Here is a 57,671-nt window from a genome sequence, read left to right as displayed (position 1 = left end):
ATTGGCAGTGGCTGCCTCGCGCGAAGTGAACCAGCCTTCGCCCAACGAGGTGGTGACGAAACCGGCTAGCAGCGCCTGGGGACCTGAGGCGCTGGCGAGTGTGCCGGGGTTGGGCAGTATGCCGACGATGCGAAACGACAAGCGCTGCGTGATCGGGGCTTCGGCGCCAAATTCGCGGGCAAATTGGTCTTCCTTGGCGGCTTGGGTGCGTTCGGCGGCGGTGCGGGTGTCGCTGGCGATGTGGGTGGGTTGGCAGGTGAGATTGGTGGGGGCGTAGATTAGCGAGGGTTTTTGATAGGTGGAGTCGGTTTTGTGCGAGACAATTTCGTTGGTTTGCTGGGTGGCTGTGCGGAGGAGGTCGAGGGCGGCCTTGTTGCGGTAGCAGACGTCGAAAACGAGATCTTTTGATCTGGTGCGAATTTCGTCGAGCCGTTGGATTTGGGCTTTGGCCGAGGCTTTGGAGGAGAGGGGCTTGATGGTGAGCAGTTTTTCGGCGCCGCCGATGGGAGCTAGAATGGGCACGGGTTTTCCGGCAGGTGCGTCGAGGCTGACGCCTGGGAGGAGGAAGGGTTTTAGTAGGTTGTTGTCGAAAGCGCTAAGTAGGTTTTGGAAGGACAGAATGGGATCTTGGCCGGCGTTAAAGCCGGGGTTTTCGGATCTTTGTTCCTGGCCGCCGGTGATAATAGAGAATCCGTATTGGTCGGGACCGATTGCTGAGAAGCCTAGCGAAGTGCTTTCGTAGGTGGCGGTGGCGTGGTATTTTTTGGCGATGCCGGCGATATTTTGCTGCATGGTGTCGGGGGTGAGTTCGAGAAAGGCTTGGCGGGCAGTGGGTTCATTGATGTTGATGCTTTTGGTTGTGCCGCTGGGGCCGCCGGGTTCACTGACGCCCTTGGCGGCGGTCTTGGGGTCGAATTCAAGGCCGAGTCGCTTGGCGGCGGCGCTTTGGGCGGCTAGGCGAATGGTGTCGAGTTGGGCGGTGCGGGCGACGTATCGGGGGTCGCTGTAGGTGTCGTAATTGAAGGGAGTAATGATATTGGTGATGAATCGGTGTAGGAGGCCGTCGCCCGAGAATGTTTCAAGACTTTGGGTAGTGCCGCGGACTACTAGAGAGCCAGCCACTAGACTGGTGAATAGGAGGCCTGCTACCAGGATGGTGACGGCTAATCGGAGGCGATGGACGCGCAATTTGGTGGTGGCCAGGACGAACGTGTCGCGGAAACCCAGCATTAGATGATCCTTCCGTCGCGCAAGGTGATGGTGCGGTCGGCGGCGCCGGCGACTTCGGGGTCGTGGGTGACGATGATGATGGTGGTGCCATAACGCTCGCGAATTTCGGAAAAGAGAGCAATGATGGCGCGAGCGTTGGCACGGTCGACATTGCCGGTGGGCTCGTCGGCTAGGATTATTTTGGGGCGATTGAGCAGGGCTCGGGCGATGGCGGCGCGCTGCATTTGGCCGCCTGAAAGCTCCTTGGGTAGGTGCTCGAGTCGGTCCGCGATGCCAACGGCCTCGGCTAATTCTTGGATGCGAGTGGCGCGATCGGTCCGCGAGAGGCGAGAGAACATACCGGGGACTTCCAGGTTGGTGCGGAGATTGAGGAATGGTTGGAGGTAGAAAAATTGGAACACAAACCCAACGGTATGATTGCGAAATTCGGACAGGCGGCGATCGTTGAGTTTGGTTAGGAGTTGATCGTCTACTTCTACGGTGCCGCTGTCGGGTTTGTCGAGGGCGCCAATGAGGTTGAGCAGGGTGCTCTTGCCGCTGCCACTCGGCCCGGTGATCGCGATGAGTTCGCCGGCGTGGATTTGCAGCGACACGTCTTGCACGGCGCCTACGCGCTCGCGGCCGAGTTTGTACCGGCGGCTGACGGCTGTGAGCTCGACGATGACGTGGCCGCTGGATTGGGGGTTGGTCGTGGTTGGCGGGCGTTGGGCTTTGAGCCTCAGCAATGCTTGTTCGATACGATCGATGTCGCCGCCAAATCCGTCCAGGACGGCCGCGAGGTGGGCGTCGAGGGTGGTGGCTGGTGGGGTTGGAGCGGTGGTTTTTGGCACGGGGTGTTTTTCGCTTGTGGTTATGATATTTGATTTATGGCTCCTTGGCCATCCGGAGCACCAGCACTGCATTAATGCTTTTGGTCTGGTGCTCCGGGGCAGAGGGTGTATGGTCTAGTTGGTCGAGATATCGACGTCGCTAGCTTTGACGTAGGCCGTACGGTGGCCGAGCTGGATTTCCAAGTAGCGCTCGGTGCCGACGATGACGGTGTGATCATCGGGGTTGAACGAAGCATCGATGTACCAGGACCAGTAGTAATCGGTGGGCACGGGGCCGGTGGTGGCGTAGGCTTGGCCGGCCGGAATGGTGTACTGGATGGGCATGATGGCCTGCACGGGTACCTGCTTGCCAGCGTAAGCGGCGGCTTCGGGATAGGCACGGCCGTAGACGGGAATGCTGGCGAGGTCGGCTCGAGGTTTGATGAGCTGGCCTCGTGTGGGCAGAGCGGCGAGTATTTGGGCGGGGTTGCGGAACCAGGCTTTTTGGCCGGCGTACCAGATGGCGGTCCAGTCGTCGTGGTGGTCGGCGAGGGCGAATTGCTGGCCGTAGGCGGCGGTGGCGGACCAATCATCGATGTGGATGGTGCCGGGACTACCGTCGGGGTGCAAGGCGGCATCGCTCAGGAGCGGCGCGGTGTCACTGGGCGCGGTGTGGAGATAGACGAAGTTGGCTGGTTGTTTGGGCAGCGGCGCGCAATTGCTGCCGTCGGGGGCGCATCCGATGGTGGGCGGTTGGTTAATGGGCCAATTGGGGGCGATGGTGACGAGCGGGCTGCCGAGAGCGGCGGTGGGTACTACGGGGATGCCAAGGAGCGCTTGGTAGTACTGCCAGTTCCAGAAGGGGCCTGGATCGTAGTGCATGCCGGCCATGAGACCAGGTATGGGTGCGGAGACATTGTCGTGGCCAACGATGTGCTGGCGGTCGAGCGGAATGTTGAAGCGGGAGGCGAGGTAACGCACCAGCAGAGCCGAGGAGCGATACATGGCCGGCGTGTATTCGGTGCCGCCCTGCGCGGCGTGACCGACATGCTCAATGCCGATGGAATGTTCATTGACATACCAATTGCCGGCGTGCCACGCGACGTTTTTGGTCTGGATCATTTGGTAGACGGTGCCGTCGGTGTCAATGACATAGTGGGCCGACCTGTATTGGGTGGGGTCTTGGAAGACGGCTAGAGTGTTGGCCAGGGAGCCTTCGGTGTCGTGGATGACCACGCTGTTGATCGCCAGGCCGACGCCGGGTTGGCTGCGGAGGCCGCCGCTGGGCCGGTTGGCGAGGTCGTAGTTGCCGTAATTGCTCGGGTCGGCCGGGTCATCTTGCTGGTAGGCGGCGGGTACGAATTTGCAGGTGAGGCCGGGTGGGCATTCGGGCCGGGGGTTGAGCAATGAGGGGGCGGTGGGGGTGATGGCTGCACTGGGCCCGGCGCCTCGTCCCGCTAGCGCGCGGAGTTGGGGCAGGGGCAGGCTGCTGGCGGCGGTTTTGCCGCTGGCCTTGAACTGGAGGCTGGTAGCGGGGGCTGGGTCGGGCGGGGGACTGGCGAATGAGATAGCGGGTGCGAGCAGTCCGCTGATGGTCAGGGTGACTGCGAGCACGAGCCGGATGTAGCTGGCTGGGGCTATGGTCATAATTATACCTCTGTGAAGCTCTATTTGGGCACTAGCCGCGAATGCTTGACGGCTTGATGACATAGGTGGTGCCGGTGGAGGCGTTTAGCCAGTCGCGCTCAAATTGGGAGCGTTGGTAGACGCGGCGGACGGAGCTGTTGGCTGGGGCTGCTGGGTCGCCTGCGATAACGTCGCCGGCGGCGGTGAAGCCGCGCACGACCATGAGGTGACCGCCGGTTTTGGCGATAGGGGCGCCGGTGAGGTCGTTGTCGGGGCTAGCGTCGGTGTTGTTCCAGGCGATGGAGACTACGATGGGCACGCCGCGCTTGATCCATGATTCGATGTCACGTAGCGACGCGTACTGGCGGACGGAGCCGTCGAGACCGTAGGACGAGGCATAGGCGGTGTTGAACGGCCAGTTGCCGGTGCCCTCATAGCCGATATCCCAGGTGTGGATGGCGGCCCAGTCGACTTGGGGGTCGGGGCGGCCGTGGGCGCCTGAGGTGGGATCGGCCGGGAGCGTGGCGAGATCGGCGGCGCTGGGGCCTTTGTGCCAATAGGCCATCACCATGGCTGTTGAGGTGGGGCTGCACCAGACCTCGCCACCACCGCCGTAAGCGGGGTATTCGCCGGCGTGGATTTCTTGCGAATATTGGGGAACGGGGAGGTCGACTGTGTGCGTCATAGTCGTGGCGCTAGTCGTGGGCGGTGCGCCGGTAAGATTGGAGGTAGTCGCGCCGATCTGGTACACCATGGGTCGCGCGGTGCCAGTGCTATGGAGTATTTCGCGCAGGCGGTAGGCGGTGGGTTGGCCGTTGTCGCCGGCTACGTACGTGTCGGTGTAGATGGTGCCGTCGGCGTCAGATTGGTCATTGATGCTGGTGCGCTGGATGGTGGAGGCGTCGGACGCCCATTGGCCCATTTGATACCATTGGCTCCAGTGGCCACCCGCCCGCACGCTTAAACGGGTTTCGATCCAGGTGCCTGTGGGAGTGGAGGCTTGCCATGAACTTACCAGATCACCGACGGCGGCGGATTCGTAGACGGGCGAGGTCCAGCTGCCGGTTTTGCTGCCGGGTCGCAAGGTGAGGCCTGGCCGGCCCTGCGAGATACTAAACTGCGCGCCGGTATCAAATTCGCCTCTGAGCAGGCTTGAGCCGTTCCAGGCATGGAACGTGACGGGTGATGTATTGGTAGCCGTGGTTGGTGCGGCTGATGCGAGCGGGACGGCCATCATGGTGGCGGCAGCAAGCATGAGGCTACTGTGTTTGAATCTTTTCATAGGACTCCTACCTTAACGTTGCTCACTATATGGAGAACAGTGCTTAGAAGCAGCTGATTTTTTGGCAGATCCGGGTGGGTTGCCTGGCGAATTATTACCAGATTTGTATCTTGATTTAGGGAGGTGTATCTGAATGCGCCCCACCCGGCCGTGCTGCGATGAGCTGGCCGGGTGGGGCTTGTCGCTGTCGGGTGCCTCAAGGGTGGCGTTGGCGCCACTGCTCGGCGGTGATGGCGTAGCGGATGAGCCGGCGCACGTCGCCGGGCGGGGACTCCAGTTCAACAAGGGGTTGGCCGTCGTAGGTGAGGCCCAGACGGCGGGCGACGGCGATGCTGGGTACGTTGTCTGGCTCGCAGAGGGCGCGGATTTCTCGGTAGCCGAGCTCGGTGAAGAGGTGTCGCATCAGCGTTTCGCCGGCGCGGGTGACGAGGCCGAAGCCCTGCCAGAGTGGCGCCAGGACGTAGCTGAATTGGGCGCGGCGGGTGTCTGGCTCGAGCCGTACGCCGAAACGGCCGACAAGCCGGCCCTGCACCCAGATGCCGTGCGTGAGGCTGGTGCCGGCTGCGAGCCGCTCGAGGACAGCCTCGATTTCAATGGCGACCTGCTGGAGCGTGCCCAGATCGGTGTTGATGTACGTGTCGTACTGAGCGAAGTACGTGCGGTGGGCCTGGATGAGTTTGAAAAACTCAGGGACATCCTCCAGCTGGATGACGCGCAGTACGGCGTTCATGCCGGGGTCGAGGGGGATCGAGCTAGGGAGAGCGCGTGCGGGCATGGCCGGTCCTCTCTGGTGGGGAACAACGAAACGATCGTCGTGCCTAGTGTGGAGGCTGGGTCATGAGACGTCAAGCGAAGCGCTATTGCGATGAGCCGCCGGGTCGAAAGAGGTTGACGAAGGGCGAAAAAATGAAGTCCATCACGTTGTGGCCGAAGCCGGTGGCCCAGATAATGCCGATCATGACGAGCAGGACGGACAGGATTTTGTAGATGCCGTAGGTGGAACCGGAGCCGGTGTAGCGCTCGAGAAAGTCGAGCGGGCCGGTGACGTTGTGGATCCAGAAGGTGAATTTGATGCCCAAAATGCCGAGGGCAACCATGCTAAGCCCGATAAGGAGGCCGGAGAGGGTAAACATAAGCATATTATAGCATTCGCGGGGTGCCTAGCGGGTGGTTTTGATTTGTGGGCATAATAGGGCTATGGAATTATTGGTTGATTTGCATGTTCACTCGCATTATTCTCGGGCGACGAGCCGCGATAGTACGCTGGAAGGGCTGTACCGGTGGGGGAAAATCAAGGGGATTTCGGTGATTGGGACCGGGGATTTTACGCACCCGGAGTGGTTTTTGGAGCTGCGCGATAAGCTGGTGCCGGCGGAGGCGGGGTTGTTTGCGTTGCGGGAGGAATTGGCCGCGCCGATAGACGCGGAATTGCCGGAGAGCGTACGCGGGAACGTAATCCGGTTTGTGCCGAGCGTGGAGATTAGCACGATTTACTCGCGGGGTGGCAAGGTGCGGAAGGTGCATCAGCTGGTGATAGTGCCGAGTTTTGAGGCGGTGGGGCGGATTAACGCGCGGCTGGAGCGGATTGGGAATTTGAAGGCGGATGGGCGGCCGATTTTGGGCTTGGATTCGCGAGAATTGTTGCGACTGGTGCTGGAGGAGGAGTCGCGGGCATTGTATGTGCCGGCGCATATCTGGACGCCGTGGTTTGCGGTGTTTGGGTCGAAGAGCGGATTTGACTCGCTGGAGGAGGCGTACGGGGAGCTGGCGGGCGAGGTGCGGGCGGTGGAGACGGGGCTTTCGAGCGATCCGAGCATGAACTGGCGGGTGGCGAATTTGGACGGGCGGGCGATTATTTCGAACTCGGACGCGCATTCGCCCGGGAAGCTGGGGCGGGAGGCGACGGTGGTGCGCTCGGAGTTGAGCTTTGAGGCCGTGATGGGGGCGATGAAGACGAATGATGAACGGCTGGTGGGCACGATTGAGTTTTTTCCCCAGGAGGGCAAGTATCACTACGATGGGCACCGGGTGTGTGGGGTGCGGTTTACGCCGGAGGAGACGCGGGCACACGGCGGGATGTGCCCGAAATGCGGGAAGCCGCTGGTGGTGGGTGTGGATTATCGAGTGGGTGAGCTGGCGGCGCCGGAGCGTCCGGAAGGGTACGAGCCGGTGGGCGCGAAGCAGGTGGAGTATATTATTCCGCTGGGGGAGGTGCTGGCGGAGTTGCGCGGGGTGAAGGGCGCGAGCGGCCGGGCGGTGGTGGAGGAATACCACCGGCTGATACGGGCGCTGGGACCGGAGTTTGGGATTTTGCGCGGGCTGCCGGTGGAGCAGATACGGGCGGTGAGCCGGCCGGTGGCGGAGGCGGTGGAGCGCATGCGCCGTCGTGATGTGTATTTGGAGCCGGGGTATGACGGCGTGTTTGGGGTGGTGAAAGTGTTTCGCGATGGGGCGGAGCGGGCGGAGACGCTGGACCAGTTGAGTTTGCTGTAGGGGGCCAGCCGATCCGGAGTGGGCCCGGATCGGCTGGCGGTAAGAGAGGCGGCGTGGTGGTGGCGTTAGCCGGCGATCGACTTGACGAAGCTGGCCAGCTCGTTGGCCGCCGTCTCGATGCCCTGGAACGCGGAGTTGATTACGCCGCCGGCGTCATTGGGCGAGCTGAGGACGAAAAACACCACGAAAGCGATACCGATCCAAGTGAGTGCTTTTTTGGCATTCACAGCCACGGTCTCCTCTGTGCGAACTGTGCTCCGAAAGGAGCCCCACTCGGGTGAGCGGGAAATACTATTGTGTTGCTTTTTTGGGATGAGCGCAAGGTTTGATCGGTGGATAGGGTGCTTGTGGGAGCGGTCGGATCTTTGTGCTGGAGATCCGACCGCTCCTGGCCGCCTAGCGGGGTTATCTTGTCAGGCGGGGTGGTTGTAGTCGGCGATTACGGCGGCGACGGGTTTGGGCTCCTTGCGTGCCGTGAAAATGCCGAAGGCGCTCGGTGGGTCGTCGGTGAGCGCGTACCAGTAGAGGGCTGTAATGTAGTTGTGCTCCGGAGTGGCGAGCAGGTTCATGGCGGCTCGTAGGATGGGGGCCTGCTTAGGGGTCTGGTCGCTGCCGATCTCGGTGATGAAGATCGGAATGTCTGCTCCACCTTGGCTTACCAGGTAGTCGCGGACGAGGTACATCTGGCCCCAGCCGTTGTTGCCGCTGCGTCCCTGGCGCGGCAGGTTCGGGGTGGTGTAGGGATGTACCGATACGGCGTCATAGGTGCCCTTGCCCCCGGCTTGGTCGACGGCTGCCAGGTACCGGTCGGGACGATTGGGGTCGTTGCTGGCTTGGGGAGGAAAATCGGCTCCGTATACGAGATAGGCGTTCCGAGCCTGCTTGCGGGCCTCCCGAAGCATGTTGGCGTAGAGCGCTGGGCCGATCTTTCGCTGCGCTTCGTTCCAGAGCTGAAGCTTGGGCGAGAAGTTCTTGTATCGTGACCACAGAGCGCCGACGAAGCGGCCGAAGTCGGCGGCGCCTTGGTTTTGGCCGGCGTGGCCTGGCTTGCCTGGAGCGCAATGCGGGTTTTTGGCGCGACGGCTGCACGCGGGATCGCCGGTTTCCCAGCTCGGCGCGTAGGCCACGAGTAGCAGGGCGCTGATGTTGTGCTCGGCCAGACCCCGCATGGCGAGGTCGAGGTCGCTCCAGTCGTAGCGGCAGCTGCTGGTCTCGATGAGGTACCACGGCACATCGAACCTGACTTCGGTGATGTGCTCGCGTGCGAGAAGATCCAGCCGCTTGGTGATTTCCTGGCTGGTCTGCTTCACGAAGTACGTGCCGATCCCGACCGTCTTGACATTGTGGCCGACGCCAGAGGGAGGTGCGGATACCTTCCATGGCGCGGCGAGGGCTGCTGGCGCCGGGCAAGCGTTGTTGTCGTCCGGCGGAATCGTGGTGGTGCTGCAGCCGGCGAGGAGGCCGGCGGCTGCCACCGTTACGGCAAGCCTTGCTTGCTAGTAGGGGGCGGGTGGACCTGGGCATTGGGCTCCCTTCGGAGCGGTTCGAGGGCGGTTCTTGGTACGCGAATAGGTGCTTCGCGTGTCCCACAAATTAGTTATAGCATGTTGAAGGTTCGGCAAATGTTAGGCCAGGGCGATGATGGCTACGCCTACTATCATGGCTGCAGCCGCGCCCTTCTCTAGCCGAGTGAGGCGCTCGTGGAACATGAATGAACCGAGCAGGGCCGAAATGAGCGCCGTGGAGTTGCTGAGGGCGGCCACGATGCCAACGTTGAAGTAGCGGACGCCGAGGGTGAAGGCGACGGTGCCGGTGCAAATTAACGCCGCGTTGAGGATTACCGGAGTCCGGAGAGCGTCGCGCAGCGGGATGGGGCGGCGCGACAGCCAGAGATGGACGCCGGCGGCTACGGTGACGCCGATTTCCACCAGCAAGGCCGATAGCCAGGGACCGAGGGTTGTGGTGACGGACACGAGAAAGAAATAGAACAGCCCCCAGCCGACGGTGGCAATGAGAGCGTAGGGGATGCCGCTGGAGCGTTGGAGCAGGTTGGATTGCCGCCAGTTTTTGAAATCCACTGAGACGGCGACATTGGCTACGATGATGACTACAATCGCCACCCATTGGAGGGTGTGAATACTGGTATGGAGAAATATGTACGCGAGCAAGACGGTGATGAGTGGCGAGGTGCCGGCAATGGGGGCGACGATGCCGAGACGGCTGATCTTGATGCCGTGAGTGAAGGCTAATACCGGGAGGTACCCGGCTACTCCGAGGGCGACGGTGGCGAGCATTACAACCCAGCTGTGAGGTTGCATAAGGCTTGGGAGAGCCGCAATCGTCAAAATTGCGACAATGGTTAAGCCGCGCAAAAACAGTGTTTGGGCGGCTCCGAGGCTCTTCGAAAGGGGTTGTGAATATGCATTGGCAAATCCGTAGGCGAGCATGGAGATGAGCCCAAGGGCTATGGAGAGGGGCAGGATCATACCGCTAGTATAGCGGATAGGCGGGCTCTAGCTGCGATCGCGTCCTCAGTTGATAATGGCATCTTTATCTATACCCAATTCGTCAGCTAGCTTCAAAAAGCTATTGTGCAAGGAATTTAACTGATTCGTTGTACTATATTTGGTAACCTTTTCCCGGTATAGCCTCCTTAGAAAAGCCTGCAGTTCCGCCGGTATTTCTTTTGGACCCGGGGCGCCACCTAAGGCGTACAAGTCACTAATGGTTTCGAGAATCTCTCGAGCCAAGCCATGAGATGGGTAGCCACCCTCAATTTTCTCGGTTTCGTGGCTCAACCCAGATACTACCTGGGCGACAGCGACAGCGCTATCATACCCAATCGCTTCCAGATGCTCGCGTACTTCCGGCTGGGCGTTCGCGTCGCCTGCTATCGAGTTGAGACAGCGTAGCTCGAGGGAGCCCGCTTCAAGGCCACCTCGCTCGATAGTTGTCTTAATTCTTTGCGCCAAGGGTAATACTATTGATTGAACAGCCTCGAATGCCTTCACTGGGCTTGCTGTTGAGCCGGGATAGTCGCTTATGAATGCGTAGGTGGCCAAATTCCCAGCCGGCGTATCGCGTCCGATGAGTTTGCCAAGGAGCTCGACATTCCCCATGGCAGCCACCGACTTGAGCCTTGTACGGATAGGGCTGTCGGGCTGCATTGCGGCATCCAATACGAATGCCTCGGCATCTATTAAATTCGCTACCGCATCAGGTTCGGACGCCTCATTATCTAGGCGTGCCTCTATGTCCCTTACTGCGGTTTGAGCCGCCCCTGCTATATCTGGATTTCCCATAATCTCAAGGCTGAATGGCTTTGAGGCCTTTGCCCACGTACTAGCCTGGTGAAGCGTGGCACCATATTCAGCTCCAGCTGTCGGCTCGCTTGCTTGATTTTGCCCAATTGCTGTTAATTGACTCATGGACCAAGACTTATAGGCATTGAAATCGGTGAATTCCACTTGCGCCGTGGGCGCTTCAGTATCCGAGTGCCTTGGTTCTCGTGGAGTCGTTTGATCTATAAAGCGCTTGTGCAGGATGGCCTCTGCATTTGCGGGTAGTTCGCCGGTCCAACGCGCGCGCATCCATTCAGAGTTGGAGAGTCCCAGTTCCCGTGCCTCACTAGCGTCAAATTCGGGTGATGGACCTATCCCTTCGGGCATGCGACATAGCTTTCATTCGTACGAGGATTATATCAGATGAGAGCCTTGTGACTGGTTAATCAAAGATTCAAATACAAGGGAAGCTTATTCGTCAAATTGACGATTAGTCCTAAGCTCATTTCCGCGTGCGGACAGTTGACCGTAGAAGGCCAACCAGGGCCGCCGCTCCCCAGAGCAAGGCGAGCCAGGGTAATTCGGCTGGTAGGTGGTTCCATTTGAAGAAGAGCCAGGGTCCGAGCGTAAAGATGATGAGGGCGGTGATTAGCCGCTTCAAGAAGACTGATCGATGAAGGAGCGTTCGCGGGTCAAGCGGCTGAGGGTGCTGGTATTCGTCAATGGTTCGGACGAGTCCGGCCGCACCTAGAAAACTTAGGCCGTAAATCCACACTGAAGAACCTCTATCGCCGGTCGGCAGGAGTGTGACTCCACTTAAATACGCTAACAGCATCACCCATCCGGTTCGATTGAACATCCGGTAGGCGGACAATATGACTTTGCGGGGAGTGGAAGAGGAGCTGCTCATAGGGGTTTGCTAATCGCGGCGCCCGTCTGTGGATCGAGTTGCCATAAATGCTTCTTTCGTGGGTCAAATAATGTCGTGTACCCTGCTTTTGACTCGGCCCTGATTGCTCTAGCCATGCCAATCCCAATAGCGATGAGCGCCAGCCCGCCGCTTATCCCGATGACTGCAAAGACTATCATGATCGGCCATCGCAGGGGGTTTCCGCCCAATATCCAGGCGGCGGCCGGAACGCCGAGTAGCTCGAGCAAGCAGATTGGCAGATCTATCATTTGATATTTCATCCATGAGAGAGCTGCGTGTCCGGAGATGAGCTGAGGAGGGCTGTCCGCGGTTAATTTACCTGCTACAAAACGATACGGGCAAGTGCAACGAGAGCAATTGCTGCCCAAAACCCATTTAAGACAACAGATTGCTTGACTCCTTTTAGCGCCGAAATTGCGATTATTCCAGCCGCTCCGGTTAGATTCAGCAACTGATAGAGTGCACTGTCTGCTGCAACTATCTTGAAACTTACCAACGCGTAAGCCAGTACAATGGCGACGGTGCCATACCAGCCAGCAAATTCGATAAGCTTCCGGTTCATGACAAAAGTATACTACGTTGGGGCAAGCAACTTAAAAACGGCTCCTGGAAGCCGTTTTTGTTGATAAATCCTTGGTGGAGCATGCCGGGCTCGAACCGGCCACCTCCTGCTTGCAAAGCAGGCGCTCTACCAAATGAGCTAATGCCCCAGGGAAACGAACTGGCGCCTAGCGCGTATTGCGGTGTCGAGTCTTGCGCTCCTCGCTCAACGTACGGCTGAGTACGTTTCACTCCGGTGCTCGCCTCTCCTTGCACTACCCACTAGGCGCCAGTTCGTAATAGGGAAAATTAAAATTGCATGGTGGGCTTGGCAGGACTCGAACCTGCGACCTCGTCATTATCAGTGACGCGCTCTAACCAGCTGAGCTACAAGCCCGCGAGGGCAATGATGGTACGATTAACTTCAATATTTAAGCATAATTTGGTGATGCGAGCAAGTGATGTGGTGGCATAAAAGTCATTGGGCGATTTTATGAACGAGAATCTGGTTCTTAGGTGATGCGGGGTTGGAATTTTTGTGAATATTGACGAAAAGGCATAACCGGCGTACGATAATATTCCAAGGACGTCAGGGGCGTCCCAGTACTCTCAAAGTCTCCCGAGAATTTCGGGACCTAGTCCGAAAGGGCGTGATTGCATGACGATGGTCGAGCCACATCGGGCCTTCGTTGGTGCAGAGTCAGTCCCGGCTCAGCCGGAAAAGGTGAGCCTGCCGGCGAACCTGTGGGCAGCCGTGTGCAGCGCACTCAATGGTCCGGCGACGGGTCGCGAGGAGCTGGCGGATCGCATCAGGCGGTTGCTCGATGACTGCTCACTGCGAAGCAGGGTAACGATGGCAGAAGCCATCATTTACCGGACGGCGCCGGGCTATCTGGATGCCAAGGACGAGCTTCGTTCCCTGCAATGCCAGCTCAGCGATCTCGAGCGGCTCCAGGGGGAGGTCATGCCGGTGGTGATCCAGCTTCTTTCGGCTGGTGTTCTGGCGCCCGGTTCCCGGGGTATCGAGAAAGGCCCCGCGTGGCCTACGCCTTTACCTCCCGTCTGACGTTTGTCTCCATTGCTTCGGTACCGCCTGGTGTGGCGGCGGGCAGGAACACTGTCCGCCGCCAGGGGTTGGGCGGCAAGTCCGCGTCTGATGTCTGCCTGCCCATTTGGTTTAACCAAGTGGGCGTGTTTCGTTTTTGGGGTGGGATTGAAAGGGGTCCGGCCGTCATGACGACGGCCGGACCGGACGGACGGGTCAGGGCTGAGCTGGGTGCAGCAGGTATCGGCGTAGCATGAGGACGCCGAGGCCGGCCAGGACGAGGTAGGCCACACCGGAAACGCACAGGGCGCCGAGTAACGAGCGGTCGGCGATGATTCCGAGTGGCCAGACGAGGGCGGCGTAGACGAGATTTTCGCCCATGGTGCGCACGGACGAAAACGTGGCCAGCCGGTCGGGTCGGACGAGGCGCCGGATGCGGTCGGCGTTGAGCGGGTACTGAGCGGCCCGGACGTAGTAAAACGCCAGGATTAGCGCAATGGTGAGTGGTGACGGGGCGAGCACCGACAGGAGCGCGTAGGTGGCGGTGGTGATGACCACGAGATCTCGGCAATCGCGCCATAGCCCCGGCTTGGCGGGGCTTGTGAGCTGGTCGCGCCGGCGCCGGCGTTCGGCCAGACGCCGAGAGGGTTCGAGTGATGCCAGGAGCCCCGCCCATAGCAGACCCGACCACACCGCGCCGATGTGGGCTGCCCCGAAGTATGGCTGAGTGAGCCACACCATGGTGTGGGTGGCGCTGCCGATGGCCATGGCAAACCACAATTGCCACCAGAGTGCGCGGTTGTTCCAGCATTCGGCGAGGGTGGCGCGCAGGTCGCTCCAGCCGGCTGTCGACCTACGGGCCCGAGGCGGTTCTTCGTGTAGCCGGAAGGCCTCGGCGGTCAACCAGGCATATACGAGAACCTGCAGGACCATGGGTGTGCGCAGGTCGGCATGGACGAAGTACACGAGGCCAAAGGCGGTGAGGGCACCGATGGCTTCCACGCCGCCCTCGATGCCCATCAAAGTGCTTTGATAACGGTGATAGGCGTCCTCGGCTTGAGCGGCATGGCCGGAGGCTTCGAGGCTGTCGTTGGCCAGCGAGTCGTCGGCGCCGCTGATGAAGGCGGCTCCGATGGCAATGAGGATCTGGGCCGCCACGAAGACCGCGAAGCCGCCGCCGGCGGCATAGAGCACGAATCCCATGAGGCAGCTCAGGCCGCCGATGATGATGCTGCGTTGCCGGCCGAAGGTGTCGGCGAAGTAGCCGGTGGGAACGAGCGTGAGCGCGGCCGCGAGCCCGGCGATGGCTTGGAGGGCCGTGATTTGGCTGAGGCTGAGCTGATTTTGCCTGAGCCACGGGACGGCGTAGCCAACGAACGGGCTGACGGAGTTCAGGCCGCGGATCTTTTGGAGCAGGCGGAGGTTGCGGACATGTGGATTCAACGGGCACCAGGCCTTCGAAGGCGGGTTCGAACTTCGGGACCGGGCTACTATAATATGCCTTAGACATTTTTGGAATGCTTGCGCGGTCGGAGCGGAGGAGGGACAATTTGGGCTAGAAGGAGCCACGCCATGAAGATTACGAAATTGGGTCACGCTTGTTTAGTGGTGGAAGAAGGGGAGGCCCAGATTTTGATCGACCCGGGGGCATACTCGCAGGGATTCGAAGGCCTGCGTGAGCTTGATGCGGTGCTTGTAACGCATCAGCATGCGGATCATGTGACGCCGGAAGCGTTGGCTAAGATTCGGCAAAATAATCCGGGGATCGCGGTGTACGCGGATGAGGGGACGGTGGAGGTAATGGCCGGCCGCGGAGATGTGGACGTGAAGCCGGTGCACGCCGGGGAAGAATTTGACGTGGCGGGCGTGAAGGTGAAGGTGTTTGGGAGCGACCATGCGGTGATCCACCCGACGATTCCGGGAATTGAGAATGTGGGCTATATGATAGCGGCGCGGTTTTTCTACCCGGGTGACAATTTTACTCAGCCCGGAGACCCGGTGGAGGTGTTGGCGCTGCCGTTTGGGGCGCCCTGGCTGAAGGTGAGTGAGGTTATTGACTACGTGATGGCGGTGAAGCCGCTGGTGGCGATTCCGGTGCACGACGCGGTGCTGGCGATACCGCAGATGAATGTGGCGATTGTGAAGCGGTTTACGGACCCGGCGAGCATCGAGCTGCGGGTGGTGGAGAACGGGACGACGACCGAGGTTTAAGCCGCCGCCGGTTTGATGTTGGCGTTTTGATTGAAGAGGTTCTCGGGATCGTACGCGGCTTTGACGGTGGCCAGGCGAGCGTAGGTGGCGGGCGGATAGGCGGCGGCTACGCTGGCGGTGTCGACTGCGGTTTGGAAATTAATGTAGGCGCCGTGGGCGAAGGGCTGTAGGGGGAGCCAGGCGGCTTGGCTGATACGTCGGGCCTCGGCGTCGGTGGTGGCGGTGGGTACGAGTGACGCTGCCATGATGAATGCCTCGTACTCGCGATGGGCAAAGGCTGTGGCTTCGGGGCTGACCCGGGCAACGGCGCCATCGAGGCTGCGGATTTGCACAATGGGGGTGCCCGGCTTGCCGTAGGCGGCGGCGATGACTGCTATGACATCGTCGCTGAGGGTTTTGATGAAGCCGTCTTGGGTGGTAGCTCTGAAATCCGCCGACGGCGGCTTGGCGTCCTCGAGCATCTCGTGATACGGCTTCTTTTGGATGGTTTGGTGCTGGAGCGTGCCAAGTTCGAGGAGGGGCTTGATGGCGTGGTTGGCCCCAGCTTCGTCTTCACCGCCGTAGCAGATGCCGAGCATGATCTGGGGTGGCATTTGGGGGCCGAAGCCGGGCATGATGGTGAGGGTGGAATTGAGCTCTTCGGGGGCGATGCGCAGGTAGGCGGCCCAGCCTTGCAATACTTGTTTCATTTCGGCGACGGGGTAGGTGGCCAGGCCGCCGACGATGGTGATGAGTGGGTGGGCGCGGAAGTCGAACGACGTGACGACGCCAAAATTGCCGCCACCGCCGCGGATGGCCCAAAACAAATCGGGGTACTCGGTGGCGCTGACGCGCAAGCTGCGGCCGTCGGCGGTGACGATTTGGGCGGCTTCGAGGCTGTCGATGGCCAGGCCGTATTTGCGGACTAGCCAGCCGATGCCGCCGCCGAGCGTGAGGCCCCCGACGCCGACGGAATTGGTGTCGCCGGACGAGAGGCCGAGGCCGCGAGTGCCGAGCTCGGCGGCTACCGCGCCCCATTTGGCGCCGCCGCCGATGCGGACTAGGTGTTGTCGCGGATCGAGGATTTCTATTTGGCTGAGCGGCGAGAGGTCGATGACGAGGCCGCCGTTGTTGGTGGAGAGTCCGCTGAAGCTGTGGCCGCCGCAGCGCACAGATAAGGTGAGGGTGTGGTCGCGGGCAAATTTAATAGCGCTAGCGACATCTTCATCGCTGGCACATTGGACAATAACGGCTGGGCTGCCGGTGTGATTGAAGCCGCGACGCAGCTGGGCGTATTGGGGGGAGGTGGGCAGGACAACCTGGCCTTTGATACGGTCTTTCAATGGAGCTAGTGTTTGTTCGTTCATGATGTGGTTCGCCTTACGTTCGTATTTGGTTTGATTTTAGCAGTTTTGAGATTGATTTTGGGGTGGACAATAATGGCTTGGGTTGGCCCGCCCTCGCTGGTGTGCGAGGGACGGGCCGGCCGCACTGCGGCCACAGGTTCGTGGCTGCAGTGCGGGGTGCCACCTACGCGTAGGTGGCGGTGATGGTGCCCGTGCCGGGGGCGACGAGGGCGACCGAGGTGCCGTCGATGGTCTGGACCGAGAACGGCAGCGTGGTGGTGCCACGCTTGATGCCGGTGAGGGTCTTGGTGCCGTACTTCACCGGGAGTGTCATCAGCAGGTTGGTCGCGGAGTTCGCGACCGCGAAGCTGATGGTGGAAGCGGCGTACGTGGGGTTGGCCACGCCCGTCGCCGCCCGGGCCGTCATGAAGGCCTGGGCCTGAGCCGCGGAGATCACCGGGATGTCGGCAGCGGCTGCCGTTGCCCACACGTTGTTGTACAACGTGGTGGACTCGGGCCAGCCGTCCTCGTGGGCCAGGGCGGTGAAGTACCCGCGGAAGCCCAGCGGACCGGTGGCGTTTGCCACCAGATCGTCGAGCTTGTCGATCTGTCCGGTGTTCTCGTCCGTGACCTGGGTCAGGAACTGATTCACCCCGGACAGCACACCGTTCGCATCGGTGTATTGCATCGGGATCGCCGAACTGCCGAGGTTGCACGGTCCGGTGGTCGGGATGTACTCCGCCGGCCAGCACGAGGTGCTGGTGTCGGCGGTGAGCCCGCTCGCTCGCTCCGCCTGGGCGGCGGTGTTGTACGAGTCGGTGCCCGGCCATGCGTAGCAGTGGGTTCGGGTCGAGGTGGGCGGGTGGGCCCCCGTGGTGAGGGGGTACTGGGCCGTCAGCCCGGCCATGGTGGCGGTCACGAGCGACGTGGCGTCGGCCAGGCTGGTGGCCTGGGCGCAGTTGCCGCTGCTCGTGGCGATGTGGGGACCGATCTCGGCCCCGTTGTCGGTCGCGGTCTTGAGGGCCGCGTCGGTGATGCTGGTGTTCGGGTAGAGGTAGGTCGTGTCGCGAGCACACGTCCAGGCCGCTACCGTGCAGCCGGCTGGGCTGTGGTTGGCGACGAGGTCGTTGTATCGTATCGGCCCGCCGGAGTGGTTATCGGCGGTGAGGATGACCGCGGCGTCGATGCGGCCGCCCGCGTGCCCGGTAGTGCCGGGATACGACGGGAACAGCCACTTGCTCGGCGCCGGGAACTTCCCGGTCTGCTGGATCTGGTTGCCCAGGAGCCGCAGCTGCAGATCGGCCTGGGGTACCGCGACCTTGTTGGGGTTGAGGTAGTCCTGGAACCGGTCGACGAGCCGCGGGACGACCGTGGCGGTGTTGAGCTGCGAGACGCCGGTGGCGCCCACCAGGGCTGGATTGCCGAAGCGGGTGTAGGCCACGGACTTGCTGAGGTCGAACAACCAGGCCGAAGCGAGGCTGGCGCCCGTTCCCACCGGCCTCGCTGTAACCGCGGGGAAGGTGGTGGGGGTGCTGGCGTCGCTCCAGATGGTGGCGACGGCGCGCGTTCCCGAAAGGAGCGCGTGCTTGTCGGCCACGCCGTGGTACTGCAACGGCTGGGGGTCGTTGCCGAGACCGGGCGCTTGGGTGGTGTCGATGCCCACGTACGCGTCGGGCAGGATGCCCGTGCGCGGGCCGAGCCCCAACAGGGTGTTGAGGTTCTCCTTCGGCCTCATCGCGATGAAGTGGTTGCCGGACGTTCCGGTCAGCCAGTTGTTCACCAACGTGATCTGCGCGCTCGTGAGGAGCACGCCGTCACCCAGAACCACGGTGTGGTACGGGGTGAGCACGCTGGCGGTCGTGAGGTTGGCGGCGTCGGTGCGCGTGCAGGTGTAGCCCTGGGTGGGCAACAGTGCGTCGCAGACGTCGTCGGTCCACGCGTTGGTGGGGTCGGTCAGCACGAGCACCGAGCCCGCGCCCACTGTGCCGGTCCGCGGGGCGGGCTGGGTGGTGGACTGCGTGCCGGTGGTGCTGAACGTGACGTCGACGCCGTAGTCGCCATCGGCGGTACCCTTGAGGGGCACCGTGGCGGCGGCCGCGTAGGTGTAGACGCCGTTGTTGCCGGCCGGTGCCGACAGCGGCGGGTTGGACATGCCGCTGCCGAGGTCGGCCGCGTAGGCGTAGTTGCCGCCTGCCGACCAGTTGCTCACGATGTACGTGACGCCGGCCTCGATCGGCACCGGGTTGGTCAGGACCAAGTCCTGCCAGCCGGAGGCGGTTTCGACGTAGGTGCCCGATGCCAGCAACGAGTGCTGAACATTGGTAGCCCACAGCGAGCCGATGTGCACACCGGTGTTGCCGGCGCCCTTGTAGAAGCGCAGGCCGGTGATGTACCCGGAGGTACTGCTGGTGAACTTCATGCCGGTGGCCACGGCGCTGGCGTCGTGGACGTTCGGCGTGGTGGGCAGCCAGGCGTCGGCGTGCACGTGCGTGCCCGACGGGGGTGGCGGCGGCGGAGCTGAGGCGCCCGGCGTGTAGACCGGGTCGACCCAGTAGTTGCTGCCGCTGGTGGTGTTGGCCGGGAACGCGCTGGTGGCGCCGCTGACGGTGGGGTACTTGTAGAGCCCGTTTCCGCCGACGGTGCCGCTGGCTGGTTCGGTCAGATCGCCGGCCGCGCTGGTCTTGGCGCTGTTGAGGTTGCCAGGATTGCTGGGACCATCATAGGCGTATTGACCATGCGGGGCGAGGTACGACACCACGTAAGTGGTGCCGGCCGTGACGTTGACGGGCGCCAGGGCGCCGCCGGGGGTGGTGAAGTTGACGGTCTGCCAGCCGGTGCTGGCGAGTCCCGTCACGCTGCCGGTGGCGAGGAGGGTTCCGCTGCTCGTCCACAGGTGGACGTAGTAGGTCCCCGTCGCGTCGGCGAGGTGGTAGAAGTGGCCACCGTCGAAGGTTCCGGTGGTGGCCGGGACGACCTTGGCCCCCACCTCCACAGCGGCGGTGTCGGGCAGGTAGCCGGCCGTGGTGGGGACGTTGGCGGCGGTGTAGATGGTCTCGGTCGTGGCCGCGTGCGCAGCCGGGATGGACAGCCCCAGAGTGCCAAGTGCGAGAACTAACAACGCCGCAAAGCGTCGCCCCGCACGAGCCCCCCTGGAGGACCGTCGTGTTGACGAGTTCGTCGTCATGGACAGGCCTTCCTTTGTCAAGGTGGAAACGCGCCGTCGGGTTGACGGCACTACTGCAATTATGACCTTTTTGTTGAATTTGGTCAAATTTTGTGAAATTTGCTCTTGATTTATCGATAAACACCCCATTTGTGGTTGTTTGCAAAAACCCCTTGACCAGCCTCGTTGCATCTGATAATCTGATTGAGTTACTTCGAGGGCTCATATGAGTAGACAGTTAGGTTTAAGCGGAGAAACCCACTAGAACTATCAACTGTCTTTTATCATGTGGGCTCCGCAGAATCGCAAGGGTTTCGCGGAGTAGTTTTTTTGAAAACCGAAGATGAATGGGTAAGGTCGAGCGTCGCAAGACGTGAGATCATACAAACAATTTCACCATTTTCGAAACCACCGCCGAGGTGGCTAGAAATGGCGACTAGCAGCTGCAAACTGCTAGTCAAACATGGTTCCGTGGTAGTTCCTTAAGCTATCATGGGCCAACGTAAGAAAGTTACTTAAGGGCACATGACGGATGCCTTGACGTAAAGTACCGATGAAGGACGTAGAAGGCTGCGATAAGCCTCGGGGAGCTGTCAATCAAGCTTTGATCCGGGGATTTCCGAATGGGGCAACCCAGCCGTGGTTATACGCGGTTACCATTACCTGAATCTATAGGGTAGTAGGAGGGTACGCTGTGAACTGAAACATCTAAGTAGCAGCAGGAATAGAGAGAAACCTCAATTCCCTGAGTAGCGGCGAGCGAAATGGGAAGAGCCAAAACTTATTTAACTTTCGCAAGTTTACTTGCGAATAAGCTGACAGGCGAATGTTAAATAGGGGTTGTGAGATTACAGATGACCAATAAGGAGCGTTTTAGGTTTACCTAGAGCGGTCCTTATTGCGACGGAGGCGCTGTCTACGCGCCGGTAAGGTTAGAAAGTTAAAGGTTAGTGGAACAAGCCGGAATGCTTGGCCAAAGAGGGTGAAAGCCCCGTACGCGAAAATCTTTAGCCCTTATATCTGTTTTCTCGAGTAAGCCGGGACACGTGAAACCCTGGCCGAATCCGGAAGGACCACCTTCCAAGGCTAAATATACTTTACGATCGATAGCGAACAAGTACCGTGAGGGAAAGGCGAAAAGAACCCCGGAAGGGGAGTGAAATAGAACCTGAAATCATGTGCCTACAATGAGTCGGAGCTGCGCTCTTCACTGAAAGTGAGAGTGGCATGTTCGCAGACAGCCGCACGAGTCCTACCAAGTTCCAGGTAGGTGCGTGGCGGCAGCTACAATATCTGCGCAATATGCTGCGCTCGTCGTTAGTGATGAGCGTGGTGACGGCGTGCTTTTTGTAGAACGATCCAGCGAGTTAATTTTGTGTGCGTTAGGTTAAGTCAAATGACGGAGCCGTAGTGAAAGCGAGCCTTAATAGGGCGACATAGTACATAGGATTAGACCCGAAACCGGGTGACCTAACCATGGGCAGGTTGAAGCGTAGGTAAAACTACGTGGAGGACCGAACCAGGGAGTGTTGCAAAACTCTTGGATGACCTGTGGTTAGCGGAGAAATTCCAATCGAACTCGGAGATAGCTGGTTCTCCTCGAAATAGCTTTAGGGCTAGCGTCTATAACTACCTCCTGGGGGTAGAGCTCTGTTTAGGTAATGGTCGGCAACGATACTGATCCTTGGCAAACTGCGAATACCGGGAGAGATTACATAGGCAGTCAGAACGGCGGGGCTAAGCTCGTCGCTCAAAAGGGAAACAGCCCAGATCGCCATCTAAGGCCCCCAAGTCTACGCTAAGTGGGAAACGATGTGGAGACGCATAAACAACCAGGATGTTGGCTTAGAAGCAGCCATGCATTTAAAGAGTGCGTAACAGCTCACTGGTCAATTGTGATTCTGCGCGGAAAATATACCGGGGCTAAGCGTAGCGCCGAAGATGCGAATGTGCACCGCAAGGTGTACGTGGTAGAGGAGCGTTCCTCGGGCAGTGAAGTCAGCTTGGAAAGGCTGGTGGAGCGCGGGGAAGTGAGAATGCTGGAATAAGTAACTTTAAGCAGGGTGAGAATCCCTGCCACCGTAAGAGCAAGGTTTCCTGGGCCACGATTATCGTCCCAGGGTTAGTCGGGCCTAAGCCGAGGCGAATAGCGTAGGCGATGGACAACGGGTTGATATTCCCGTACCGGCGATGTTGTTCCTCCACATGACGCGGCATGGTAATCAGAGCGGATTTTCGGCTATATCCGTCTAAGCAGGTAGTCTGTAGCAATACAGGTGAGACGCGAATGAAAGCCCCTTACAGGGTGATTCTGGTGAGCCAAGCTGACAGGAAAAGTAGTGGAGTTAATAGGCATAGCCGCCCGTACCGCAAACCGACTCCGGTGCTCGGGTCGAGTAGACCAAGGTGTACGAGAGAACCCTCGTTAAGGAACTCGGCAATACAGCGACCGTAACTTCGGGATAAGGTCTGCCTCCTTCGGGAGGCCGCAGCAAAAGAGCCCATGCAACTGTTTATCAAAAACACAGGTCTGTGCTAAATCGAAAGATGATGTATACGGACTGACGCCTGCCCGGTGCTGGAAGGTTAAGTGGAGAGGTGCAAGCTTTGAAATGAAGCCCCAGTAAACGGCGGCAGTAACTATAACTGTCCTAAGGTAGCGAAATTCCTTGTCGGGTAAGTTCCGACCCGCACGAATGGCGTAATGATATGGGCACTGTCTCAACGAGGGACTCGGTGAAATTGCAATAGCGGTAAAGATGCCGTTTACCCGCACCAAGACGGAAAGACCCCATGGAGCTTTACTACAACTTGGCATTGGGCCAGGTTGAAGCTTGTGTAGTATAGGTGGGAGGCTTTGAAGCCAGAGCGCTAGCTCTGGTGGAGCCGCAATGTGAAATACCACCCTTGCTTCAATTTTGTCCTAACCAGTACCGCAATTTGCGCGGGAGGCTGGCAAGACAAATGCGAATGCTAGTAAAAGCGAAATATGGATGATCTTTTATCTATAACGAGAACTAACGTTCTCATGTTTTACAAGCAACTACTTGTCTTGTTGGACTTCCTCACGCACAAATTCCGGTACTGGAACAGTGTCTGGTGGGTAGTTTAACTGGGGCGGTTGCCTCCCAAAGAGTAACGGAGGCGTTCAAAGGTTGGCTAGGTACGGATGGAAATCGTATCGATAGTGCAAACGCATAAGCCAGCTTGACTGTGAGGCCTACAAGCCGAGCAGGTACGAAAGTAGGAGTTAGTGATCCGCTGCAAATCTAGAATGTGGAATCTGCAGCGCTCAACGGATAAAAGCTACCCTGGGGATAACAGGCTTATAGCGCCCAATAGTTCACATAGACGGCGCTGTTTGGCACCTCGATGTCGGCTCGTCCCATCCTGGGGGGGAAGCACCTCCCAAGGGTTTGGCTGTTCGCCAATTAAAGGGGTACGCGAGCTGGGTTCAGAACGTCGTGAGACAGTTCGGTCCCTATCTGGTGTGGGCGTAAGGAAATTTGAGAGGATTGGCTCCTAGTACGAGAGGACCGGAGTGAACGAACCTCTGGTGTATCGATTGTTCTGCCAAGGGCATTGTCGAGTAGCTAAGTTCGGTCAAGATAAGCGCTGAAAGCATATAAGCGCGAAACTTACCTCAAGATGAGATTTCCCCATTAGACCCCAGAAAGACTATCTGGTTGATAGGCACTAGGTGTACGCGTAGCAATACGTTTAGCCGAGGTGTACTAATCGGTCGATTGACTTTTTTACACTTTCTCTTTAGCCTTACGCAATTCTGGCTAACGAGAGAGTAAATGTTTGACTAGCAGTTTGTAGCCTCTAGTAGGCAAAATCCATTCATCTTCGACACATCTGGCGCTCCCGTAAGAGCGCCGATCCGGCATCCAGTGCACGCCTATGGCCTCGCACGTATGCCAGACCGGTGCTTTTAGCGCGGGGGATACACTGGTTCCCATCTCGAACACCAAAGTTAAGACCCGCTGCGGCGATGATACTCCTCTGGGGGAAAGTAGCACGGTGCCGGATTATCACAAAACTCTGCGAAAGCGGAGTTTTGTGCGTTTTGATCAGCCATTCCCTTGGATGGCTTTTGGTGTTTGGAGCTTTTGGTGTTGCAGTGGGGAAATTATGGTACCATAAGAATAATTATGTTGAGTCCAGCCCCATTATCTTAAGGGAGCCCGCTACATATGAATCGCCAGGTTTCGCAACTCATAAAACCTCTTCGCGGGTTGTCGCGTGTTCGGATGTCGGTGTTTGCTGGACTTACGGCCGTGGTGGGGATTGTGGTGGTCGTAGCGATATTCGCGGCCGGCACGTTTAGTGCCTTCGAGCCCGAGAACGGGACCTTGAGTGGCGGGGCGACGGTGGTGACGGCGTCGGGAGCGTCGGGCGGGCACGCAGTGCAGTTTGGAGTGGGTGCTACGCCGACTCCCACTCCCACCCCAACGCCCGCTCCCACTCCCACGGCCACACCGGTGGGGGGTGGTCCCACGGGTTGGCCGAACGCTTCCAATGTGGGGCTGCTCGTGAGCACCACGAGGACTATGGGCGGCGTCGGTATTGATGATCCGTCGTGGTTTTCGAGCAACGGTTTCTCCGGCGCCGGTACCCAGGCCAATCCCTACCTAGTCGACCGCGTTACCTTTACGAGCAAAGTTACGTTGGGATGTGGCTGCGGCGGCTCGGCGCTTGGGGGCAAGTATGTGAAGTTTACGAACAGCCGTTTTTACGGTGATGGCAGTAATCCCACGCCCGACGACAGCCGCGTATTGTTTATCCAAGACGATGGGCCATTCGTGACCGTCCAAGACTCAACGCTGGGGCCGAACACGCCGATTTTGGCCTCAGGCGGCACGGCTTATGGCTCAGACAAGGCTATTTTGAGCTACGTGCCGTTTACCGCTGTGCGCAACAATATCTACGGCGCCAACGTGCTGATTGGGTTTGAGATTGAATCCAATGAGGGTACGACTTTGATCCAAGATAATTTCCTGCACGATATCTGGTCTTGCTGCAGTGATCATACCGATATTTTGAACGGAAACTTCCGGGCTAGCCACATCAATATTCAGCACAATTACCTTGATGGTATCCGGGTGGGGAATAGCTATGTAGTAAACGGCATCGGTATTTACAATGACAATGGCGGCTGCGAGGGTTGTGCCACGATTACTGACTGGACGATCAATAATAACTACTTCGATCGCTCGCAGACGATGATTTTGGCCACGAACAGTACGACTAAGTTCACAAACCCGTTTGTGGTGACGAATAACACGTTTATTGCCAACCATGCCACCTCGGTGTTTGTGGGCCGTACGCCGAGCGTGCAGAGTGGGAATGTGAACCAAAATGGCAGTGCTTTAAGCCTGTAATTAATTGTTAGGAGACGCTGAGTCCGTATGAGATTTATCAAGAACCGCCAGAATTTTTCCCGCCGCCGGTTGACGATTTATATGGGTGCTTTGACTATCACGGGGATCGTGGTGGTGGTAGCGATCTTTGCGGCGGGGACGTTTAGCGCCTTTGAGCCCGAGAACGGCACGCTCAGCGGCAGCGCTGCGGTGGTGACGGCGTCGGGGGCCTCGGGTGGTCAGGCGGTGCAATTTGGGTCGGGGGCGACTGGTGGCGGTGGCGCGCCGGGGGTGGCGGTGGCGAGCTTCTCGCCGAATTATTGGGCGCAGTGGAGCCATGGGCCGAGCACGGACCCGAATTGGTTTCCGATCGGCGTGTTTGATAATGATCCGTATTGGAACGACGATGATGTGAAGGCGGCCAACATTAATACATACGTGGGGCTGTACGATTTTGGCGGTCAGTATTCGCACTATGTGACGCAGGGTTTGGTGCCGCACAATAGCTATGCGTTTGCGGGTGAGGGCTCGGATGCGGTTAACATTATGAACGACGCGACGGGTGGCGCGCATATTCAGGGCTACCAGCCGGCGGATGAAGCGGAGATGAAAGGTTATGATCCGGCTGATATTCAGGGTTGGGTGAACGACATTCGGGTGCATGATACCAGCCGGCCGGTGTTTGTGGGCTACGGCAAGGGATTGTCGCTGCCGCAGCCGCAGGCCAACATATGGCTCAATGGGCACCAGCCGTCGGAATATTGTGCGGTGCCGGATGTGGTGGCGGCGGACTTTTATGGTCCGCAGGACCCGCAAAACTTTGGTTATGCGAACGCGTACAATGGGCCGACTGGCCAGTTTGTGTACGGCAAGACCATTGACCTGATGCGGGCGGCGTGCGGGCCGGCTAAGCCGGTGTGGCACTATGTGGAGGCCGAGAAGGTGAACGCTCCGAGCGATCAGGGTGGGAATTTGCCAGCGCCGACGCCGTTGCAGATCCAGCAGAATGCGTGGCTGGGGATCATTCACGGGGCGAATGGGCTGATCTACTTCTGCCACGACTTTGGCAACCAGAGCGCAGGAGATTGGGATACGAAGTGCCTGCACGATCCACCGCGCACCGCGGCGATCACGCAGATGAACACCTGGCTGAAATCGTATGCGGCGGTGCTCAACAGTCCCACGCGCGGCAATGCGGTGACGGTGAGTGGTAATACCACCAAGGTCACGACGCTGGTGAAGTATTTGAACGGGTTTGCGTACATCTTTGCGATCGCCGACGGCGACGAGACGCACGTGAATAGTGGCTCGACCAGTGCGACCTTCACGGTGGACAAGCTCACCAATGCGACGGTGCAGCTGCCGAACGAGAGTCGCACGCTCACCGCTACGGGCGGGAAGTTTACGGACACCTTTACGCCTTTCCAGTGGCATGTCTATAAAATCGCAATGTAGAGCCGCTCCTTGGCGTAGGTGAGAGAAAATTTTTATGGCTTGGTGAAGGACGTTTTTCGGCCCTGATAATGGTTGTGTTTAAGGCTTGATACGGAGTAAAATAGGCGTAACCAGTAAGTGGTGAGATGGATCCAGAAGAAAGACCAAATATGTCAGCGCCGGTTTCGCCCGTTGTTGGCCAAAGTGAATTGAAACCACCGCGTCGCAATTATCCCTGGCGTGGATTGGTAGTTGTGGTGGTGATTTTGGTGCTGCTGAGCGCGGTCGGGTACGCGATGGTGAACATCATCGGCAACCAGCCGGGAGGCGTGCAGGCGACGCCCACACCTTCGCCGCAACCGGGGGTGACGGCGGCTGAGAAGGCGGCGTTGGGTGACAAAAACACGCTGGGTCCCACGCAGATTGATGCGAGCGGTCTGACAGCGCTGCAGGCCGACATTGGGACCTTGCTGGCCAAGGCGATTCAGGTGACGGGTGACGTGCAAGTGCAGGTGAACCTGGCGGTGGGCGGCAACGGTACTTTTGGGGGCAACGTGCAGGCGGCGAATTTTGTGGGCAATGGCTCGCAGCTGACGAATGTGAATGCGGCATTGCTCAATGGCCAGCCGGGATCGTACTACGCGGGGCTAGCGGCCGCGGCGGGCAATCCGAATGCGGCGCTGCGCAACGCCGCCAATACGTTTACCGCGGCGAATACGTTTACGGGGACGGTGGATGCTGCGGGTGGACTGTCGGCGGCGAATGTGACGGTGACGGGTAGTTCGAATTTGGGCGCCACCACGATCGCGAGCCTGACGCTGGGCACCGCCTTGCCAGTGCCTCAAGGCGGTACGGGCCTGACGAACGTGCCGGCCGGCGGGGTGTTGTACGGTCAGGGCGCGGGCGCGCTGGGCGTGGCGACTTCGGGCGGGGCGGGATTGTGCTTGATTTCGACCGTGGGCGGCGCCACGTGGGGGGCTTGCGCGGGCGGCGGTGCGGCGGTGGCCTCGCTCGACGGCCTCACGGGTGCACTGACGCTGGCGAATTCGAGCGGCGTGGGGACGACGGTGACGATCGACGACGCCACCACCGGTGCCAAGGGCATCGCGAGCTTTAATGCGGCCAACTTCAGCGTGGCGAGCGGCGTGGTGAACACGATTCAGAATATTTCGGTATCAAGCAGTCCGACGTTTGCGGCGTTGTCGTTGACGAGTGCGCTGAATGTGTCCAACGGCGGCACGGGATTGAACACTTTGACGCTTGGTGGCGTGCTGGTGGGCAATGGTGCCGGCGCGGTGAACCCGGTGGTGGCTGGGGGTGCTGGGCTGTGCTTGATCTCGAACGTGGGTGCACCGAGCTTCCAAGCTTGCCCGGGCGGCGGCGCGGTGACGAGCGTGAACGGCCAATCGGGAGCGGTGACGGTGGCCAACGCGAGCGGCGCCGGCGGAACGGTGACGATCAACGATGCGACGACGGCGGCGAAGGGCATCGCGAGCTTCAGCGCCACGAACTTTTCGGCTGCTGCAGGGGCGGTAAACACTATTCAGAATATCAATACGGGAGCGAGTCCGACGTTTGCGGGGATAAATACGAATGCGATCACGCCATCGTCGGCGCTGACGGTAGGCTCGACCACCCAATCGCTGACGCTGCAGGGCTCGAACACGACGATTACGGAAACGAATGGCGCCAATGTGGCGCAGCTGACGTTTGCGGCGCCCACGGCCAACGTGACCTACCAGCTGCAGACGGCGGCGGCCGGTACCTACGACGTGTGTACCACGGCCGGCAACTGCGTGGGCGTGGGTGGCAGCGTGTCGACGTCGGGCGGCTCGGCCAATGTGATTCCCAAGTACACCTCGACTACGGCGATTGGACCGTCATTGCTCACCGACAACGGCACGTTGGTGACGGTGGGTGGCAATTTGTCGGTGACGGGCACCGTGACGCTGAGTGCGGCCTTGCCGGTGGGCCAGGGCGGCACGGGAGCGCTGAGTCTGACGGCCAACGGTGTGCTGCTTGGTAACGGCACGAGCCCGATCTCGGCGATTACGGGTTCGGCCGGGGATTGTTTGGTGGCTACGGCCGGGGCGCCAGTGTTCCAGGCTTGCCCGGGTGGCGGGAGCGCGGTGACGAGCGTGAATAGCCAAACCGGCGCGGTCACGATCGCCAACGCGAGCGGGGCGGGCGGTACGGTGACGATTGATAACGCCACTACCGCAGCCAAGGGTATCGCCAGCTTCAACCCTACCAACTTCACGGTGACGAGCGGGGCGGTGAATACGATTCAGAATATTAATACTACGGCGGCGCCGACCTTTGGGCAGCTGACGCTGACATCGAGCCAGGCGGCGGCTGCGATGCTCGTGATTAATAATACGAACGTTGGTGCGAGTGGTAATTTGATCGACGCGCAGCTGGGCGGCAGCAGCAAATTCAGTGTGAACCCGGCGGGGAATTTGACGGCGGCGGGAACGATTACTTCGGGGGTGATTAACGGGCAGACGATTAGTTCGGCCGCTAACTTCACGGGCAGCGTGGGGGTGGGTACGACACTGGGGGTTTCGGGGCTGGCGACGCTATCGGGCGGCGCGACGGTGACGGGTACGCTCACGGCCAACACGATCACGCCGAGCGCGGCGTTTACGGCCGGCGCGACGGGGCAGCAATTTACGCTGCAGGGCAACGCGTCGAGCACGATTACGGCGACCAACGCGGGCAACACCACGGCGGTGCAGTTTCAGACACCCACGGCCAACGTGAACTATCGGTTCTTGACGGCGGCGGCCGGTACCTACGACGTGTGTACCACGGCTGGCAATTGCTCGGGCGTGGGCGGCGGCGTGACGAGCCCGGGCGGTACTACCAATAAGCTGGCGAAGTTTACGGCTGGTACGACGATTGCCGACTCAAGTATTTCGGACACGGGCAGCAGTGTGACGCTCACTCCGGGATCGAACGGCACGGCAGTGTTTCAGGTGCAGAATGCGGCGGGGCGGAGTTTGCTCAACGTAGACACCTCGGGTAGTCTCGTGACGCTGGGCAACATTACCTCGACGCTGGGCCAGGGGGTGGCGGGGAGCTTGGTGTTTGCCGACGGCACCAACGACAACTTTGGTCTAACGATCAACACGGCTACGCTCACGGGCAGTCACACGATCACGCTGCCGAATGCGAGCGGGACGTTCGCGGTGTCGGCTGCGGGCCCGCTCAATCTGAGCGCGGCGGGTAATTTGACCTGCCCGACGTGTTTGACGAGCGGCGGCGGGGGCGGTGGTGTGGCGGCGGTGGACAGCGTGGACGGCCTGACGGGTGCGCTGACGCTGGCGAATTCGAGCGGCGTGGGCACCACGATTACGATCGATAATGCTACCACCGCGGCTAAAGGCATCGCGAGCTTTAACGCTACCAACTTCACGGTGACGAGCGGGGCGGTGAACGCGGTGCAGAACATCAACTCAACGGCAGCGCCGACATTTGGGCAGCTGACGCTGACGTCGAGCCAGGCCTCGAACGCGATGCTCGTGATTAACAATACGAATGTGGGGGCGTCGGGAAACTTGATCGACGCGCAGCTCAATGGGAGCAGTAAATTCAGTGTGAATCCGGCGGGCAATTTGACCACGGCCGGCACTATTACCTCGGGGCTCATCAATGGGCAGACGATTTCGTCGAGCGCCAACTTCACGGGAACGCTGGCGGCGACGGGGCTGGCGAGCCTCAACGGCGGCGCGAACGTGACGGGCACGCTGGGCGCCAACACGATTACGCCGTCGGCGGCGCTGACGATTGGCGCGACGGGCCAGCAATTTACGATGCAGGGCAATGCCAGCTCGGCGATTACCGCGACCAATGGCGGCAACACGACGACGGTGAACTTCCAGACGCCTACGGCGGCGGTGAGCTACCGGTTTGCGACCGCGGCGGCGGGTAGCTACGACGTGTGTACGACCGCGGGCAACTGTACTGGTGTGGGGTCGGTAACGAGTGTGAACGGCCAGACCGGCGTGGTAACGATCGCCAACGCTTCGGGTGCGGGTGGTACGGTGACGATTGACAACGCCACGACCGCCGCCAAGGGTATCGCTAGTTTCAACGCCACGAACTTAACCGTGACGAGCGGGGCGGTAAATACGATCCAGGATATTGCTACGACCGCGACGCCCACTTTTAACTCGCTGACGTTGCAAAATACGGCGGGGCTGACGCTGGGGGTGTCGTCGAGCGTGCAGGGGAGCCTGAAGTTTTTCGATGGTTCGTCGAGCTCGCAGCTGACGGTGAACGCGACGTCGGTGGGCGCCAACCGGACGGTGTCGCTCAATGCTGGTTCGCTGAGCGCCAACCGGGCATACACGCTACCGGATGCTACCGGCACGCTGTGTTTGCAGAGTTCGGCTAGCTGTGGGTTTGCGCCGGCCTCGGGTTCGGCCAATTACATTCAAAACCAAGCCGGCAGCGACCAATCGGCCGATTTCCGGATAACGGGCACTGGCCGCGCCAATACTTCGATCGTGACACCGCTGCTGGATACGGCCAGCGCCGTGGCGCTTAATGTGGGTGCGACGTCTACGGTGATTAACCTCAACCAGAACGTGAGTGCCAGCGGCACCTTGGCCGTCACGGGCAACACGACGCTCACGGGCGATATTGCGGTCAACGGCGGCGATATCACCTCGAGCGGCGCGCTCAACGTGACGCCGGGCGGAACACTGACGGTGGGAGCGACGGCGCAAACGTTGACGCTTCAGGGTAGTGCTTCAACCAAATTGACGGCGACTAATGCCGGCAGCACCACGTCGTTGATTTTCCAGACGCCGACGGCCAATGTGAACTACCGTCTTTTGACGGCTGCTGCCGGGACCTACGATATTTGTACCTCGGCTAATAACTGTGCCGGGGCTAGCACTACCCTGCAAAATGCCTACGACAACTCATCGAGCCCGGCTGACATTACCTTGGCAAACGGTAAAAACCTCACCGTTACGGCGGCCGATACGGCTACTGATCCTAGCATGTTGATCAATTTGCAGTGTGTGACCTCGTGCTCGACGAACGGTCGATTTGCGATTCAGAGTACGGGTACGGACGTGTTTAAGATTAGTCCGAATGGAGGGGCGGCCTTGTTCCAGAACAAATCTGACTCGACGGCGGCTTTCGAGATTCAGAATGCGGCGGGTACTACGACGCTCCTATCGGCCAACACTACGAACGGCCGGCTGGCTATCGGTACCTCCACCTCCGGCGCTGGAGCGCTGCTGACGGTGGGGGGCGCGATTGATCTGAGCGGTAGCCAGACGACCACCTTTACGACGCCGGGGAGCGCTAACGTGGCGACCAAAATTAACATTCCGGTGTACTCGGTGGGTGGCGGTAGCCAGGTGATCGCGCTGGGGCTGGCTTCGGGCTCGGCCGGCTCAGCGCGCGGTATTTTGGTGGCCGACGCGAGGACTTCTACTCACCAGTCGTCGATTTCGGTGTTGTCGGTGGATGAATCGGATGTCTTTGGTATCGGCTGGGATGGGGGGAGTGGTACGGGCTTCCTGAAGACCGAAGCCGGCAGCATCGGCATTCGCGAGGGCAATAAAGATATCGCCCAGTTCCTCAACAATTACAATGTGGGAATTGGTGCTACGGGCGGTAGTATTTCGGCACGGCTGACGGTGGCTGACGGCAATCCGCCGCCATTGACCAGCGGCAATGGGGCGGCGGCGAATGAAATTATGAAAGTGAACGGCGGCAAGGGCGGCACCACGAGCGGCACCACAGGCCAGACCGGCGGCGTCGGGGGCATCATTGAGCTCTTTGCTGGGGACGGCGGCGATGCGCCGGCGGGTTCGGCTAATGGCAATGGCGGTTCGGTGGCAATTCAGGGTGGCGCTCCGGGCAGTGGTTTGGGGACTGCGGCCAACTTCGGTAATGTGTATCTGGCTCCGAGCGGCGGTAAGGTGGGTATTGCCATGAGCACGGCCAGTACGCCGGCGGCCGATCTGTCGTTTGGCCGCGGCGCTACGCGCAGCATCGCGGTGGAGGCGGCGCTGTCGGGCAATAATGGTGACGGCTTAACGATTCAGGCGGGTTCGGGAACGGGCACCAACAAAAACGGCGGCGACCTTTTGCTGCAGGGTGGCAACCGGACCGGCACGGGGACGCCTGGCAATGTGATTGTAAAGCCGCAGACCAATAGCATTACGGCCTTCCAGGTCCAAAGTGCTTCGGCCACCCCCGTCCTCGACGTTGATACCACCAACGGGCGCGTGGGTATTGGCAACGCCGCGCCGACGCATGCCCTGGATGTGACCGGAGCCGGTTTCTTTAAGTTTACCGGTGACGCGCTGGAAGTGCAGGATGGCGGGGGCCTGTCGGAATTCCTGGTGGATACTTCTAACGATCGGGTCTACATCGGTAATCGTACCCCTGACACGGTGGGTGCCCTCCTGATAACGGATAGTAAAACCAGCGCCGGTGATCCTGCGGGCGTCAACGGGGGTATGTATTACAACTCAAATAGTGGTAAGTTCCGCTGCTATGAAGCCAATGCCTGGAAGGATTGTCTCAATGGCTTTAATACGGTCACGAAGCTTACCGACCAGGCGGCTACGCAAAGCTCTACGACGATGCAAGATGATAGTGTCTTAACCTTCCCGGTGAGCACTAGCAGCCCGTATACCTTTACGGCTTGGATACCGGTGGATGACTCTAATGCTAGCGCCGATCTTAAATACACCTTTACGACGCCGGCCGGCGCGACGCTGAATATTATGTCTACGCGCTATGCCTCGGCTACTACCAACACTATTTGCAACATCACGGCTTCGGCTACGGCTTGCAGTGAAACTGGGGTAAACATTACGAATATGTTTGTCAAAGTCGAAGGCTACGTGGCGACGGCGGGTACAGCCGGCAATGTGACGTTCCAGTTTGCTCAGGATACCTCTACCGCGGCGTCGTTCCCGGTGGTAAAAGCGGGAGCGACGCTGAGCTGGCACGCCAACTAGAGGCTAGGTTTGTCTTAGGATTTTTTGAGGCCCATTATGATGAGCTTCATATCATTTTCGCTTAGGCTGGACGAGCTGGGCGATACGATTACCCAGCTTTCTCCGGCCACGAGGCTGCCGAAGACCGTTTGCCGGGCTTTTCCGATGGCGGCTTGTCCGTTGGAAGTGATAAATTGCGTGGCGTCCGATAGCCCTTGCTTGTAAAACGTATCGTAATCGAAGGTGGGGGGTCGGCGCTGCACGGTGAACGAAATGTGATCGGCGTGGGGGCCGTTGGCAGAGAAAACTACAATGCCATGTTGGGAGTCAAACGAGGTTTTGTCGATCGAGAATCCTTGGGGTAAGGCGGTGGGGTAAAATAGCTGAAAGCTCACACTCTCGCTGATGTTGGTTGGAATCATTGACGGGGGGTGGAGAGCACGCCAGGCCCCCACAGCGGCGAGACCGGTGCCGCCGCCGATGAGGATGGTGATGATCAAAAACCTCCACCAAGGCCCTGGCCGGGTGTCGCGGGGTAGTCTCATATGCTCAATCTAGAGCATCGGGTGGGCGCCCGCAAGGGCTGTGAGTGGTTCGGATTGCCGGTGTGAAAACAAAATCCTTGCATTTCGCGGGCAGGCCACCTATCGTGGAGCTTAAGTATTATAAAAAGCGAATAATCTAGATTATGGGTGAGTTTTGAGTAAGACGACAAAAGTGCTGAGACAAGCCAGGCCGTTTAATGTGGCGCTGGCTGGTTTGGTGACGGTGGCGGTAGTGGCAGTTGGTTTTTATGTGGTGGCGACGCGGGCGGCGAGCGGGGCGGCAACGCTGTCGGTGGTGCCGTCGGGGGCGATCGTGAATAACGGCACGGTTTTTACGGTGAACGTGCGAGAAAATAGTGGAGCGGCCACGGTTAACGCCGTGCAGGCTAATCTGACCTATCCGACGGCCGGGCTTGAGCTGGTGAGCATCGATGCCTCGGGCTCGGCGTTTCCGCTCGAGGCTCAATCGACCGGCGGGAGCGGCAGCATCACGCTGGCGCGAGCGACCAACGGTGGTCAGCCGCCGGTGTCGGGTGATCAGCTGGTGGCGACCTTGACCTTCAAGAGCCTCATGACGACCGGCTCGGCGGCGCTGACGTTTGTGGCGGGCTCGGCGGTGGTGTCGAGTGTTGACAGTACCGCGTTGACGCTGACGACGGTGAACGGTACGTACGTGCCCGACACGACGGCACCGACGATTCCGGCGGGTTTGCAGGTGACGGGTAAAACTGGTACGAGTATTGCTACGAGCTGGAACGCGGCTACCGACAACCTGGCAGTGGTGGCCTACAACCTCTATCGCGACAATGTGAAGATTGCCTCTCCCGCTACGACGAGCTTCAACGATACCGGCCTCGTGATGGGAACCACGCACACCTACGCGGTGACGGCGGTGGACGCGGCGGGCAATGAATCGGCGAAGTCGAGCACGGTGAGCGCCACCACGCCCGACACGACGGCGCCCTCGGTGCCCACGGGCCTCTCGGCCTCGCCGCTGGCGTATGATCAGGTGCGGCTGACGTGGACGGCCTCCACCGATGCCGGTGGTTCGGGGCTGGCGGGGTACAAGATCTATCGCAACGGTGGCGCTACCTCGGTGGGCGCGGCGGTCACGACGACCTTTACGGATACGGGACTCAATGGCAGCACACAGTATAGCTACACAATTACGGCCTACGACGGTGCGGGTAACGAGAGCGCCAAGACTACGGCCGTGAACGCGACGACGCCGGCGCAGCCAGACACTACGCCCCCGACCACGCCGACCAACTTCCGCACCACGGCCACCACGCTGAGCTCGATTAACCTGGCCTGGACGGCCTCGACGGATGCGGTAGGCGTGACGGGTTATCAGATTAGCCGCGATGGGGTGGTGGTAGCTTCGCCTACCGGCACGACCTTCTCGGACACCGGTCTGACCTACGGTACGACCTACGCGTACACGGTGAAGGCCAAAGACGCGGCTGGCAACCTGTCGGCGGCGGCTACCTTGAGCGCCTCGACCTTGCCACTGAAGGTAGGTGATATCAATCTCGACAATCAGGTGAACGTATTCGACCTCAGTATTTTGCTGAGCCACTGGAATATGACGGGGGTGTCGGGTGACTTAAACCACGACAACCAGATCAACATTTTCGACCTCTCGCTGTTGTTATCAAATTGGGGAAAGTAGACTTGTGGTCTTCGGAGAGATAAAAAGGCCTTGTAAACATAACTACTTTGTAGTTTGATTGGAGTACGTGATGATGTTATCAAACCTCTCTAGCTTGCGTCGCCGGATCACAACTGTGATTGCGGGTCTTGTGTTGGCCGTGACGGGGGCGGTCTGGAGCCCGGTGGGCAATACGGTGGAAGCGGCCTGTACGGCGTTGCCGACCGATAAGGGTACGGTAACGATGACCGTGGCGGTGCCCTCGACTGGCACGTATCGGGTGTGGTCGCGGATATTTGCGCAAAATACCACCGACAACTCGTTTTTGATGCAGGCCGATCAAACCTACTGCAACATTTCGGTCGGTGGCGGATCGGCGATCGCGCCGAGCACCTGGACATGGGTGGATTATCAAAACGGAAGCACGAGCACTAAGGTAACCATGGACCTGACGACTGGCAACCATACCTTTGTGCTGGCGGGGCAAGATCCGAGTGTGATGGTTGACCGCGTGATTTTGACCACCGACACGTCGTGTACTCCCACGGGAACGGGCGACAATTGCGCTACGCTGCCGGCGACGGCGACGCTCACGGGGGCTTCGGACGGCCAAACCCTGACGGGTGGAGTGCCGGTGGGGGCGACGGTGGCCAACGCCAGCGGAGTGACCAAGGTGGACTTCTACATCGACAATACGCTCTTTAACAGCGATACCATCTCACCGTATTGCATGACGGGCACCGGGGCGAGCTGTGGTAATGTTGATACAACCCAGATCTCGAATGGCGCACACGTTTTGAAAGTTACTGTGACCTATGCGGGCGGCACGCTGAATGCTACGGCCAACGTGACGATATCGAACACGAATCCAACCACCAAGCCGGGTGACGTGAACCACGACAACTCGGTGAATATCTTCGACCTGTCGATCTTGCTCGGTAAATGGAGTACGACTGACGCGAATGCCGACTTAAACCACAGTGGTAATGTAGATGTATTCGACCTGAGTATCTTGCTATCACACTGGGGATCATAAAAGATGAGGAGTACCCTGATGACCAACCGATCTTCTGAATCTTTACTGCAGGCGCCGAGCCGGGTGAGCAAGGCTTTCGCGACCCTGCTGATGGCCGTAGTGGTAGTGACGGGCTTTTATGTGGTGGCGCAGACGCGGGCCGATAGCCATCAGTTGTATCTGAGCCCGGCCAACGGAACGGTGCTTCAGGATAATACCGTGGACGTGGCGGTGCGGATGGATTCGGGCACTGACCCTGTGAATGCCGTACAGGCAAATTTGACGTATGATCCAGCAAAATTTCAGTTTATGAGCATTAGCTCGGCCGGTACGGCTTTCCCGCTGGAGGCCCAGAGCACGGGCGGTGGTGGCACGGTGACGATTGCGCGGGCCACGAACGGGGGCGGCTCGCCGGCAGTGGGAGACCAGCTGGTGGCGACGGTGACCTTTAAGGCCCTTGCGAGTTCAGGCACAGCCGACGTGGTGATTGCGAGTGGTTCGGCGGTGGTGCGAAGTACTGATAACGCCGATATTTTGCAGTCGAGCGGCGACGCCAGCTTTACCTTGGCCGCCGGACCGACGCCGACGCCCACACCAACCCCGACTCCTACGCCGACGGCGACGCCCACGCCCACCCCGGGTGCGACGCCTACACCCACCCCAACCCCGACGCCGACCCCTACACCCACGCCGGCTCCTGGCGCCGCCAACCTGTACCTGAGCCCCTCGAGCGGTACGGTGGGTGTGGGTGCTGATCTGGTCTTCGATATTCGGGAAGACTCGGGAGCGACCGACGTGAACGCGGTCCAGGCGAACTTCGATTACAATACTGCGTACTTTGAATTTGTATCGATCACGGCCGATAAGAGTGATTTTGGCTTGCAGGCGGCGGAATCTGGCGACAACGGCCAGATTCGGGTGGCTCGGGGCACGAATGCGGGTAGTCCGGCGGTGTCTGGCGCGCGCGTGGTGGCAACGGTGACGCTCAGGCCACTCATGCCGGGTACGTGGAGCGTGACGCCGGCGGGTGGTTCGGCGGTGGTGCGAGCATCTGACGCGGTTAATATTCTCACCGGCGCTACCGGCGGCAGCTTCACGGTTAGCGGCATGCCAGGTGGTGTGACGGCGACCCCGGCGCCGGCGACCCCGGCGCCCGTTCCGGTATCGGTGACGGGTAGCAAGAAGCCGATTCCGGTGGCCAAGACGATCACTGTGAAGACGCCGGCGTTGCCGCAGACTACCGCCGTTAGCTATGAGGTAGACGGCGAGAATGCCAATAGTACGATTGACACCACGAAGCTCGATGACGGGACTCACACTATTACGGCGACGGCGAAGGATGCCAACGGCAATACGTCGCAGGTGCAGCAAAAGGTGGCGGTGCAAAATCATGGCACGCAATTTACCGGCGTGTTGGCGGCAGCTGGCAAGGCGGCGCCGTGGGCGGGACTCGGCTTGCTCGTGATCGTGGGTGGAATCGTGGGATACTCGGTGTATCACCGTCGTCGGATGAGTTCGATGCTGGGACGGGGCACGTCGGCAGCGCCTACCACCGAGGCTTTGGGCGGCAACGTCTACTTGCCAGAAGATGATACCAAGAAGTAGCCATCTGGTTGCGCCGGCCCGAATGATGCGGATGGTGGTGTGGGCCCTTGGTGTTGGGGTGGGCCTCGTGGCGGCTAGTTGGGCGATGGGTCTCGGCCCGCGTGCGGCCGAGGCGGCGTGTTCGCCGCTGCCGTCGGGCAAGGGCACTGTGAGCATGTCGATCGTGACGGCGACGGCGGCGAGCTACCGGGTGTGGGTACGGGTGCTGGCGCCGACGACGGCGGCCAAAAGTTTTTATGTACAGATTGCGGATGGGAGTTTGTGCCAGGCTACTATGGGTGGCGCGGCGCTTCCGGCCAACACCTGGACCTGGGTGGATTACCAGGGCGGTGCAGTGGCCAACAAGGTGAACGTGACGCTGTCGGTGGCTAGTCACGCCGTGGTTTTGGCCGGCGTAGATGACGGTCTGCAGGTGGATAAAGTGCTCTTGCTGTCGGATGCGGCTTGCGTGCCGGCGGGCGATGGCACCAACTGCATGCAAGAGAGTTCACCTACGCCCGTCTCGGGTGGTAGCAGTGGGACGCCGTCGCCATCGGCATCACCGGTGAGCAATAAGATTTCGATCGCGATTCCGGCTGGCATTATGCATGCAACCTGCCGTATTGATGGCAAGCTTGTGGATTGTGCGGCGGTAGACACCACGAAGCTCAGTGACGGTACTCATACGGTAGAAATTGTGGGGACGGATGCGAATGGTAAGCCGGTGACCAAAACGACCACCATTCAGGTCAAAAATCATCGCGCGGGGTGGTTCGGGTGGCCGCTGGCTGTGGCGCTGGCGACGGCGGGGCTAGCGGGTGTAGGCGGCGGGTTGTTGTATCTGAACCGCCGGGTGGGTTGGCCGAGTCGGTTATGGCAGGCAGCGGAGCCGGTAGAGCGCGACAGCGGCGGCTGAGGCGACATTTAGCGACTCTTTTTGGCCGAGCATGGGTATTTCGAGTATGGTGGAGGCTTGAGCAAGCAGTTCGCGGCTGAGGCCTTCGACCTCGTTGCCCACTACTAGGGCGAGGCGGCGGCTGGAGGGCACGAAGCTAAAGAGGTTCAGCGACGTCTCAGCTTGTTCGAGCATGATGATGGTGAAGCCGTTATGCTTGGCTTCGGAAATGGCAGTGAGCGTATCGGGACGGTGCCGGACCGGTATGGTGAGCTCGGCGCCCAGAGCGGTCTTGGCAATGGCCCGGGTGTTGCTTGCTATGACATGAGGTGGCCGCGAGTCGCCGGTGGCTTGGCGGGGGTAAGGGGTGTATCCGCAGGCGTAGACGCATTCTACGGCGGTGGCGTCGGCGGTGCGCAGGATTGCCCCGACATTGCCGGCCCCGCGGAGATCGCTCAAGATGAGCTGTAGGGTAAAATCGTTCATTGTTCCTAAGTGTACCAGCTTCCTAACTATTGACAGCATAAGCCCTTTGTGCTAGAGTACGTATCGCTAGTAGTTATTTAAGCTATTCTACCAAGACAGTTATGCCAGTATGCAGGCTTTTTGGCGGATAGGCTAAAGTAGTTACCGAGCGAATTTGAGAGAATTCGAAAACTAATGAGAGGAGAGTAGCCATGGCAGGTACCCAGAGTGGTGGCCGCAAAGCCGCCGCGACCAACAAACAGCGCTACGGTCTCAACTTTTACGAGCAGATTGGCCGCAAAGGCGGTAAAATTTCTCGCGGAGGAGGCTTTGCGACCAACCGCAGTCTCGCCGTAGAGGCTGGTCGTAAAGGCGGTAAGGCTTCGCGCCGTACCAAGACCAACGCCGATATCGCCGCGTAACTTTTGCGCAATGACCAAAGAGGACCCTTCGGGGTCTTTTTTGGTGTGCGGTGATGGTGCGCTTTCAAGAAATGGCCTGATACTTATCGTGAAATTACCTCCCATTTGGGTAGTACCCCAAAAGGAGGTAAAATGGCGCTATGAATACGCCAGATTTGCCGAGGCCAATGAATCCGGCTGAGTTTTATGCGCTGTTGGCGCTGAGTCGTGGCGATACGTATGGGTATGCGCTGAAGGCGATTATGCGAAATGATTCTTTGGGGGGTGTGGTGGTAGGAGATAACAAAATTTATCGCTTGTTGGAGCGATTAGTGGACGAAGCCTGGGTGGATGAAGCAGGTTCGCAGCCGGCGGGGCCGTCGGGCAAGCCGCGTCGGCATTATGCGATTACGGTGCATGGACAATTGCGGTTGAAGGAGGAATTGCAGCGGCTGGAACATGCTGCCAGGATTGGTCGAGCGGCTGGGCTGATGGATGACTCGACGCCGCTGGATATTCAGCGATTGTTGCTAGAAGCGGCTCGTTAGCTAGTTTTGGCGGTTTCGGTGAGGCTGGCGAAGCGCGACGTGATGGTGCGTTTGACGCGGCGGTCTTTGCGCCAGTTGACGACCCATTTGGCTCCGCAGGCGAAGCAGCCGTAGGAATCGCGGCCGCGCTGGAGGCTGAAATTTTTGCAATCGGGGCAGGTAGCGCGCTTGGTGAGCCAGTCGTCGTAGGAGGAGATGGTGGAGGCGATGTGGGCTTCGTTGATTTTGACGCCGAAACGTGGGGCGAGGTCGCGCGCGATGTCCCAGGCCTCCATTTCCATGCGCAGGAGTTCCATGTCGTATTTATAAATGCGGTGGCCGAGGCGGGCGTGGCCGAGCTCGTGAAGCAGGGCGAGACGGCCGTTGTTGGTGTCGATGCGGCGGGTGTCGATGGTGATGGTGCGCGAGGCGGGGGACCACATGAAGTATCTTCCCGGAACAAAGGTCTGATCCGTAAAATTCTTCAGAAACTCCATGCTCACCCTCCGTTTTCGATCTAGTAATCACTATAGAGCGTGGGGGATTGGAGTGTCGAGCATAAGTATTATGCGGTCTGCAACAATGCGAGTAGGTTTTTGTTGACAATAGTGCGTAAGTGTGTTAAATTAGAGACATCGATCATGAGGGTGATGAGCGGTGTTGGGGCCTTGGCCCGTCCGTGAAGCGAGTGCTCACCTCCTTGCCATCTGGACTGTGGACAATGCCCCTACAGCGCGACGTATCGAAATTATTCGCTCGCGCAAAATATACAAGAAGATAGCCCGGTGTTGCTTGGGTCTCGGCCCCTCCAAGGTGTCCATTCCTCGGCAACGCTGGGCTATCTTTGTGTTGGCGCAGGACTTGATTTTCTTGCTTATGCTTGCCTAACAGGGGCTTGTGGGTTACAACAAGTGATAAGGTTTAAGGAGTGCGCGAAAGTATGAATCGCGATTCGGTGAAGACGGTGTTGGGGCTTGTAATTATTGGTGGCATTGTGGTCGCCACGTTTTTGTATGGTAATGCGCAGCGCCAGGCTCAGCTGACGCACGATCAAGAGGTGAAGAAGCAGCAGGAGGCGAAGGTGGCCAAGGCTAGCCCGAGCGCTAGCGCGAGTGCTTCGCCGACAGCTACCAGCACGGCGACAGCGACGCCGACTCCAACGCAGGCTGCCACCAATACGGCGCCGGTGACGAGCCCGGGCGCCAGCTCGATCCAGGGCAGCCCGCAGACCGGCGGGAGCGTGGCGGCGGCCGAGGCCACGCCGACGACGGTGCCGGTGACGGGCGGCTCCGGCACGGCTAGCCCATTGCCGGACACGGGCCCTGAGGCGGCGGGTGCACTGGGAATTGGTTCGATTGCGGCCATGGTGATCGCGGTACGGCGCTCGAAGGCGGCTATGCTCAAGGCGGCGCGCAAGCACCAGTAGCGTAGTTTGGGCCAGCGCCTTCTGCCGATCCGTAGGACCAGCAGAAGGCGTGGGGTTGCTCGGCGGCTTATCCCATTGGCTTGAAGCCGGGTGGATTTGAACAGCTCACGGTTCCTTCCCCGCTTTGGGAGTCGAGGAGCAGTGGGTTTCTGGAGTCCCAGAGGGCGCACACGAGTGGTGCTAGATAGTCTCCTGGCTCGGTAGGAGACGTAAACTTGAACTGTAGGGACGAGCCCTCGTATGGTAGGACGTAAAACCACATTCGGAATCCTTGAGGCTGTTTGACGACGACGCCGACCCTACGAGGGGCTATCCGATATTGTCGCCCATACTCGTCGTGGGCGAGCATATATGCCCGACCGATGTCTACCTGAGACTGGCGGTATGACACGACGAATCTCAGTATCCGCCGTTCATTATCATTATCGACAATGATGTTCCGGAGCACCTGAGGCACTGGTGCAGCCGGCCCCATTGCCTGAAGCGGCTGATAGTCTTCGGAGCCAGGAGTGGTGCCCCTCACGCTGACGAGTACAGCTACGACTGCTAATACAACAGCCAGTACGGGGCCCGTCGCATTCCTGCGCCTAGCCTGGGGGCGCCTAGTCTCGAGCATTTTCACTCCGTCCGTCGAGCAGGCTTGGCCCATGGGTCCATGGGCCACAGGAATATATTATCGGTTTTTCAAACAGATGGGAGGGTGGCTTTACCCAAGGGTGATTTTAGGGTAGAATTGAGGGTAATCACTCCTGACCTGGCCAAGGCAGAGTGAAATCTTTTTTTGGAAGGAGAAGTACGCACCATTTTGGTCTTGCCCCGGAACGGCAGGCGGTGCGGAAACGACATCTATGGCACAAACGACTGAAATGACAATGGAGCAATTGCTCGCGGAGGCTCCGGTGGCCGGTATGGCGGCGGGAGACGTCGTCGAGGGAACGGTCATCGCGGCCGAGAAGCACGAAGTGTGGCTCGATCTGGGCGCGCGGGGCACTGGCCTCGTGGTAGGCCGCGAGATTGAGCATTCGCAGGACATTAAGCCCGGTGATGTTATCTCGGCTTCGGTGCTTGACCCCGAGGACGACCGCGGTTACGCGATCTTGAGCCTCAAGAAGGTGGCGAAGGAGAAGGGCTGGGAAAGCCTGGAAGAGCGCTTTAATAAGGGCGAAGTGTTTGGCGTAACGGCGTTTGACGCCAACAAGGGCGGTCTGCTCATCGAGGTAGACGGCATCCGCGGCTTCTTGCCGGTATCGCAACTTTCGGCCGAGAATTATCCCCGCGTGAGCGGTGCTGATAAGGACGAAATTTTGCATCGCCTCAACTCGCTCGTGGGCAAGCAGCTCGAAGTGCGGGTGCTCGACCTCAACCGCCGCGACAACAAGCTGATTCTTAGCGAGAAGGCGGCCAAGCGTGAGGACACGGAGAGTAAAGTCTCTAAGATGAAGGTTGGTGACGTGGTAGAAGGTATGGCGACCGGCGTGGTCGACTTTGGTATCTTCGTGAACGTCAACGGCGTAGAGGGCCTGGTGCACATCTCCGAGATTGCCTGGGACCGCGTCGACAACCCCGCCAGCTACGTGAAGGTGGGCGACAAAGTCTCGGCCAAAATTATCTCGATCGACCGTGACAAGTTGAGCCTGAGCATGAAGCAGCTCATTCCTGATCCGTGGATCAAGGACGCTGCCAAGTACCAGGTGGGCGATGAAGTGGAAGGCAAGATTACCCGCATCACGCCCTTTGGCGCTTTCGTGCAGGTGACGCCGGCCATTGAGGCGCTGGTGCACATTAGCGAGCTGAGTGATACGCACGTTGAAGATCCGTCGACCCTGGTGAAGCTGGGTGAGACGAAGAAATTCCGCATCATCGCGATCGATCCGGAGTCGCACAAGCTGAGCCTTTCGCTCAAAAGTCACAAAAAAGCCGACGCTGCCGGCGAGAAGTAGTGGCGCGCCAACCGATGCGGCGCTGCCGGGTATGCCGCACGCCGCATCCGAAGGCGCAATTGGCTCGCTGGACGCTGGTGGACGGCCGTCTAACGGCCGATCCGAGCCAAAGGGCTCCCGGAAGGGGGTACTATAGTTGCAGCGAACGGTGTGCCGAAATATTGCCCAAGACGATTAAGTCTGCTAAGTCCATGAAGAAAGTGTAAGGAACGCCCATGCTGGAAAAAACTCCCCAGACCCCAGAACCGATTACCGTTCCCGAGATTATCGGGGTGGGGGAGTTTGCGTCGCGGCTGGGGCTGCCGGTGACGCGCGTGATCGGCGAGTTGATGAAAAATGGCGTGATGGCCACGATCAACGAGCAGATTGATTTTGATACGGCGGCGATCATCGGCGCTGAGCTGGGATTTGAGGTGGTGGCTGAGGTGGTGGAGGCTGAGGCGGCGCCTGAGCGCGAGAAGCTGGCCGCCGGCGAAGGCGAGTCGCGGCCACCGATCGTGGCGGTGATGGGGCATGTGGACCACGGCAAGACCTCGCTGCTCGATGCGATTCGTAGCGCGCACGTGGCCGACAAAGAGGCTGGGGGTATCACGCAGCACATTGGCGCGTATCAGGTGAAGCGCGGTGAGCGGTGGATTACCTTCATCGACACGCCGGGCCACGAGGCGTTTTCGGCCTTGCGACAGCATGGTGCGCGCATGACCGATGTGGCGATCATTGTGGTGGCGGCTGATGACGGCGTGAAGCCGCAGACCAAAGAGGCGATTCGCCACGCCCAAGAGGCCGGCGTGCAGCTGGTGGTGGCGGTGAACAAGATCGACAAAGAGGGCGCCGACCCGATTCGGGTGCGCCAGGAATTATCTGAGCTGGGGCTGGTGGCCGAAGAGTGGGGTGGTACGACGGTGATGGTGGACGTGTCGGCCAAGGCCGGTACCAACATCGACAAGCTTCTTGATGTGGTGCTCCTGGTGGCGGACATTGAAGACCCGCGAGCGCGTCCGGACGGTGCGGCTGAGGGTGTAATTATTGAATCGCATTTGGACGCTGGCAAGGGGCCGGTGGCGACGGTGCTGGTGCGCAACGGTACCTTGAGCACGGGGGATTATTTGGTGGCTGGCGGCACGTACGCCAAAGTGCGCAGCTTGGGCGATTTTCGGGGCAAGCGGATCGTGAGTGCGCATCCTGGCATGCCGGCGGTGGTGGCTGGGTTTAAGGCTGTGCCATCGTTTGGTGACTTTTTTCGGGCTGTGGAGAGCGAAAAAGCGGCACGCGAGGCGGCGTCGGCAGTATTGCGGCGCGAGCAGAGCAAGAGCTTGGGGGTGAAGAAAATTGACGCGACGCAGCTGACGGCGGCGATCACGGCTGGTAATATCCAAGAGCTCAATGTGGTGATGAAGGCTGATACTCAGGGCTCGCTGGAGTCGTTGCTCGAGAGCCTGGAAGCTCTGCGCAACGCCGAGGTGGCAGTGAAGGTGGTGAGCTCAGCCGTGGGTGATATTTCGGAGAGCGATGTGGCGTTTGCCAAGACGGCGGGAGCGGTGCTCATTGGCTTTAATGTGAGCCTGAGCTCGGGGCTCAAGGCGCTGGCCAATCGCGAGCGGGTGCAAGTGCGCCTGTATAAAGTGATTTACGAACTCACCGACGATTTGCGCGAAGCGCTGGGCCAGATGTTGGCGCCGGAGGTGATCGAGACCGTGGTGGGCGAGCTCGAGATCAAGGGCGTATTTAAGACTACCAAGGCCAGCGTGGTGTGCGGTGGTACGGTGACGAGCGGCCGGATCGAGCCCAAGCTGAAGCTGCGGATTAAGCGTAGCGGCGAGGTGCAGGGCGAAGGTGTGCTTGAGACGCTGCAAAAGGAAAAGCAGGCGGCCAAAGAGGTGGTAGAGGGCGAGACGTGCGGTATGAGCGTGGCCACCAGTGCGGCCATCGAGATGGGTGATACCCTCGAATTTTACACGGTTGAAACTAAAGCGCGGACGCTGTAGGCGAACCACGATATGTCGCAGCGTGTAGCTAAAATAGAGAGTTTGATCCAGCAGGTGGTGGCGCCTGAGCTCGTGAATGCGCTGGATCGCGATGCGGCGGCGGCTACGGTGACGCGGGTGGATGCGGCGCCGGATATGCGCAATGCCACGGTGTGGATCGGGTTGCTGGGCGACGAAGCGGCGCAGGATGCGCTGTGGGTGCGCATTGAGCGAGTGCAGAGCCAGCTACAGGCGGCGGTGGGTAAAAGATTGACGACAAAATTTGTTCCCCGGTTGCATTTGGAGCGTGACACGGGTGGTGAGTATGCCGCCAAGATTGATCGACTGCTACGCGGTTTGTGAGGCTGATGTTGCTTATGGTATATTCGCTCTAGATAGGAGCGCGATTGATGATGGGACCGGGCGGACCGGAACAGGGTGGAGCGAACGAACCGGAGTCGCAAGAGGCTCGTGGACTGCGGCGATGGCTCGCGAATCGGTCCGCGGGGGAGCGTCATGATCGGGAGCGTCCGAGTAGGGCCGCCGCGGAAGAAGATGCGGCGCGTAGGGCAGCTGAAGCGCTGAATGTAATCTATGCTGACGCGATCCGGCTTGATCCACCGGCGGAAAGCTCACCGATGCGGGAGCCTCGGCCGATGCCGGCGCCCGCTTCGCCGGTGGTACAGGGTTTGCTTCGGGATAGTTGGCAGCCGGGAGGGGTTCCCGAAGAGCAGTTGTATCAACGGGCCACTGCGCTTTCGCCGGAGGACCTGAGCGGGTTGCGATCTTGGTTGGCGGAAGATATGCTTCGGGGTCTTGATACGGGCGTTTACCATAAGGTACGCGATGTGCTTCTGCGGGTGCAAGACGAGCGAGCTGGTGCGGCTGGTGTAGCAGACAATTTGAATAAGCGGCCTGTAGGGCCGGAGCTGCCGCCGCCGGCTTGGGAGCGGCTGCCCGTGCAACCGCCTCGGGCTTCGCATGCTGCGGTGCCGTCGGGGCCGGCTGAACCCGGTAGGATGCAGGGGGCCGTAGACGGGTTGGCGGCGCGTTTTGCCGACCCACAAGAACGATTGCGAGATGGTACGGAGCCTAGGACGGGGGGTAGCAGGGCCGGAAACCGCGGCCCTGCAGCGTCGAGGCCTGAGGCGCCCGCGGCAGCTGGTGGCGGTGCCTCGGGTGGCGGCGATGGCCCGACTGGCCCGCCGACTGGACCGCCGGCGAGTCCGGCGCCGGGTGGGGAGCCGCGGCCTGGGGATGGCTCGGAGGAGGGCGAGCGGCGCCGAGGATGGCGAGAGCGGCGGGAAGAGCGTCGTGATGCCCGCAATGCTGCTCGTGACGAATCGCTGCGAAAGTTTCTGGAGCCGCAGCTGGATATTCCGGCGGAGGGTACGCCCGAACGGACTGAGCTGGACGATAATTTCCGCGTTAATTTTGCGGCGGCAGCCGAAAGGCGAGCGCAGCAAAACCGGCCGACGCCGCCCGATGAGCCAGCGCAAGCGCATGGGGAGCGGCTCCCAAGGCGCCGAACGGAAAATCTCGATGCTACCGAGATAGCAAGCATGATTCATCATCAGAAAGTCGAGCCCGGCGGGTCACCGAGTGTTGCTGATTTGAGCACACCGGCGGCATACAGGGATATCTTGGCTCATTTGCAGCGAGATGGTGTGGTGGGCGAGATGGGCGAGCTGCCAAGGTGGACGAAGTCTTTTCAGATCAAGTCGGGACGGGCTCATGTGCAGCTGTACCCGGTGGAGCATGAGCCCGATATGGCGTTGGTGCTGCGGATGGACCCATCGGGCAAGAAGCGATTAGGCGGTTGGTGGCCGAAAAAACGGGAGTATGAGCCGGCGGTAATGATGCTAGTTCGGACTCAAGAGGTAGAGGGGCCTGATAAAACGAAGTTTACGCCGTCGGCTTGGGAGCCAGGCAAAGAAGGCGAGATGAAGCCGACCAAGGCGCTGAAGTCGATTGTGGAAGCTTCAATCGTCGGGGCTCGGACGCGGCCGAACGCTAGGGGGAAGAGCGCAATGCTAGGCATTCGGCGGCCACCGGAGACAACGTCGAACGTGCCGAGCGTAGATTTAGGTATGGCCGATGCCGGTATGTTTGCTGAGCGAGACAGGCGGCTGGCGGATTTGGGCCGGGCACGAGCGGCTAGTGCTTCTCCTGGGGTGCCTTCGCCAAGGCCGGAAGATAATCCGCCAGGGCCAGACCGATTTGAATCATATTTGGGGCCGATGCCGACAGGGGCGGGGGAACAACATCTGCAAGACGCTTTGAAAGAACGCGAGCGGATGCTCGAGGAGTGGGAGGAGCATGATCAGGCGCTGGACGCTTGGCGCGAACGCGATGCTGAAGTGGCGCGGGCTGAGGGGGTTCCTTTGAAGCCGGGTAGCTTGCAGTCGGCGGGAGCTACCGAAAACGAGGATGGATATGCGCATGCGCCTGGAGACGCGATGGCGCGTCGAGCGGCGCGAAACATTGTGGAGCCGCCAGAGGGGATCGAGGATGCGCCGGAGGGGATGGCTGGATTGCCGCGAGGTTTGCGGGCGGTGCGGCCCGTGGGGTCGCCGCCGGTGAGCGTAGAGGTGCCGCCGGTTGCAAAGGTGGCGGCGAAGGCACAGCCGGCTGCGGGGGCGGCGGCGCCACGAATCGACTCGCCGGGTGCTAGTGGGGGCGGTGGTACGGAGGCGGCGCCCGCGGCTGTGCCGGCGCCGGCGATTGAGTCTGGCGGGGAGGCTGCTCCGGCCGAGGAGCGTCCAAGCTTTGATAAATTTGTGACTCTTGTAAAGAAGGGTAACCCCGATCTTGACTTTGACGTTCCAGCTAGCCGGCTGCCGAATGTTTTTCAAGTGTCTACGATGGCCGACCAGCTTACGAGCCATGCTCAATTGGCGGATTTGGAGCGGGCTGTTAGAGCCCGAGGCGCGCAGGAGCGTGCGGATATTGAGAAGCTTGCTCGGGACCAGGCGGACTCTGGCGGTGCCCCATCGGGTCTGGAGAAAAGATTGGAGACTCATGAGCGACGGTTGGTGGCTATTATTAACCGGAGACATACGCAAATTCGGGACGAGGAGCGGGAGGCTGTTCGTCGGCGAGAGCTTGGTATTCGGGCTCGAGCATTGAGATCAGTTGAGAGCGATGATGAATTTGTTGGTGCGCGTGATGAGTTGGTGAATCAAGCGGTCGAGAGTGGCTACGTCTTGCCTGATCCGAAAGCGCGATTGGGTGTGCGGCCAGGGCCGGATGAAGAATCGGCGGTATTTATTCATGAACTGATGGAGGGTCGGGATGCGGTTCGGGCACGAGCTGCGAGAAAGGCTGAGCCGCGGGGTCGCGGGGCCGTGGAGTCGCCTCGAGCGGCAGCTGAAACTGATGGCTCGGCGGTTTCGGTAGAGACGGTAGCAGAGAATGAGGATGCGGGGATTGAGCAGTTCACCGAGCGGGTGCGTGGTTTGGCGGCATCGGGCGCGGATCAGGCGGCTCTTGCGACAGAACTGCCGTATGTATTGGATGAGGCTTTGAGGTTGGGGTTGGTAGCGCCGGCGCCACGGGCTAATTATTGGGGCGTAGAAAGTGATGGCTCCGACTCGTCGAATGCATTTATGGAGTTGTTGCAGACGACATTTCCTGAGCAAGCTGCCCAGGCATCCGATGAGAATGAGGAGCGCTAGCTAGGTCAGCGGGTGGCCGGTGAGGAAATCGCGGGCGGGCATGTCGCGTTTGCCGGCTGGTTTGAGGCGATCGATGATGAGGCTGCCGGTGGCGGCGTAGACGGCTAGCTCGCCGTCGTCGGTGCGGTGAGATTGGCCGGCTGGTCCGGAATCGGAGGCCGTGTGCGCGGCGGTGATGGTGACCTCGGCGCCGGCGAGGTGGGTGCGGCTGCCGGGCCAATCGAGGTAGCCGCGGACTTCGCGCTCGAGACGCTGGGCGGTTTTGGTCCAGTCGATGAGGCCGTCGGCTTTGGTGAGGCGACCCACGAGCGAGGCTTCGGCTTCGTTTTGGGGAATAGGTACCACCTGGCCCTCGAGGATAGCGGGGAGGCGAATGGCGAGCAGGTCGGCGCCGAGCTCGGCGAGGCGTTCGTAGAGTTCGGGGCGGGTTTCGGTGCCTTCGAGCTGAATTTTGGAGACGTCGTAGGTGGGGCCGGTATCGAGGCCAGCTTCGAGCTGCATGAGAGTGACGCCGGTCTCGTCGTCGCCGTTTAGGATGGCGGCTTCGATGGGCGAGGCGCCGCGATAGCGGGGCAGCAGGGAGGCGTGGATATTGACGAGGCCGCGCGGAAAGAGCTCGAGGAGACTCGGAGGGATGAGCTTGCCATAGGCTACCACCACGCCAATGACGGCCTTGGTGGCGGCGAGCTCGGCGTGGATGTCGCCGACGCGATGGGGCTGGAGTACGGTGATGCCGGCGGCGGTGGCTAGGCGTTTGACGGCCGGCTCGCTGATTTTTTGGCCGCGGCCGGTGGGCGAGTCGGGCTTGGTGACCACGGCGGCTATATTCCAGCCCTTGGCGATGAGCTGCACGAGCGAAGGTACGCTAAACGCGTCGGTGCCAAAAAACACGATCGGTGCGCGGTGTTTGGCCGGGATGGTCATGGCCGGGCCGGCGCTTCGAGCGGGCTTAGGGGTGTGAATTTGCCGTCGGGTTGGAGTTTGAAGAGCTTGCGGGGGTCATCGATGCGGTCGACGAACACGATGCCGTTGGTGTGGTCGATTTCGTGCTGAAACACGCGGGCGAGAAAGCCGGTGGCGGTGACGCGAATCGGCTGGCCGTCGAGATTGAGGGCTTTGATTTTGACTTTGGGGTAGCGGGCGACTGAGCCGTAAACGTCTTTGACGCTCAGGCAGCCTTCGAGCTCTTCGGTGGGTTCGCCCTCGGCTTTGACGATTTCGGGATTGATGAAGACGCCGAAGGTTTTGTTGGTCTTGTCGTCGAAGTCGTCGCGGATGACGACGAGGCGGTACGGCTTGGCGACCTGAACGGCGGCGAGCGCGGCGCCAAACTCGTGTTCGCGGCTTGATTCCCAGTCGAGCGTGGCCGTGATCATGCTTTCGGCGAGCGCGCGAATCTCGCCGTCGACGTGGCCGATGCGCTTAGAGCGCTCCCGCAGCAGGGGGTTGGGGATGGAGATGATATCTTTGAGGGTCATACGGGGCCTATTTTACAGGACTCTGCGCCCGCGGGCCACTAGAGGAGGTTGACGGGGTCCAAATCGGCGGTCCAATGGTCGGAGGGCAGGCCGGCGGCGATAGCGATGAGTGGGGGGCGGGATTTGGCTTTGACGATGAGCATCCAGTGGTATTTGCCGGCTTGGGTTTCGATAAAGGCGGGTGCTGGGCCAATGACGGTGAGGTTTGGCCGGCGTAGCTCGGTGGCGAGGCGGGTGGCTTCGGCGACGGCCGCCGCCTGATTGGGCAGGGCGATGGTGAGCTTGAGTAGGTAAACATAGGGGGGGTAGTTTAGGGCCTGGCGTTCGGCGAGCTCGCCGGCGGCAAAGTGGTCGAACGCGCCGGAAGCGGCGGCCACGATGGCGGGGTGCTCGGGGGTGTAGGTTTGGATGAAGATTTGGCCCGGCCGATCGCCGCGGCCGGTGCGCCCCGACACCTGGCTGATGAGCTGGTAGGTGTGCTCGGCGGCGGTGAAGTCGGGGAGGTAGAGCATGGTGTCGGCCGATACAACCCCCACCGTGTCGATGGCAGGCAGGTCGAGGCCTTTGGCGATCATTTGGGTGCCGATGAGGATGTCGAGCTCTCCGGCGCGGAGTTGCTTGAAGACCTGTTTGATATGCGGCAGCGTGGCACTGTCGCGGTCGAGACGGGCCACGCGAGCCTCGGGCCATAGTCGCTCGACTTCGGCCTCGATGCGCTTGGTGCCGCCGCCGAGCAGGCGCAGGTTGGCGCTGCCGCAGCTGGGGCACACGGCGTCGGCGGTGCGGCGGAAGTTGCAATGGTGGCAGATGAGCCGCAGGAGGTCGGCGTGAAAGGTGAGCGGCAGGTTGCAGCGCGGGCACAGACTCACGGCGCCGCAGTCGCCGCAAATTTGGCTAGAGGCGCTGCCGCGGCGATTGAGATAGAGCAAGGTTTGGCGGCCGGCCGCCATGGTGGCGGTGATGGCGGCGATGAGTGGCTGAGTAATAAATTTGCTCAATGTGAATACATTTTTTTCGCGTAGGTCGATAATTTTGGCTTGGGGTAGAGGAATATTGTTGGCGCGAGTTGAGAGATAGATGTGTTCAAGACGCCCCTGTTGGGCCAAATACAACTCTCCGAGACCGGGCGTAGCGGAGCCGAGCACCAGCCGGGCCCCGGCAGTGCGGGCGCGGTAGGCGGCCGTGGGGATGGCGTGGTAGCGGGGGTGCTGGTCTTGTTTGTAGGTAGTTTCGTGGCACTCGTCGATGACGATGAGTCCTAGCTGATGCGCTGGCAAAAACAGGCAACTGCGGGGGCCAACGATGATGCGAGGCTGACCGGCGGCTGCGGCAGTGGCGGCGGCGTTCCAGATGCTATGACGCTTGGCTTCGGTGAGCTTGGAATGGGTGGTGAGCACCTGATTGCCAAAGGCGGCTTCGAACTCAGCCACAATTTGGTGGGTGAGCGTGATCTCGGGCACGAGCACAATCACTGAGCGGCTGGCGGCGAGAGCCTCGGCGGCGAGCTCGAGATAGAGGCGGGTTTTGCCCGAGCCGGTGACGCCCTGCACCAGGTGGGCGGTGTGATGGGAGCCACGGATGCGGGCGAGCGCGGCGGTTTGCTCGGCCGTGAGGGGCGAGGCGGGGAGGCCGCGGGCGGCGGTTGGGGCCGCGGGGGCATTGCTCGTGGAACGGCGGGTTTTGGCCAGGCCAGCGGGTAGTATGGTGCTCCAAACACTGGCGGGGCTGGCGGCGTAGTAGCGGCTGAGCCACGCGGCTAGCTCGCGCAGATCGGGGGTGATCGGCGCTTGATCGATGACGCGGGTGATGGGTTTGGTGGCAAAGCTGGGGCGGTGGGGGCTGGTGGCATCGACAATGCCCACGACCCGGCGCGGGCCGATCGGCACCTCTACGAGTTGTCCGGCGGCGAGTATTTCGCCGTCGTGATGATACGTAAAGGCGGTCGCGCGGCCGGTATAGGCGAGCGGCGTAATGGTGTAGTAGTGTCGTGACTCCATGGCTTCTCCGGATCGGACTTTTAGTATACCGTGCGCCTCTGCTATGCTCGGAATATGTATTTCCACGACCGAGCCGAGGCTGGCGACAAGCTGGCAGATGAACTGCTGAACTACCGTTACGAGAACACGGCGGTGTTGGCGCTATCCCCGGGCGGGGTGGTGGTGGGTGAGCAAATCGCGCGGCGGCTGCACTGTACGTTGTCGTTGCTGCTGACCTCGCGCATTACGGCGCCGGGGGATGAGAGTCTCGTGATTGGTACTATGGATCAGACCGGGGGATTTACCTACAATTCGATGATTCCGGCGGGAGAAATGGAAGAGTATTTGCAGGATATGCGCTCGTACGTAGAAGAAGAGAAATTGCATCAAATTTACAAAATGACTTCGGTAGTGGGTGAGCACGGTCTGGCTGATCCGGGGCAGCTGGAGGGGCGCAATATTATCATCGCGACCGACGGGGTGAAGAACGGCCTGAGTTTTGACGCCGCGCTGCATTTTTTGACGCGTATCCGGATCGAGAAGACGATTGCGGCGGTGCCGGTGGGGCCGGCGGAGGTGATTGAGCGGCTGCATGGGTTGGTGGACGAGCTGCATTACCTGTATATTCCAGAGAATTTTTTTTCCGTGGGGCATTATTACACGGATGAGGATCGGGTGGACGCCGAGGATGTGATGCCGCTGATCGATAATGTGGTGGCGCGCTGGATATAGTGCGGGTTGAATTGACGGTGTGAAGCGATCTGGGATATAGTGCTGCACAGGTATGAGTTTACGCTTGAAGTTGGGACTAATAGTGGCGCTGGCCGTTGTGACGGCGGTGTTGACGTTGCCGCGAGAAGACGCGGTGCTTCGGGCGTTGGGCCTTAAGAACGCGAAGCTGAGCGTTAAGCAGGGGCTGGATTTGCAGGGCGGTGCCCAGCTGGTGTTTCAGGCTGATCTGAGTAAAACGCCGTCGGCGCAGCGTCAGGCGGCGGTGGATTCGCTCATCACCGTGATCACGAAGCGCGCCAACTTCGGCGGTACGAGTGAGGTGATTGTGCAGCGCCAGGGGAGCGACAAGGTGAGCGTGAGTCTGCCGGGCGTGAAGGACGTGAATGAGGCGATTGATCGCATTGGCAAGACCGCCGATCTGGAATTTTTGGAAGTGAATGCGGCCGATAATTCGACGGTGCCGACGGGTCTGTCGGGCAAAGATGTGGATAGCGCCTCGGCCGATTACGACCCGCAGCGGGCGCAGCCGGTGGTGCGGCTCAAACTCAAGGGCGGCGATGCTACGCGGCGGTTTGGTGATCTCACGACCAAGCTGAGCCAAAGCAAGAACCTGCTCTTGACCATGCTCGATGGTCAGCCGACGTTTGGCCCGGCGACCACTGAGCCGATTACTGACGGCACGGCGATTTTGTCGGGTAACCTTGATGTGAAAGAGGCCAAGAAAATCGCCGATGAGATCACGGCCGGGGCCTTGCCGGTGCCGGTGACGTTGGTGGAGCAGCGCTCGGTGGGGCCGACATTGGGCAAGGAGTCGGTGCGGGCGTCGGTGGTGGCGGGCGTGATCGGCTTGGGCGTGGTGGCGTTGTTTATGCTGTCGTATTACCGGCTGGCCGGGCTGCTGGCGGTGCTGGCGCTGGGTGTGTATACCACGATCACCATTACGCTCTACAAGCTCAGTGCTTTGCTGCCGGGTTATACGATCGTGCTGACCCTGGCGGGTATCGCGGGCTTTATTTTGAGTATTGGTATGGCGGTGGACGCTAACATTTTGATTTTTGAACGCCTGAAAGAAGAGCTGCGGGCGGGTAAGAGTTTTGTGGCGGCGGTGGAGGCGGCGTTTGACCGGGCGTGGATGAGTATTCGTGACTCGAATGTGTCGACGCTCATTACGTGTGTGATTTTGTTTATGACGTCGTCGGCTACGCCGATTATTCGCGGGTTTGCGGTGACGCTGGGCCTCGGGGTGCTTGTGTCGCTGTTTACGGCAGTGGTGGTGAGCCGGACGCTATTGCGGCTGGTGATTCGGCAGCCTTGGGGTCGTAAGCCGGCGTGGTACGGTGTGCGCGTGTCGGAGGAGCAGAAATGAATCTGATTGGAAAGCGTCGGATCTGGTACGGTATCTCGGTGGTGATGATTGTGCCGGGGCTGGTGTCGCTCCTCATGTTTGGGTTGCGGCTGGGGATTGATTTTAGCTCGGGACAGCTGCTGGTGGCGGCCGGCAGTGTGGCGACGGCGCAGGTTGATGACGCGGCCAAGGGCTTGGGTTTTCAGGATATTCAGGTGGTGCAGAGCGGGTCGGATCAGACCCAGATTCGTTTCCGTGACCCGGCGCCGCAAGCTAGCCATGAGGTCAATCACCAGAAGTTTAAGGCCGAGCTGGCTAAGCGCGGTGTCAGTGAATTGTCGTTTGACAGCGTGGGGCCGACGGTGTCGAGCACGATTGCGACCAATGCGATCGTGAGCTTGGTGCTCGTATCGCTGGCGATCGTGCTGTACATTGCGTTTGCGTTCCGTAATGCGCCGCCGCCGGTGTCGCCGTGGAGCTTTGGGCTGATGGCGATTGTGGCATTGCTGCACGATGCGTTCTTTGTGCTGGGCGTGTTCTCACTGCTAGGGCACTTCTTTGGGGTGGAAATCGACGCGCTGTTTGTGACGGCTATTTTGACGGTGATTGGCTTCTCGGTGCACGATACCATTGTGGTGTTCGACCGTATTCGCGAGAACTTGCGGCGCGACAAGGGCTCGTTTGAGCAGGTGGTGAATAACTCGATTCTGGAAACAATTGCGCGGTCGATTAACACGTCGATGACGGTGCTGTTGACGCTGCTAGCGCTGCTGCTGTTTGGCGGCCAAAGCATTCGGTTGTTTGTGCTGGCGCTCTTGATCGGAGTGGCTTCGGGTACGTATTCGTCGATCTTTAATGCTTCGCCGCTGCTCGTGACGCTGCATAATTGGCGGCTTAAGCGAATCGAGAAGGCGCGTCGACAGCCTAAGAAGGCTTAGCGGCGGTAATAATTGCGGATCGTGCAGGCCGGGGGCTGGTGGCCCCCGGCCTGCTGGCGGTTGGGTTAGCGGTGGCCGGCCGGCGTAGTGACGGCTGGCGCGGGCGGGGTGCTGTGGAGGTCGGCGGCCTTCTGAAGTCCCCCCGCGATGAGTAAGACGGCGATAACTACTACCCAGGTGATGAAGGTGCGTACTCTGGGTCCCATCAAAACCCCCATGTATCCAACTCTCATCTGGCTGGATTGACCCCCCGTGGACCAAATCTCAGCGAGACCAAGACATGGTGCTATATAATCTGGTTGGTGTCAATGCCTGGCGGCGTCGGCGGCTACCGATCGGGGGACTGTAGGGGTGCTGAGGGGATCTGGCGCGACGGAGCGGGGGTAGGGCGATAGGTCCTGGCGGAACTGTCGATGCTCACGATGATTCCCAGCCCGATGCCGAGCCCTAAGAGCAATGCAGCCAGAAGCACGATGAGATCGAATCGAGTGAAGACGCGGCGCGAGCTGCTCACGAGTGCTCCAGGGGTGCGGGGTGCCTCCGGCCGGTGGGTCGGATGGAGGTATTATGGGGGTGGTATGGCCTGGTATCAAGGGGAATAATCATAAAAAACACCCCGGTTTTGAAGGCGAGGTGGGGGATAATAGCAGGCTGGTCGGGCCGGGCGCTGTGAGGCGCCCGGCCCGATGCCCGTAGGAGGAGCGTGCTCAGGTTGCGATCGCGGGCATCGCTGGCTGACCGTGGCGGCCGGTCCGGCGGGCCTGGACGACGAACGTGCCGATGGCCAGAACCAGTGTGACGGCCGCCATGCCGAAGGTGGCGTAGACCGCGAAGTGGAGGACGGAGGCGTGGTGGTCCCACCTGGCGGCTTCTGCCCGCGAGCCGGGCTCGTCGAAGAGGCGGTTGACCTCGGCGGTCTGCGTGCAGAGTTGGGCCAGTTGGCCCAGCGTCCAGGCGCTGATCAGGTAGCACCACATCGCGCCCAGTCCGTATGCAGCGCGGCCGAGCAGCCGGATACCCGACTGCCCGGAGTACAACGCGAGCAGGACGAAGATGGTGGCTATGAAGGCCGACACGGGAGCGGCCCATGGCCAATAAACTCCATCGGTGAGCACCGCGTCGAGCGATTCGAAGGCCGAGATCGCGCCAACCATCACGGCGGTGGCGAGGGTCATGGCTACGAGTGCAGCGATGCGCTTCATCAAGCTCTCCTACGGGTTTTCGAGGTTCGGCTTGGGGGTGCCCCGGGCGGGGTCCTGTCCCCTCCATTCCGTTTTGAAGTGCACCACCCAGTCCTGTAACAACGAGGTATGGGCAGGACATATAAGCAGCTAGATCAATCAATGCGAGACCGGATTAAAGCATTACTGGATGACGGGTACGGGGTACGCAAAATCGGCCG

Annotated in this window: 42 protein-coding genes, 2 tRNA genes and 2 rRNA genes (1 of these 46 running past the window's edge); 22 read left to right on the top strand and 24 right to left on the bottom strand. The window is 60.1% G+C overall.

The window, feature by feature from the left end; all coding sequences use genetic code 11:
• From VMT30_00850 to VMT30_00825, 6 genes are all read right to left on the bottom strand, one after another.
• Positions 1 to 1,230, bottom strand: the 5' portion of a protein-coding gene (locus VMT30_00850) for an ABC transporter permease (GenBank protein ID HVQ43499.1). Its footprint begins 663 nt before the window's first position; only the first 1,230 of its 1,893 coding nucleotides appear in the window; its start codon is at positions 1,228 to 1,230; the stop codon falls past the left edge of the window.
• Complete coding sequence (locus VMT30_00845) at positions 1,230 to 2,060, bottom strand: ABC transporter ATP-binding protein (protein HVQ43498.1); 831 nt, start codon at positions 2,058 to 2,060, stop codon at positions 1,230 to 1,232. The genes VMT30_00850 and VMT30_00845 overlap by 1 nt, the downstream gene beginning before the upstream one ends.
• A 114-nt stretch (positions 2,061 to 2,174) precedes the next feature.
• Positions 2,175 to 3,686: a peptidoglycan recognition family protein gene (locus VMT30_00840; protein ID HVQ43497.1), complete on the bottom strand. Its 1,512-nt coding sequence runs from the start codon at positions 3,684 to 3,686 to the stop codon at positions 2,175 to 2,177.
• Between the two features lie 31 nt (positions 3,687 to 3,717).
• Positions 3,718 to 4,947, bottom strand: coding sequence for a C39 family peptidase (locus VMT30_00835; GenBank protein ID HVQ43496.1), 1,230 nt, complete (start codon positions 4,945 to 4,947; stop codon positions 3,718 to 3,720).
• A gap of 196 nt (positions 4,948 to 5,143) precedes the next feature.
• Positions 5,144 to 5,722: a GNAT family protein gene (locus tag VMT30_00830; GenBank protein HVQ43495.1), complete on the bottom strand. Its 579-nt coding sequence runs from the start codon at positions 5,720 to 5,722 to the stop codon at positions 5,144 to 5,146.
• Positions 5,723 to 5,804: 82 nt separating this feature from the next.
• Positions 5,805 to 6,080, bottom strand: coding sequence for a hypothetical protein (locus VMT30_00825; protein ID HVQ43494.1), 276 nt, complete (start codon positions 6,078 to 6,080; stop codon positions 5,805 to 5,807).
• A 64-nt stretch (positions 6,081 to 6,144) separates the two neighbouring features.
• On the opposite strand from VMT30_00825, the gene VMT30_00820 reads away from it, so the two are divergent.
• Entirely contained in the window at positions 6,145 to 7,440 is a 1,296-nt protein-coding gene (locus VMT30_00820; protein HVQ43493.1) for an endonuclease Q family protein, read from the top strand.
• Positions 7,441 to 7,505: 65 nt separating this feature from the next.
• Here the strand turns inward: VMT30_00820 and VMT30_00815 are convergent, their stop codons facing one another.
• From VMT30_00815 to VMT30_00785, 7 genes are all read right to left on the bottom strand, one after another.
• On the bottom strand, positions 7,506 to 7,667 hold the full coding sequence (locus VMT30_00815; GenBank protein HVQ43492.1) for a hypothetical protein: 162 nt from the start codon (positions 7,665 to 7,667) through the stop codon (positions 7,506 to 7,508).
• 186 nt (positions 7,668 to 7,853) lie between these two features.
• On the bottom strand, positions 7,854 to 8,915 hold the full coding sequence (locus VMT30_00810; protein ID HVQ43491.1) for a hypothetical protein: 1,062 nt from the start codon (positions 8,913 to 8,915) through the stop codon (positions 7,854 to 7,856).
• Between the two features lie 150 nt (positions 8,916 to 9,065).
• Entirely contained in the window at positions 9,066 to 9,926 is an 861-nt protein-coding gene (locus VMT30_00805) for a DMT family transporter (GenBank protein ID HVQ43490.1), read from the bottom strand.
• A gap of 45 nt (positions 9,927 to 9,971) precedes the next feature.
• Positions 9,972 to 11,108, bottom strand: a complete 1,137-nt coding sequence (locus tag VMT30_00800) for a hypothetical protein (GenBank protein ID HVQ43489.1) — start codon at positions 11,106 to 11,108, stop codon at positions 9,972 to 9,974.
• An 866-nt stretch (positions 11,109 to 11,974) separates the two neighbouring features.
• Positions 11,975 to 12,214 carry a hypothetical protein gene (locus VMT30_00795; GenBank protein ID HVQ43488.1) on the bottom strand — a complete coding sequence of 80 codons (240 nt, stop codon included), beginning with the start codon at positions 12,212 to 12,214 and terminating at the stop codon, positions 11,975 to 11,977.
• Positions 12,215 to 12,286: 72 nt separating this feature from the next.
• A tRNA-Ala gene (locus VMT30_00790) sits at positions 12,287 to 12,362 on the bottom strand.
• A 150-nt stretch (positions 12,363 to 12,512) separates the two neighbouring features.
• Positions 12,513 to 12,589 (bottom strand) — tRNA-Ile (locus VMT30_00785).
• Between the two features lie 261 nt (positions 12,590 to 12,850).
• Between VMT30_00785 and VMT30_00780 the strand changes: the two genes are divergently transcribed.
• Positions 12,851 to 13,258 carry a hypothetical protein gene (locus tag VMT30_00780; protein HVQ43487.1) on the top strand — a complete coding sequence of 136 codons (408 nt, stop codon included), beginning with the start codon at positions 12,851 to 12,853 and terminating at the stop codon, positions 13,256 to 13,258.
• Positions 13,259 to 13,453: 195 nt separating this feature from the next.
• On the opposite strand, the gene VMT30_00775 is transcribed toward VMT30_00780, so the two are convergent.
• Positions 13,454 to 14,680, bottom strand: a complete 1,227-nt coding sequence (locus VMT30_00775; GenBank protein ID HVQ43486.1) for an MFS transporter — start codon at positions 14,678 to 14,680, stop codon at positions 13,454 to 13,456.
• 129 nt (positions 14,681 to 14,809) lie between these two features.
• On the opposite strand from VMT30_00775, the gene VMT30_00770 reads away from it, so the two are divergent.
• Positions 14,810 to 15,448 carry an MBL fold metallo-hydrolase gene (locus VMT30_00770; protein HVQ43485.1) on the top strand — a complete coding sequence of 213 codons (639 nt, stop codon included), beginning with the start codon at positions 14,810 to 14,812 and terminating at the stop codon, positions 15,446 to 15,448.
• Here the strand turns inward: VMT30_00770 and VMT30_00765 are convergent.
• Together VMT30_00765 and VMT30_00760 are read right to left on the bottom strand one after the other, a co-directional pair.
• Positions 15,445 to 16,794, bottom strand: a complete 1,350-nt coding sequence (locus tag VMT30_00765) for an FAD-binding protein (GenBank protein HVQ43484.1) — start codon at positions 16,792 to 16,794, stop codon at positions 15,445 to 15,447. The two genes, VMT30_00770 and VMT30_00765, sit on opposite strands and share 4 nt — an antisense overlap.
• Before the next feature lie 163 nt (positions 16,795 to 16,957).
• The gene (locus VMT30_00760; protein HVQ43483.1) at positions 16,958 to 19,891 is read right to left on the bottom strand and encodes a DUF4082 domain-containing protein; all 2,934 of its coding nucleotides are present in this window, start codon (positions 19,889 to 19,891) and stop codon (positions 16,958 to 16,960) included.
• Between the two features lie 549 nt (positions 19,892 to 20,440).
• On the opposite strand from VMT30_00760, the gene VMT30_00755 reads away from it, so the two are divergent.
• The 5 genes from VMT30_00755 (at position 20,441) to VMT30_00735 (ending at position 33,731) form a co-directional block, all read left to right on the top strand.
• A 23S ribosomal RNA gene (locus VMT30_00755) occupies positions 20,441 to 23,695 on the top strand.
• A gap of 168 nt (positions 23,696 to 23,863) precedes the next feature.
• Positions 23,864 to 23,971, top strand: a 5S ribosomal RNA gene (rrf, locus tag VMT30_00750).
• A 164-nt stretch (positions 23,972 to 24,135) separates the two neighbouring features.
• Positions 24,136 to 25,323, top strand: a complete 1,188-nt coding sequence (locus VMT30_00745) for a hypothetical protein (protein HVQ43482.1) — start codon at positions 24,136 to 24,138, stop codon at positions 25,321 to 25,323.
• A 27-nt stretch (positions 25,324 to 25,350) separates the two neighbouring features.
• A complete protein-coding gene (locus VMT30_00740; protein ID HVQ43481.1) occupies positions 25,351 to 26,757 on the top strand; it encodes a hypothetical protein in 1,407 nt (468 codons plus the stop codon).
• A gap of 188 nt (positions 26,758 to 26,945) precedes the next feature.
• The gene (locus tag VMT30_00735; protein ID HVQ43480.1) at positions 26,946 to 33,731 is read left to right on the top strand and encodes a hypothetical protein; all 6,786 of its coding nucleotides are present in this window, start codon (positions 26,946 to 26,948) and stop codon (positions 33,729 to 33,731) included.
• A gap of 14 nt (positions 33,732 to 33,745) precedes the next feature.
• On the opposite strand, the gene VMT30_00730 is transcribed toward VMT30_00735, so the two are convergent.
• On the bottom strand, positions 33,746 to 34,255 hold the full coding sequence (locus VMT30_00730) for a hypothetical protein (protein HVQ43479.1): 510 nt from the start codon (positions 34,253 to 34,255) through the stop codon (positions 33,746 to 33,748).
• A 154-nt stretch (positions 34,256 to 34,409) separates the two neighbouring features.
• Here VMT30_00730 and VMT30_00725 point away from each other — a divergent pair, with 154 nt between their 5' ends.
• The 4 genes from VMT30_00725 (at position 34,410) to VMT30_00710 (ending at position 39,421) form a co-directional block, all read left to right on the top strand.
• Positions 34,410 to 35,927 (top strand): fibronectin type III domain-containing protein, encoded by a 1,518-nt coding sequence (locus VMT30_00725; protein ID HVQ43478.1) that lies wholly within the window; start codon positions 34,410 to 34,412, stop codon positions 35,925 to 35,927.
• Between the two features lie 70 nt (positions 35,928 to 35,997).
• On the top strand, positions 35,998 to 36,942 hold the full coding sequence (locus VMT30_00720) for an Ig-like domain-containing protein (protein ID HVQ43477.1): 945 nt from the start codon (positions 35,998 to 36,000) through the stop codon (positions 36,940 to 36,942).
• Between the two features lie 18 nt (positions 36,943 to 36,960).
• Entirely contained in the window at positions 36,961 to 38,526 is a 1,566-nt protein-coding gene (locus tag VMT30_00715; GenBank protein HVQ43476.1) for a cohesin domain-containing protein, read from the top strand.
• Positions 38,510 to 39,421, top strand: coding sequence for a hypothetical protein (locus tag VMT30_00710; GenBank protein HVQ43475.1), 912 nt, complete (start codon positions 38,510 to 38,512; stop codon positions 39,419 to 39,421). Before VMT30_00715 ends, VMT30_00710 begins: the two co-directional genes overlap by 17 nt.
• Here the strand turns inward: VMT30_00710 and VMT30_00705 are convergent.
• Positions 39,377 to 39,886, bottom strand: a complete 510-nt coding sequence (locus VMT30_00705; protein HVQ43474.1) for a TrmH family RNA methyltransferase — start codon at positions 39,884 to 39,886, stop codon at positions 39,377 to 39,379. The two genes, VMT30_00710 and VMT30_00705, sit on opposite strands and share 45 nt — an antisense overlap.
• Before the next feature lie 191 nt (positions 39,887 to 40,077).
• Between VMT30_00705 and VMT30_00700 the strand changes: the two genes are divergently transcribed.
• Together VMT30_00700 and VMT30_00695 are read left to right on the top strand one after the other, a co-directional pair.
• Positions 40,078 to 40,287 (top strand): KGG domain-containing protein, encoded by a 210-nt coding sequence (locus VMT30_00700; GenBank protein HVQ43473.1) that lies wholly within the window; start codon positions 40,078 to 40,080, stop codon positions 40,285 to 40,287.
• A 140-nt stretch (positions 40,288 to 40,427) separates the two neighbouring features.
• Entirely contained in the window at positions 40,428 to 40,814 is a 387-nt protein-coding gene (locus VMT30_00695) for a helix-turn-helix transcriptional regulator (protein ID HVQ43472.1), read from the top strand.
• On the opposite strand, the gene VMT30_00690 is transcribed toward VMT30_00695, so the two are convergent.
• Positions 40,811 to 41,290 carry a hypothetical protein gene (locus VMT30_00690; GenBank protein ID HVQ43471.1) on the bottom strand — a complete coding sequence of 160 codons (480 nt, stop codon included), beginning with the start codon at positions 41,288 to 41,290 and terminating at the stop codon, positions 40,811 to 40,813. The genes VMT30_00695 and VMT30_00690 overlap by 4 nt on opposite strands.
• Before the next feature lie 443 nt (positions 41,291 to 41,733).
• On the opposite strand from VMT30_00690, the gene VMT30_00685 reads away from it, so the two are divergent.
• The 5 genes from VMT30_00685 (at position 41,734) to VMT30_00665 (ending at position 49,800) form a co-directional block, all read left to right on the top strand.
• The gene (locus VMT30_00685; GenBank protein ID HVQ43470.1) at positions 41,734 to 42,219 is read left to right on the top strand and encodes a hypothetical protein; all 486 of its coding nucleotides are present in this window, start codon (positions 41,734 to 41,736) and stop codon (positions 42,217 to 42,219) included.
• An 848-nt stretch (positions 42,220 to 43,067) separates the two neighbouring features.
• A complete protein-coding gene (locus tag VMT30_00680; GenBank protein ID HVQ43469.1) occupies positions 43,068 to 44,159 on the top strand; it encodes a S1 RNA-binding domain-containing protein in 1,092 nt (363 codons plus the stop codon).
• A 215-nt stretch (positions 44,160 to 44,374) separates the two neighbouring features.
• Positions 44,375 to 46,144: a translation initiation factor IF-2 gene (infB, locus tag VMT30_00675; GenBank protein HVQ43468.1), complete on the top strand. Its 1,770-nt coding sequence runs from the start codon at positions 44,375 to 44,377 to the stop codon at positions 46,142 to 46,144.
• A 12-nt stretch (positions 46,145 to 46,156) separates the two neighbouring features.
• The gene (locus VMT30_00670; protein HVQ43467.1) at positions 46,157 to 46,486 is read left to right on the top strand and encodes a ribosome-binding factor A; all 330 of its coding nucleotides are present in this window, start codon (positions 46,157 to 46,159) and stop codon (positions 46,484 to 46,486) included.
• Positions 46,487 to 46,533: 47 nt separating this feature from the next.
• A complete protein-coding gene (locus tag VMT30_00665; GenBank protein ID HVQ43466.1) occupies positions 46,534 to 49,800 on the top strand; it encodes a hypothetical protein in 3,267 nt (1,088 codons plus the stop codon).
• On the opposite strand, the gene fmt is transcribed toward VMT30_00665, so the two are convergent.
• The 3 genes from fmt to priA are packed head-to-tail and all read right to left on the bottom strand — an operon-like array spanning position 49,801 to position 53,275.
• Positions 49,801 to 50,724 (bottom strand): methionyl-tRNA formyltransferase, encoded by a 924-nt coding sequence (gene fmt, locus VMT30_00660; GenBank protein ID HVQ43465.1) that lies wholly within the window; start codon positions 50,722 to 50,724, stop codon positions 49,801 to 49,803.
• Positions 50,721 to 51,278: a peptide deformylase gene (gene def / locus VMT30_00655; protein HVQ43464.1), complete on the bottom strand. Its 558-nt coding sequence runs from the start codon at positions 51,276 to 51,278 to the stop codon at positions 50,721 to 50,723. The genes fmt and def overlap by 4 nt, the downstream gene beginning before the upstream one ends.
• 38 nt (positions 51,279 to 51,316) lie before the next feature.
• On the bottom strand, positions 51,317 to 53,275 hold the full coding sequence (priA, locus tag VMT30_00650; protein HVQ43463.1) for a primosomal protein N': 1,959 nt from the start codon (positions 53,273 to 53,275) through the stop codon (positions 51,317 to 51,319).
• A gap of 54 nt (positions 53,276 to 53,329) precedes the next feature.
• Between priA and VMT30_00645 the strand changes: the two genes are divergently transcribed.
• Genes VMT30_00645 through secF form a run of 3 tightly spaced genes read left to right on the top strand, consistent with a single transcriptional unit; the run spans position 53,330 to position 56,269 of the window.
• The gene (locus VMT30_00645) at positions 53,330 to 53,986 is read left to right on the top strand and encodes a phosphoribosyltransferase family protein (GenBank protein ID HVQ43462.1); all 657 of its coding nucleotides are present in this window, start codon (positions 53,330 to 53,332) and stop codon (positions 53,984 to 53,986) included.
• Between the two features lie 52 nt (positions 53,987 to 54,038).
• A complete protein-coding gene (secD, locus tag VMT30_00640; GenBank protein ID HVQ43461.1) occupies positions 54,039 to 55,352 on the top strand; it encodes a protein translocase subunit SecD in 1,314 nt (437 codons plus the stop codon).
• Positions 55,349 to 56,269 carry a protein translocase subunit SecF gene (gene secF / locus VMT30_00635; GenBank protein ID HVQ43460.1) on the top strand — a complete coding sequence of 307 codons (921 nt, stop codon included), beginning with the start codon at positions 55,349 to 55,351 and terminating at the stop codon, positions 56,267 to 56,269. Before secD ends, secF begins: the two co-directional genes overlap by 4 nt.
• Positions 56,270 to 56,334: 65 nt before the next feature.
• Here secF and VMT30_00630 read toward each other — a convergent pair whose 3' ends face one another.
• Positions 56,335 to 56,475, bottom strand: coding sequence for a hypothetical protein (locus VMT30_00630; GenBank protein ID HVQ43459.1), 141 nt, complete (start codon positions 56,473 to 56,475; stop codon positions 56,335 to 56,337).
• A gap of 501 nt (positions 56,476 to 56,976) precedes the next feature.
• Positions 56,977 to 57,471, bottom strand: a complete 495-nt coding sequence (locus VMT30_00625; GenBank protein ID HVQ43458.1) for a hypothetical protein — start codon at positions 57,469 to 57,471, stop codon at positions 56,977 to 56,979.
• Positions 57,472 to 57,671 lie beyond the last annotated feature (200 nt).

It is taken from the genome of Candidatus Saccharimonadia bacterium, from assembly GCA_035544015.1.
Classification (GTDB): Bacteria; Patescibacteriota; Saccharimonadia; order UBA4664; family UBA4664; genus UBA5169.
This window is presented reverse-complemented; position numbering and strand designations above follow the sequence as displayed.

What these genes read in the sequence shown, in the direction of transcription:
- VMT30_00840 (HVQ43497.1), bottom strand. Translation starts at nt 3,686, where the DNA reads ATGACCATAGCCCCAGCCAGCTACATCCGGCTCGTGCTCGCAGTCACC.
- VMT30_00835 (HVQ43496.1), bottom strand. Translation starts at nt 4,947, where the DNA reads ATGAAAAGATTCAAACACAGTAGCCTCATGCTTGCTGCCGCCACCATG.
- VMT30_00830 (HVQ43495.1), bottom strand. Translation starts at nt 5,722, where the DNA reads ATGCCCGCACGCGCTCTCCCTAGCTCGATCCCCCTCGACCCCGGCATG.
- VMT30_00825 (HVQ43494.1), bottom strand. Translation starts at nt 6,080, where the DNA reads ATGTTTACCCTCTCCGGCCTCCTTATCGGGCTTAGCATGGTTGCCCTC.
- VMT30_00820 (HVQ43493.1), top strand. Translation starts at nt 6,145, where the DNA reads ATGGAATTATTGGTTGATTTGCATGTTCACTCGCATTATTCTCGGGCG.
- VMT30_00805 (HVQ43490.1), bottom strand. Translation starts at nt 9,926, where the DNA reads ATGATCCTGCCCCTCTCCATAGCCCTTGGGCTCATCTCCATGCTCGCC.
- VMT30_00800 (HVQ43489.1), bottom strand. Translation starts at nt 11,108, where the DNA reads ATGCCCGAAGGGATAGGTCCATCACCCGAATTTGACGCTAGTGAGGCA.
- VMT30_00795 (HVQ43488.1), bottom strand. Translation starts at nt 12,214, where the DNA reads ATGAACCGGAAGCTTATCGAATTTGCTGGCTGGTATGGCACCGTCGCC.
- VMT30_00780 (HVQ43487.1), top strand. Translation starts at nt 12,851, where the DNA reads ATGACGATGGTCGAGCCACATCGGGCCTTCGTTGGTGCAGAGTCAGTC.
- VMT30_00770 (HVQ43485.1), top strand. Translation starts at nt 14,810, where the DNA reads ATGAAGATTACGAAATTGGGTCACGCTTGTTTAGTGGTGGAAGAAGGG.
- VMT30_00765 (HVQ43484.1), bottom strand. Translation starts at nt 16,794, where the DNA reads ATGAACGAACAAACACTAGCTCCATTGAAAGACCGTATCAAAGGCCAG.
- VMT30_00745 (HVQ43482.1), top strand. Translation starts at nt 24,136, where the DNA reads ATGAATCGCCAGGTTTCGCAACTCATAAAACCTCTTCGCGGGTTGTCG.
- VMT30_00740 (HVQ43481.1), top strand. Translation starts at nt 25,351, where the DNA reads ATGAGATTTATCAAGAACCGCCAGAATTTTTCCCGCCGCCGGTTGACG.
- VMT30_00730 (HVQ43479.1), bottom strand. Translation starts at nt 34,255, where the DNA reads ATGAGACTACCCCGCGACACCCGGCCAGGGCCTTGGTGGAGGTTTTTG.
- VMT30_00720 (HVQ43477.1), top strand. Translation starts at nt 35,998, where the DNA reads ATGATGTTATCAAACCTCTCTAGCTTGCGTCGCCGGATCACAACTGTG.
- VMT30_00715 (HVQ43476.1), top strand. Translation starts at nt 36,961, where the DNA reads ATGACCAACCGATCTTCTGAATCTTTACTGCAGGCGCCGAGCCGGGTG.
- VMT30_00710 (HVQ43475.1), top strand. Translation starts at nt 38,510, where the DNA reads ATGATACCAAGAAGTAGCCATCTGGTTGCGCCGGCCCGAATGATGCGG.
- VMT30_00705 (HVQ43474.1), bottom strand. Translation starts at nt 39,886, where the DNA reads ATGAACGATTTTACCCTACAGCTCATCTTGAGCGATCTCCGCGGGGCC.
- VMT30_00700 (HVQ43473.1), top strand. Translation starts at nt 40,078, where the DNA reads ATGGCAGGTACCCAGAGTGGTGGCCGCAAAGCCGCCGCGACCAACAAA.
- VMT30_00695 (HVQ43472.1), top strand. Translation starts at nt 40,428, where the DNA reads ATGAATACGCCAGATTTGCCGAGGCCAATGAATCCGGCTGAGTTTTAT.
- VMT30_00690 (HVQ43471.1), bottom strand. Translation starts at nt 41,290, where the DNA reads ATGGAGTTTCTGAAGAATTTTACGGATCAGACCTTTGTTCCGGGAAGA.
- VMT30_00685 (HVQ43470.1), top strand. Translation starts at nt 41,734, where the DNA reads ATGAATCGCGATTCGGTGAAGACGGTGTTGGGGCTTGTAATTATTGGT.
- VMT30_00680 (HVQ43469.1), top strand. Translation starts at nt 43,068, where the DNA reads ATGGCACAAACGACTGAAATGACAATGGAGCAATTGCTCGCGGAGGCT.
- infB (HVQ43468.1), top strand. Translation starts at nt 44,375, where the DNA reads ATGCTGGAAAAAACTCCCCAGACCCCAGAACCGATTACCGTTCCCGAG.
- VMT30_00670 (HVQ43467.1), top strand. Translation starts at nt 46,157, where the DNA reads ATGTCGCAGCGTGTAGCTAAAATAGAGAGTTTGATCCAGCAGGTGGTG.
- VMT30_00665 (HVQ43466.1), top strand. Translation starts at nt 46,534, where the DNA reads ATGATGGGACCGGGCGGACCGGAACAGGGTGGAGCGAACGAACCGGAG.
- fmt (HVQ43465.1), bottom strand. Translation starts at nt 50,724, where the DNA reads ATGACCATCCCGGCCAAACACCGCGCACCGATCGTGTTTTTTGGCACC.
- def (HVQ43464.1), bottom strand. Translation starts at nt 51,278, where the DNA reads ATGACCCTCAAAGATATCATCTCCATCCCCAACCCCCTGCTGCGGGAG.
- priA (HVQ43463.1), bottom strand. Translation starts at nt 53,275, where the DNA reads ATGGAGTCACGACACTACTACACCATTACGCCGCTCGCCTATACCGGC.
- VMT30_00645 (HVQ43462.1), top strand. Translation starts at nt 53,330, where the DNA reads ATGTATTTCCACGACCGAGCCGAGGCTGGCGACAAGCTGGCAGATGAA.
- secD (HVQ43461.1), top strand. Translation starts at nt 54,039, where the DNA reads ATGAGTTTACGCTTGAAGTTGGGACTAATAGTGGCGCTGGCCGTTGTG.
- secF (HVQ43460.1), top strand. Translation starts at nt 55,349, where the DNA reads ATGAATCTGATTGGAAAGCGTCGGATCTGGTACGGTATCTCGGTGGTG.
- VMT30_00630 (HVQ43459.1), bottom strand. Translation starts at nt 56,475, where the DNA reads ATGGGACCCAGAGTACGCACCTTCATCACCTGGGTAGTAGTTATCGCC.
- VMT30_00625 (HVQ43458.1), bottom strand. Translation starts at nt 57,471, where the DNA reads ATGAAGCGCATCGCTGCACTCGTAGCCATGACCCTCGCCACCGCCGTG.